Raw genomic sequence first — 57671 nt, forward strand, 5'->3', positions numbered from 1 at the left:
TATAAATTTATTATTGGTTGATAATTGTAATAATTCTTCTTGCAATTGTAACCATTTCAGTTGTGCATCTGCTGAATAAAAATCTTTTTTTCCAGCAGCTAACACGACAAGTGGAATATCACTCATTGATTTACAATGTCTATCTGCTTCACCTAGACTAAACATAAACTCTTCATATGAACTTTCATATACAAATTGCTTATAGTAAGCTTCTTGAAATTCTGGAGGCATTATTGGTAAAAAATCTTCTTTATAATTTTCTGGTGTCGAATCAACTAAAACTACTCCCATCGTATCTTCAGGATAAAAAGTCGTAAATAAACGTATATTTATACCCCCAAAGGAATGTCCTATAAAAATATAGGGTGGCTTAAGCTGTAATTGTTTTAAGCAAGCTCTTAATTCTTTTACCATTTCAGAACTAATACGCCGTTTGGAACTATTCCCACTTTTTCCCAATCCAGCTCTATCATATGTAAGTACCGTACCATATTCCGTCAGCACTTCCGCAATACGATCCCATGCCTTTGAATAATCACCATAACCTGCTTCCATTATAATAACAGGGTGCTTCTTCTTTCCTTGGAATATTTTCGTAAATATTTTAAAGGCATTAACCTGTACATATTCCTCTATACATTTAACCATTCACAATCACTTCTCTTCGATTAAGTTCCTCTATTATTTGATCAATTATTTCACTTATAGATAAAGATCCATCCAATACAATATCCGAATTCGGCTTAACAGTATGAATTGCCTCTAAATAAGCTTTTCTCGCATGTGTCATATAATGTTTCAAATTATTATGTATTTCACTCATTGTATCTTCTTTAAAATCTCTCATAATTCTTCTAGCCATCGCAATATCTAAAGGTGTATCGATAAATATAGTTATATCAATGAATTGCCCTATTTCTCTATTTAAGTATGCAAAAGGATAATCTACAATAATATAATCTAAACTACTATCTTGTATAGAACGCTGAATATCATTCATTAGCGGTGTAAGTACCCATTCATCGTAATTAGCTCCATCATCAATCCATTTACAAATATCAACAGGACAGTTATCAAAATTATAACTATCAAAATATAGAGCCTTTGAGTTTTTCAACTCATGAGCTAAACCTTCTGTAATTGTCGTTTTCCCTCCCCCTGAAACAGCTGCAATTGTAATTATTTTTGTTTTTTTATTCACGATTCCCACCAAACCCCTTTTTGTTAACATAATATAATTATAAAATACTAATATTTATTGTTCCATTCATATTCTAACATGCTCATTTCCCATAAATTCCAATACGTTTCTCCTACTTTTTTTGACTCTCTTAATAAACCTTCTTTTACAAAACCTATTTTTTCGTAACAAGAAATAGCTGACTTATTAAAGTCATAAACACCAAGAGTTACTCTATGTAGTTTTAATTCTTCAAAAGCAATACGAAGTACGGCTTTCATCATATGTTTCCCTATAGAACGCCCTCTCATTTTCGTATCGCCAACTAACACTTTTCCAACCCTTGCAGACTTATTTATATTGTCTATTTGCCCAAGTGAAATATGACCAATAACTGCTTTAGTCTCTTCATCTATTATTTTGAATGCCAGTGTGTTTGCACTTTCTGTATATTTCTCTAATTGCTGTTCATTTAAAGGATATGTAAATGCATTTCCCGACCATTGTATTAAAAATTCTTCGGAATTAATCCAATTTATTAATTGTTTGAAATCAGATCTTTTAAAGGGCACTAATTTAATCACTCTCATTCTCCTTTCGTACATCATTCTTTATAGCCTCAAACCTATTTCTATATAAAGAATATATTCTCCTTTTATACGAAATCAAAATAAAGCCATTCATAAGAATGGCTTTACAAAAAACAGCATAATTATGCTGTTTTCCTATGTCAACAATAGTTCAATCGCTTCAATTTTACAAACAGAAATAATTACCGTAACTACCCCAGCACTATTAGTAAGCTTTACAACATCGCAAGTTACTGAAGAAACAGTTCCTGCATAATTATTTCCTACTGTAGTAATGCGCACTGCTCTGTTTACTAATTTTTTAAGTTCATCTCTAATTCCTTGTACACAGCAACAATCGCATTTTTTATTTTGTTCTTCTTGTTCTTTTTTACATTCTTCGAAAGCATCCCAACAATCATCCTGTTTACATGTACACTTCTTTTTACAATTATTAAATCGAGAACCCAAAACCTCACCCCCTAATCCTTTCTATTAGTAAAGTATGTCCACAAGCTTAAAAGTGTAAGAGACAAACACATAGAAAGGAAAAAACAAACAATTGTATTAGACATTATTTTCTTTATTAACTAAAAAACAGACCTCTAACAATTAGAAGCTTGTTTAATGAGGGGAATTGAATTTAAAGTGTAGACAACCTTTTATAAGTCAGCTCCTTTAAGAGTCACCAGCTTTTCCTATTACTTCACATATACATAGGCTTTTTTTGCAGTAATATAGTAACTTTTTCCTTTGCTGTTGTGAAATATACATTCAGAAAAGCGTACTCCAAAAAAAGATATTATTTAAAATCATAACGTTTCCTTCAACAAATGTTTGTTGATTAATATCATAACTAGTAGTTCTCTCAACTATCTCTTGAAAATTAGCATAGTTTGTATGAATTCTATATCTAGTAAAAAACACTTTATCATATAAAGGTAAAATAATAGGTTAATAAACAAGCCATTCTTTTACTAAAACATAGAATAGTATGAATCCTATTGAAGGGAGGTATAAAAGAATGTCCTGGAATAATGATTGCTGGAGTTCTAAGAAAAAGCATTGTTGTGATGACTGGTGGAAATCTAAAGAAAAGAATCATTGTGATGATGATTGGAGTTCTAAGAAAAAGCATTGTAATGATGATTGGTGGAAATCTAAAGAAAAGAATCATTGTGATGATGATTGGAGTTCTAAGGAAAAGCATTGTAATGATGATTGGAGTTCTAAACGAAATAAGTGTCGTTGTAAATGTTTCTTTATTTGTTGTCATTGCAAAAGAAAAAATTGGTAATATTTTTAATATCAATTTAAAGGAAAGAATATGTCTTTTGTGACCGATAAATACTAGAATGTAGTATACAAAAAGCTGACTAAGTTTAGTCAGCTTTTTGTCAATGAACACGTAGAGATTTATTTTAATATAGTTCTTATTAGAAAAGGATTATTTTATATAGATTACTATAAGCATCCATACAGCCAAGGCGCCAATGATAGCGAGTGTTATACGTGTAGATAGAACTCTTAATTCAAAGTCTGTTTTCTTGGAGGGTTCAGGATATACAATTATGTAGATTCCCTTTAATAATGCAAGCCATGCAATAACCGTTAGGAACCCCTGCCAGTTGAATACCCATACATTATGTAGAATTACAGTACCTAACCCTAGGAAAATCGATAGAAAACCGTACATAATACCAAATCCTCTGTCTTCAACAACTAATTTTTTTAATTCACGTAGTACTGATGGCCGTACGAAAAGTATTCCCGATACAATAACCGTGATCCATCCCCAAAACAATCCTAAAAAAACACTAGTTTCCATCATTAGTTCACTCCCCTCAATTATTTATATTTCAGATATTCCCCCTTTTAGAACAATTCCAACACCTATATATAGGCTTAATCCTGCTCTTTTTTCATACAAACATGGTATTTTCAATGCCCATCTTTAATCAACATATTTCTCTACGAAATGAAATTTTTATATAATTAATCATCATCTATCCGAATCAACCGAAGTCACTATGTACTATTACCGTACACTTTTTCATAGTTTAAAGCTAACATGCACCGAAGCCAATCTAATGATTTATTTGCCTTTTCACTAGCCTCTAAAATTTTACCCACTGTAATAAAATGATCACCTTGATCCAATGTATACTCGCTTATCCCATGGAATCACCATTATTCCCCGCCCTATTAAAATAGTTTTTTTGTTTCAAATGATGCCCTCATTAATTTGAACGGATTTATCAGTATTTTCACCAAAAAATTCATGATATCGTTAATTAGTCGCGTACGTCATTACTTGATGATTACCCTTAGGAACCTTAAATACTGATTTTGTTTAAACTTTACAAAACACACCTATATTAATAAAATATCTTCTAAAATTCCTATTGAACATTTATAATACTTTTAAACGGTTTAAATTCTATAATCAGTAATGGAGGCATTTTGATGGGAAACATCCCAAGCGTATCATCACAACAATCAAATCCTAAGATACCCTCACAGCAAGTGAACCCTAACATCCAACAAGGTAATAATAAAAAAACAAGACGCCGTATTATAACTATTTTGGCTTTTATATTACCTGTAATTTTTGTCCTTCAATATTCTCTTAATAACCAACAAGAAATGATTAAAGAAAAACAAATCACGGTTAATACGGAGCAACAAAAATTATCTTCTTTAAAGAAGGATGGTCATACCCTTAAAAATGATGTTAAAGTTTTAACAGGTAGTGAAGAAGAAATTTTAAAATTCGCAAGGAAACTGTATGGGTTTTCCAAACCGAATGAAACTATATTTCAAATAACTGAATAAAATTACACTGCATTATCCAAAAGGCGATTGAAGATAATCGCCTTTTTATATTTAATTTCTAAAGTAATCATACTAATCTCTCTTTCTATCAATTAACTATTTTATTTAAATTATTAATATACAACCGCTTGTCCATTTCACTTTGCTCTATCATTACACTTACTATAGTAATACGATTTTTAGAGGGAATATATAATGGACGAATTTTTATCTTTTGCTGCACTTAATCCGGTTTCTATTGGACCTACACTTCCACCTGTTCCACCCTTCCAATTCCCTACCGGTTCAACTGGATTTCATCTTCCTGCTGAGACTGCATCTATTATCTTGACTCAAGCTTTACATGGCGAAGATTTACCAATTTCAGATGTATATAGAACAACGAACAAACAGTAAATTTAGAAGGGAAAAATCTTAAGAACGATTGACGTTAATTCTTTTCCCTTTTCCTATTTACATAACATTTTTATATGAAACGCGTACACATTTTTGACACATCCACTATCACAATCTCCTAAAAATTCATGATAATATTAATTTGTCGAATACGCCAAATTTCGACATCGAACGACAATGTTATCTCCCTTATTGAATCCCTGTCCCCCAGGGATTTCTCCTTTTATTCATTACTTTTTTCTTCACTACATTTTCATTCTTAACAGAATTCAATCACTCCATTAAATAGACAGCCACAGTATCCTATTTTGATAAAAACTAAAAACAAACAGACATACTTAACACTAATAGTAGATTTTTTAATTTCAAATTTACTTTTTCTCTCGTATCTTTTTGTAAACATTAAAAATGAGCTCTATGTAAATAGAGCTCATTCGTAATTTTATAGTTTGCTAGACTGTAGTCCTTGAATAAAGGGTACTACTTCAGGATTTACTAGTGACGATAAATCGCCTAACTCTTTTCCTAAGTAAGCTGCTTTAATAACACGTCGCATTACTTTAGAATTACGTGTTTTTGGTAAATCCTCCACAACGTGAATATCTTTTGGACATAATGCTTTTCCGATATGAGAATTTACTAAACTCATTAATTCTTTCTTTAATTCTGCTGTAAATATTACACCGTCTCGTAATACTACAAAGCAATGACAAACCTCGCCTTTAACATCGTCAGGTACACCAATTGCAGCTGCTTCTATTACACTATTATGTTTCACAAGAATAGATTCATATTCAGCAGGCCCAATACGTTTTCCAGCAATGTTTAACGTATCATCTGAACGACCTGTAATGATATATTGTTCACCGTCATAAATGACCCAGTCACCATGAACCCACTTATTTTCAAAACGTGACCAGTAAGTGTTTACATAACGCTCATCATCTTCCCAGAAACTCTTCGTCATCCCTACCCAAGGTTTCTCTAAGCATAATTCTCCAACTTCATCTCGGATTGGCTTACCTTTGTCATCGAGTACAACCGCTGCCATTCCTGGTAAAGATGCGTTAAAACTAATCGGTGCAATTGGTTTAATAAGGACGTTCCCGAAAATCCCACCTGAAATTTCAGTTCCGCCTGAATAGTTACAAATTGGGACGTTCCCTTTTCCAACCGTTTCAAACAGCCACATCCAAGGGTCTGGATTCCAAGGTTCTCCTGTTGATGCGAATACTTCTAAACTCTTGAGTGAATGTTTATTTACATATTCATCGCCTTTAGCCATTAACGCACGGATTAATGTTGGTGAAATACCTAGGTGAGTAATTTCATATTTATCGACTGTCTCCCATAAGCGGTCTGATTCTGGGAAGTCTGGAACACCTTCGTACATAACCATCGTTGCTCCATTAATAAGAGAGCCAAATAGTAAAAATGGTCCCATCATCCAGCCCATATCAGTTACCCATAATACACGGTCACCTTGTTTTATATTCATTCCAAATCCTGCATCAAATGCAGATTTTAGCGGGAAACCAGCATGCGTATGTACTGTTCCTTTCGGCTTACCAGTCGTTCCTGATGTATAAATGAGCATTAATGGATCATCACTATGCATTTCTTCAGCATGTATAAATGGTTTTTCTTTTTCTAACGTACTCCATGAATAATCATAATTATGCGGTGTAAAATCATTTCCTGCATGACGAACAATTACCACTTTTTCAACAGTTGGACAATGTTCACAAGCTTTATCTACTTCATCTTTTAAAGAAACAATTTTCCCGCGGCGTGAAAAGCCATCTGCAGTAATAATCATCTTTGAACCAGCTGCTTGTACACGTGTCATTACTGCATCCGAAGCAAAACCTGAGAATATTGGTGAAATAATCGCTCCAATTTTCATTACTGCTAACATAGCAACAACTGTTTCAGGAATCATTGGCATGTAAATTGTTACACGATCACCTTTTTCAATACCAGCATGTTTCAAACCGTTGGCAACACGGCTTACCCAGCTGTCAAGCTCTTCATATGTAAATGATTTCGAAGTTCCATTTTCCCCTTCATACATGAGTGCTGCCTGTGTTTTCGTTTTATCGTCTGCAAGCCAGCGAGATAAAGCAGATTCTACAACGTTACAAGTACCCCCAGTGTACCACTGTGCAAACGGTGTACCATTTTCTAAATCTAACACTTCTGTATATGGTTCCATCCACTGATAACCAACTGCTTTCTCAGCTTCTCCCCAAAACCACGCTGTTTCTTCAATTGATTTATTATAAAAGGCTTCGTAATCTTCATAACCTAATGATTTCATCCAACTAAATAATCTCGTTTTTTCTTTATATTCTTCTGTTGGAAACCAAACTGCTTGTTTCAATGTTTTCCCCTCCTTGACTTATTGAACAAGAAAGCCCTTAATAGGGCTTTTAAACTGGATATACAGGATGTTTACGATCCGTGAATACTTGATATTTACTCATATACATTTCGAATCGTCCTTTTAACTCTTCACGTAAATTGTTTGGATGAACAATACCATCAATCACCATCTCTGATGCTAAATGATAAATATCAATATCTTTCTTATACTCTTCACGTTTTTCAGCAATGAAGCTTGCACGCTCTTCTTCTGGTAAAGCTGCAATCTTATTTGCATATACAGCATTAACCGCTGCCTCTGGACCCATTACTGCAATAGAAGCTGTCGGTAATGCTAAGCAGCAATCTGGTTCAAATGCTGGACCTGCCATTGCATATAAACCAGCACCGTATGCTTTACGAACAACGATAGAAATTTTCGGTACAGTTGCTTCACTCATTGCAGAAATCATTTTTGCACCGTGACGAATAATTCCGGCACGTTCTACTTTTGTACCGATCATAAATCCAGGTACATCTGCAAGGAATAATAATGGAATATGGTATGCATCGCATAAATTAATAAACTTTGCTGCTTTATCAGCTGAATCATGGAATAAAACGCCGCCCTTCATACGCGGCTGATTTGCAATAATGCCAATTGGCTTACCGTCAATACGAGCTAAACCTGTAATTAGTTCTTGAGCAAATAATTTTTTAACTTCAAAGAAAGAACCTTCATCAATAATTCTGTTAATGAGATCTTTCATATTGAAAGGAGCGTTTTGATTTTCTGGAATGATTTGTTCTAACGTTTTATCGAACTGTTTCGGCTCTTGAGGTGTAATCAATGGAGTCTTTTCTAAATAGTTACTTGGGAAATAAGAAATATATTGTCTTGCTTGCGTAATTGCATCTTCTTCTGTTTTACATAAAACATCTCCGCATCCTGATACTGAGCAATGCATACGAGCTCCGCCCATTTCTTCTAAAGTTACCTTTTCGCCAATAACCATTTCGGCCATACGAGGAGATCCTAAATACATAGATGCATTTCCTTCAACCATCATAACAACATCACAAAATGCTGGAATATATGCGCCACCAGCTGCCGAAGGTCCAAATAATAAACAAATTTGCGGAACTTTACCTGATAATTTCACTTGATTATAAAAGATTCTTCCTGCGCCGCGGCGTCCAGGGAACATTTCTACTTGATCCGTAATACGTGCACCAGCAGAGTCAACTAAATAAAACAATGGCACACGTAATTTTTCAGCCGTTTCTTGAATACGTAAAATCTTTTCAACTGTACGTGATCCCCATGATCCGGCCTTTACAGTTGAATCATTTGCCATTACGCACGCAGTACGACCATGTATTTTACCAGTTGCAGTTACAACTCCATCAGCTGGTAATCCTGTTTGTTCACAATTTGCAAATAGTGCATCTTCCACATATTCGCCGTTATCAAATAGAAGAGCTAAACGGTCTCGAACAAAAAGTTTTCCTTTTGCTTTGTTTTGTTCATGATATTTCGGTGCCCCGCCTTGCTTAATTGTTTCAACTCGTTCTTCAAATGAATTAGATTGTTGTTTTTGATCTAACATATTTACTCCCCCTTATACATTGGTTTGCGTTTTTCCTTGAATGCCTGTAATCCTTCTAATCTATCTTTCGTATGGATTACGCCCTCATACGCCTGTTTTTCCATTTGTAATCCGGTATGTAAATCTACTTGAATACCATTTGAAATAGCTTCTTTTGCTAATCGAACAGCAATTGGACCATTATTAGCAATTCGATCTGCAATTTCAATTGCTTTCTCTTCTAGTAAATCAGCTGGTACTACGAATTCTACTAAACCATATTCTTTCGCTTCTTGCGCCGAAATACGTCTTCCTGTATAAATTAATTCTTTCGCTCTACCGACTCCGATTAATCTCGGTAAACGCTGCGTACCACCTGCTCCAGGTATAATTGCAAGAGAAGTTTCAGTAAGACCTAGACTTGCAGTGTCAGAAGCAATTCTAAAATCACAAGCTAAGCTTAATTCAGTACCTCCACCAAGTGCGATTCCATTAATAGCAGCAATAACTGGTTGTGGTAATTGTTCCACCATCTCCATAGTAGAACGAATCATACCCACAGCATGGCGAACTTGTTCTTCATTCATATTGGCACGCTCTTTTAAATCAGCACCAGCGCAAAACGCTTTTTCGCCAACTCCTGTTAAAATAACTACGCGCGTATTTGATTCTTCGTTTATTTGAGTTAATATATTTTGTAATTCTTCTAATAATGCCAAAGATAATGAGTTTGCTTGCCTTTCACGATTTAACGAAATCTTTACAACATGCGGTGTTACATAATCAACTGAAATGTTTTGTAATTGTAGCATCTTCTCACCTACTTATCGTTTTATGTTGAAGCGCTCTATACACATGACTCGGTAATTGGATATTTAACTTACTTTGAATAAACTGACTAGCTCTCAATAACTTTTCTTCATCAATATTAGTTTGGACTCCCAGCTTATGGAGCATATGTACTAAATCATCAGTAGCAACATTCCCCGATGCTCCTGGTGCATAAGGACACCCTCCGAGCCCACCACAAGAACTATCAAACGTTGTAATACCATGTTCTAAAGACTTAACTACATTTGCCAGTGCCATTCCATACGTATTATGAAAATGCATTGCAAACTGTGAGGCATCATATTTCTTTAATAAATATTCTAATACTTGATCTACTTGTAATGGATTCGCTACACCAATCGTGTCACCGAGAGAGATTTCATAAATACCGTATGAAAATAGTTGATTACATATTTCGTCAACTGCTTCGACACTTATATCCCCTTCATAAGGACATCCAAATACAGTAGAAACATAACCTCTTACCTTTTTCCCTTCGAATGTTGCCTGTTTCGTTATATCTTCAATAACATTTAATGCTTCTTTAATTGATTTATTAATATTACTTTTATTATGAGATTCACTTGCTGATAAAAAAACATTCACCTCATCTACATTTTGCAAAAAAGCTCGTTCCAAACCATTTTGATTTGGAACAAGCGCTGCATATGTAACATTTGGATCCCTTTTTAGCTCAGAAAATACATCACTTGCATCTGCTAATGCAGGAACCCATTTAGGGTGAACGAATGAGGAAACTTCAACGTACGACAATCCCGCTTCTGTAAGTAGTTGAATCCATTTTACTTTATCTTTTGTGCCAACAATCTTTTTTTCATTCTGTAAGCCATCACGTGGCCCGACTTCTTTAATGACAGCAAAATTAGGTAGTTTCAATTCGCTTCCCCCTATATCTCCCTATTCAATTTCTAGTAATACATCTCCTTCGTTTACAAAGTCGCCTTCTTGCACGTTGATTTTCATAACAGTTCCGGCTTCTTCTGAAACGATTGGAATTTCCATTTTCATAGATTCCAAAATGACGACATCCTGCTCTTCCTCTACTGTATCTCCTACTCCTACAACAATTTTCCAAACATTTCCTGCCATCGATGCGTATACTTTCGTCATCATTTTTTCCCCCTTAATATTCATAAACCTTATTTTTTAACAAGTTGTTTCGTTACAAAACCTGTTGTATAAATACCACTTTTAAACACATCGTCTTCCAACACTTGTAGTAACATTGGTGTATTTGTTTTAATACCTTCTACTTTTAACTCTTGCAGCGCATCCTGTAATTTTGATATCGCTTCTTCGCGAGTTTCACCATGAGCGATTACTTTCGCAATCATTGGATCATAGAACGGTGTAATCGTTACTTGATTCTCCAAAAAGTGATCAATACGTACATTTGTTGGTAAAGATAGCTCTGTAATCTTCCCAGGTGATGGGAAGAACGTTTTCGGATCTTCTGCATAAATACGTGCCTCGATGGCATGACCACTACGTTTTACATCATCCTGTGTAAATGATAGCTTCTCACCGTATGCAATCAGAAGTTGTTGTTCTACAAGATCTAAACCAGTAATCTCTTCTGTAACTGGATGCTCTACTTGTAATCTCGTATTCATCTCTAAGAAATAGAAGTTCTTCTGATCATCTACAAGAAACTCAACTGTACCAGCATTCGTATAACCAAGAGCTTTAGCAGCCTGTACTGCAACTTCTCCCATTGCTTTTCGCGTACCTTCATCTAAAAATGGTGAAGGTGCTTCTTCAATTACTTTTTGATTTCGGCGCTGCACTGAACATTCACGCTCCCATAAATACACTGTGTTACCATGTGTATCTGCTAAAAGCTGAATTTCAATATGATGTGCATCTGCAATATAGCGTTCTAAATACATTTCTCCGTTACCGAAGAAGTTTTGTGCTCTTGTTTTGTTACTTTCAAATGCTTTGGTGAGCGTTTGCTCAGTTTCCATCAACTGCATTCCAATGCCTCCGCCGCCTGCGGATGCCTTCAGCATTAATGGATAACCAATTTGTTTAGCAATTTCAATTGCTTCTTCAGCAGTTTCAATATTTGTAGTAATACCTGGAACTACTGGGACATCTGCAGCTTGCATTGTGATACGAGATTCGATTTTACTTCCCATCTTTGTAATGATTTCTTCTGAAGGACCGATAAATACAATTCCTTCTTCTTTACAGCGAATTGGAAAAGATGGATTCTCTGATAATAATCCGTATCCTGGATGGATTGCTTCAGCTTTTGACTTCTTAGCTATTTCTATAATTTTTTCAAGGTTTAAATAGCTTTCTTGGACACGCGGGCCGCCTACTAAGTAAGATTCATTTGCCATTTTTACATGAAGGGCATTTTCATCAGCCTCAGAATAAATAGCAACAGTGCGAATTCCAAGTTTTTGACAAGTTTTTATAATGCGAACTGCGATTTCTCCTCGATTTGCAATTAATATTTTTTGAAACATAGTGATTCCTCCTTTTTATCTACATCCTAAATGTCTTGCAATTACGAGACGTTGAATTTCAGAAGTACCTTCACCAATTTCTAACAGTTTTGCATCACGAATATGTCGTTCAACTTCATATTCACGCATATAGCCATATCCACCATGAATTTGTACTGCATGATTCGCTATACGACTTGCTGCTTCAGATGCAAACAGTTTTGCCATAGCCGCTTCTTTACCGAAAGGTTTATCATTATCTTTTAACCAAGCTGCTTTATGTACTAAATTACGCGCTAGTTCCACTTCAGTCGCCATATCAGCTAATTTAAATTGAATCGCTTGGAAATTAGAAATTGTTTTTCCAAATTGTTGACGTTCTTTCGCATATTGCAGAGCACGTTCAAATGCAGATTGTGCAATACCTACTGCTAATGCCGCAATTGAAATACGTCCTCCATCAAGTGTATATAAGAATTGTTTAAATCCTTTATTAACATCACCAAGAATATTTTCTTTCGGTACACGTACACCATCAAGTACGATTTCACAAGTATTAGAAGCGCGAACACCCATCTTATCGTAAGGACTTGTGATCGTTAATCCTTCACTTGTAGTCGGTACGATAAATGCAGAAATACGCTTTCTACCATTCTCTTCAACACCATTGATAGCGGTTACAATAATTGTATTTGCATACTCTGCGTTTGTAATCCAGCACTTTTCACCACTAATTACATACTCATCGCCATCTAATACCGCTTTCGTTTGTGTGCCTCCTGCATCTGATCCAGCGTTTGGCTCCGTTAATCCGAAAGCACCTAACGTTTTACCTGATGCCATTGGAACTAAATATTTTTGTTTTTGTTCTTCTGTACCGAAATAATAAATTGGAGAAGCACCTAATGAAATTGTTGCAGCGTAGCTTAAGCCTGTACCACCACAAGCGCGACCAATTTCTTCAACTGCTAACGCGTACGATACTGTATCGCCACCTGAACCTCCATACTCTTCCGGGAATGGGATGCCTAATAATCCTAGTTCGCCCATTTTTTGAAATGTTTCATATGGAAATTCCGCAGTTTTGTCATAATACACAGCTTTCGGTGCGATTTCCTTTTCAGCAAAGTCACGTACCATTTCTTTAATCATTTGTTTTTCGCGAGTTAGAGTAAATTCCATTCCGCTACACACCCCTTATCGAATATTGAGTTTCGACAGCGTGCGAGTTACTATTACAAACATTACTTCTTAAAAGACACGAATATTAGTTAGACAATTGCTATAATTCTGTCATAACTTAATTTTAAAACAGATTCTGTACCAATGCACAAAAAAATTCCTACATTGTTCTACAACAACATAGGATGATTTATGTCGAAATATGTATTTTTTTGTTTAATAATCTCTATCTTTTTCCGAATCAGAAATTATCACTATCGTTTCTGAGGATGTTTCGAAATATGTTTTTTAATAATACTTTTCATCAAATCGAATTGCCCACAATTTTAAAATAGTAATCAAACCGCTAAGTGTTTTTCTCTTCCCTGCATATTTATGAAATGCCTCAGCCAATGCTCATGCTATCTTTAAACTGTGTTCTATAATAAAATATGCTCACATACATTTCAATTTGATAAATAGAGCGGCGTATGCATTAATAACTAATAAAAGATCTTCTCATGATTTTCAAATACTACCTTTAGCATTAGTAACATTACATCCTAATTTTTTATCCTTCACTTTGTTATGTGCCATAAATAAAGATCTTTAATCAAGTTATAAGTTTAAATGGCATTCATATTTCAATTGATTTCTAATATTTTGAAATATGCGATTATTAAAAAACTTTTAAAGAAATGTTCCCGAATAATAAAATTCGACAATCTCTTTTCTTAATCACACAATTTTAACGTTTAATTTAATCAAATTTTTTCGTTTTTATTTCACATCGTGTAACATTGCCTTTATCAATTCGACTATTATCTAAAAATCAATCCAATTAAATTCATAAACTGTGCGTATACTTACTCCTGCTTTTCTACTAGAAAATTATCAATGATTTCGTTTTGAAAGGCCATAAAGTCCACTACTTTTCAGGTCATCGTCCGATTCACATCGAGTTCCTACGTTAATTCATCCTGTGGCCTATTGTTATGTTTTTTGTCTTAGCTCGTTTAATTTAGCCAATATTATGTTACGCTTCCCTTCCCTTCTGAAATAGAAAAAAAGCAATCGATTTTATATCGATTGCTTTGAATTTCGTGTATCTTTTGTAGTTCTTATTGAAAGTCTGTATTAAACAACTAGATTCACCACTAATCCAGCATGATCAGATGGCCAAATAGCCGTTATCGTTATATTAGCGTTTGAATTCAGGCTTTTTAGAAGAATTAGCAGTAGGTGTGTATTAGCTGGTCCAAACAGCAATTCGTTCCTTTATGCAACTTGAGTACTCAAAGAATTTCACATAATTTATTTCATTACCTCCGTGGCGTTAGCCCATACAATATAAATTGAATCGTATTTTCAATTTCCACTTCATCATCCCATTTCTCTTCAGGCAATAATAAAAACCTCGTTAAGAGAAATCCTAATACAGCTGATAAAGTAAGACGTAATACGGAAGATGGTGGCATTTCAATAATTTCCCCTTCTTCTTGAAACTTTACAATTAATTTTTTAAATTGTGAAAGCAGTTCTGTTTCTACTAATTGTTGTATTTCACTTTTGAGTTCCGGCTGAAATGGTACTTCTTGAATTAGTATTTTTATCATTGGAAAGTGCTTTTTGGCAAATTCAAACCTATTATGAATTACTACTCTTAAAAGACCTTCATACGATTCATAATTTGTTTTAAATATTTCCTTAGCAAAAGCTTGTATGAAAAATGGCGCAGCGAACTTTGTTAAGGTCGGCATCACAACTGCAAACAATAAATCTTTTTTCGTTTTATAGTAGCGGAAGATTGTTCCTTCCGCTACACCCGCACGCTTTGCAATTTCACTCGTTGAAGTTGAGGCGTATCCTTTTTCTCCAAACATATCAACAGCTGCCTCTAATATACGCATTTGACGTTCATTACGTTTATCAGTATTCGTTGCGGCAACTAATTCTTCCAACCAATCCTTCTTCATTTATAATACTCCTTTTTGTCGTCATTATATTTTGCGATGTTTCTTTAAAGCAAATACATTTCCTACTGCAAATAATAGTGAAAAAAGAAGTAAAACAGTAAGATCTAAAGCAATTTCTGTAAATCCTTGATTCCGAATCATTACTTGTCTCATCGCGTCAGCACCATATGTGAGTGGAAATAATTTGCCTAACATTTGTAACCACTTATTCATGGATTCCATTGGAAACAATCCAGAAAAGAAGACTTGAGGTACAATTACAAGCGGTATAAACTGAATCATTTGAAACTCATTATTTGCGTATGCCGATAAAAATGTGCCTAGTGTTAATGCAGTTAAAGAAAGCATACATGTTATAAGTAGCGTTAGCCATATTGAGCCAGCTACATATAAATCTAAAATATAAACTGAAAAACTTACAATTATAATAGATTGTATAAATGCAAAGATTCCAAAACCAATAATATATCCTACTACTATTTCCCATCTTCTCACCGGCGTGGACAATAATCTCTCTAATGTACCACTTAAGCGTTCTCTTACAAAAGAAACTCCCGACAGTATAAATACAAAGAAAAATGTAAAGAAACCAATTAATACGGGACCAAGCCCATCAAACATCGTAATGTCTTTAGAGCCATGTAAGTAATTCACTTCAGGCTTCATAACTGATACATCATTCTTTTCTGTACTCTTTTGCAACACTTGGAGTACAGCACGATTTTTTGAAGAATCACTGCCTTCTAATAGAAGATTCATTTTCCCATTCTCTAAATAAATTACTGCATCTACCTTTTGTTTTTCTAACTCAGAAATTGCTTTCTCTTTGCCGTATTCATAAATTGAGGCTTCTTGATTTTTCATCGTTTTTACTATAGGAGCAGGTACATCGACTACAGCGATATGCGGTGTATAGTCTTTTTGTGTAAATATTAGCGATAATAACCAAAGTAATAACATTGGTGCCCCAAACATCATTGCTAAAGAACGTTTATCTCGAAAAAATTGACGGATGATTCGGATGACTACACCATTGACTCTCATGATTCAATCACTCCTTCTAACATAAAGACATCTTCAATTCGTCCAGATGATGTTTGTTTTTTTAATTCCTCAGGTGTACCAATCGCAACTAACTTCCCTTCTCTAATTAGCCCTAGACGTTCGCAAAACTCTGCTTCATCCATAATGTGCGTTGTTACAATAATAGTTGTCCCTTTCTTTTTAAGATCATAAAACTTCTCCCAAATCGATTTTCGAAGAAGTGGATCAATCCCAACTGTTGGCTCATCTAAAATCAATATTTCTGGTTCATGAAGGAGTGCTATCGCCAGTGATAAACGTTTTTTCATTCCACCTGAAAATTGCTGTACTTGCATTTTCATATGCTCAGTTAATTGTACTAGTTCAAAAACTTCTACAATTTTCTCTTTTTTACGCTTACCTTTTAATCCATACATTGTTGCAATAAAATCTGCATTTTCATATGCCGATAGTTCTTCATATAATGCATCAGCCTGAGCCATATAACCAATTCTTTTCATACCATTTAAATTAGGCATGTTTGTATTAAAAACAATTACATTTCCTGTAGTTGACTCATTAATACCTGCAATCATTTTAATGAGTGTTGTTTTCCCTGATCCGGAAGGTCCAACCAATCCAAAAATTTCTGCTTTTTCTACTTGCAACGAAATGTTATGCAAAACTTCTTTTTTCCCAAAACTTTTTGATACATCTCGTAAAATAATTGAAGATTGTTGCACTAAAAATCCCCCTTTTCTATAAAATGAGTGAGTACTCACTTTTATTTTACTCTCGAATTATTATATGTCAAACTTTACAAATATATTTTTTTCTGTTATTTACTAAAACAATGAAACAGAGTCGACATTAGAATACCTTTTCTGAAAGTCGACTCTGTTTCATTGTAAATATTCAATTTTAGTTATGTTTTTAAATTTAAATACCTTCTAATTCTAGCAACATCTAATGAATATTCGATAACTATTTGCTGTATTGGTAATATAACCGTTTCCGGATATAAATGTGCATATTGTAACGTTTCTGCATACTTTTCTAACCGTTTTTCTAAATACTTTACAATTTGCTCAGGATGACTTACTAATAAAGACTTACTATAATAATGAATTTGCTCCTCAATCGCCGTATATTCCTCAATTTCAAATTCTTTATGCATTTGTACACCCCTTTATATTTTTAATATTGTTTAATAATAACTATTTTGACTCGACTAATTTTTAAGTTTTCTGATTATTTACACTATAACAAACTCAATAGGTCAAATTTTGTTACTTTATGTAACGTGGAAAAATTTTAACAAAATTGTAATGGAAACTTGTACTGAAGAAAATTTAGCTTTAAATTATTCTCCTGAACAAAAAAGCCGTACAGATTAATTTAACTGCACGACTACAATCTCGGGCCTATTAAAGATTCTTTGCGGAATGATACTATTACCTAATCCTCTACTAACTATCATTGATGTCTTTTGTTTTTCATATAAACCCGCTGTATATTTAGGTAATATACCTTGATTAGGAGCAACCAGCCCACCTATAAATGGTAGCCTTACTTGTCCGCCATGGGCATGTCCAGATAAAACTAAATCTATTTTTTCCTCAGTATACACATTTAAAAATTCAGGTCTATGAGAAAGCAGTACCTTATATCCATCTGGATTTACTTCATTTTTCGCTTTAGCAATCTCATTTTTCACTATAGATCCTTCATTATGATTTCCACTAGTAAACTCAGGATCATCTATGCCTAACAAATATATATCCTGTCCGTCTTTTTGGATGTTTATATGTTCATTTCTTAAAACGGTGACATGATGCTTCTTCAATTCTTTCTCTAAACTGTTATATTGCCCTGACCACTTTTCATGATTTCCTGTCACAAAATATACCGGATATTCCTTTACAAGTTCTCGTATTACTTGCAAACTAATTTCTGCATCGTACGATTTACTGTCTATTAAATCACCCGTAATAGCAATAATATCTGGATTTATGCTTTTTACTTTTTGAATTATAACGTCTTGATTATCACCAAATTTTTTATTATGTAAATCTGAAATTTGTAGTATTTTATACCCTTTAAAAGCAGAGGGAATTTTACTAGAGGTTATTTTAACCTCAGTTATACTTATTAAATTGTTTTGTAAATATAAAAAGATACTAATGCCTACTAATATACCAATAATTAATATAATTCCTTTAGTCTTCTTGTTCATATTTCCTCCTAAAATCTTGATCAGTACTACAGTTCACAATAAATATTACGTGCCCTTCGCATTCAGAATAACTGAAATTTTTTAATTGATTTATATTATTTGTTATAGTTTTATACGCCACTTATAAAATTTTTCAATTGCATGCGTGTATGATGTCATGCTCATTTTTCAGTAATTTTATAGCAGATCACTGGAATCTCTTCATAATATTAACATTTATCTTACTTAGTTTGATAACTATATCATGATAATTCCTATAGTTTTTTATAAAAATATTGTGTACTTTTCTCGAAGTATATACGACATTTGATTACAAATATATTATTACCACTACGATTTTAATTTGTTTAAAACGTACAAAGAGAGAATTGAAACACTAAATTGCCTTTTGAAAAGGTATTACTGTATTATTTGTTGGAAAATTGAAAAAACATGTGTAGATAGCTATCATTGTAAGTGCATATATAATTAACTTTAATTTTCTGACATAATTTCACATAATTCTTAAACTAGTTTTTTGCGTGCATTATGAAATAAAATATTGCCTCATGTCAGTCTTTAAAAAATTATATATCATAACTTTAAGGGAGGAAGAAAACTATGAAGATGAAAAGAAAAATCATGATGACGACAGCACTTGCAGCTACATTGGCTACAGGTGCACTACCAAGTATATCGGTGTTTGCTGCTGAAAAAGAGGCTCCTATCCAACAAGAAGAGACACAGATGAGTATTCAACCATTTGCACAAAATAATTTGGAAACAGCAGTTAAAGCTGCCTTAAATGGTCCAGAAGTTAAAAAAATTAAAGTATTTGAGCATGAATTTAATGTAAAACCAATTGAAGTAGTAAATTTAGGTGGCGGTAAAACATATGTTAAGGGACAAATTTCTCATCATTTAAGTTTTCGTCCAGATGATCAATTTTATTATGAGTTTACAGTGCAAGATGGAAAGGTAATAGATAAGCCTGTATTTAATATTGATAGAGGTGGTTGGACACCATTTGCTGCTCCACTTTTATCAATTCTTGCTGCGTATAATGGGATTCCAGTTAATCCAAATGATTTAAATGCACTTGGTCAACAGATTGGAAAAGTGATAGATGGAAGCTGGGAACATGCAGCCCAATCTATCGCAACTGTAGTTAGTTTAAGTTTTAATGAGTAGAATTTCTTAATTTTTGTTAGCCTAACAGAGTCCCATTTTTCGTAAGTGACCTTGTTATAAAAAATTCTGAAACAGCTATAAATAGATTTTTACCACTCAGTCACATTGTCTTGATTTGTTAACCACCTTATCATTCATTATATGTCACAAAATAGAAGTCTTTTTTAAGACTTCTGTTTTGTTTGTATACAGTACAGCGGAAAGTTTGTTTTTTACCTATCTATGCTTCAATTCTTTAAGAATCCGTTTGACTATTAGATACAATTTATTACAACAAACTATTAAAATCTCAAATAACTTCCTACCCTATTTTGATTTTTTTCAAACACAAAAATTCATTACTTTAAGAATGAAAACAATAGATGTAGTAAAAAATCATCTTGTTTTATTCTATCTATTGTTTAAAAGTCAGGAGAGATAAAATGAACAAAATAAAAATGAGGAATTTTTTTAAAATCAGTATCCTTACTTGTTTCACACTAGCAAGTTTAAGTACACCATCTACTATTTTTGCTGATAGTCATCCAGGTTATTCCTATGAATCCAATATAGGCTATCAAAACCCAGCATGGATGTCGAAAGTAGCAGATTCAACAAAATTGAGTGAAATATCTATTCCAGGGACTCACGGTACAATGGCTTTACATGGAGCAAGTTTTCTTGATGAAAATTTGACAAGAAATCAAACTATGAGTCTACCACAACAATTAAATTCCGGAATTCGATATGTAGATATGCGTGTTAAACGTGTAAAAGATTCTTTTGCAATGTACCATGGGATTGTAAATCAAAAAGCAATGTTTGAAGATGTATTAAAAGAGGCAATTCAATTTTTAAAAGATCATCCTACAGAAACAATTTTAATGCGCTTAAAAGAAGAAACTACTCCTGAAAGTGGCTCACTATCATTCGAGGAAATACTTAATAAATACAAAGACCTTAATTCTTCCTATTTTTGGGACCCGAGTTCTGTACCAACTTCAAAAAGAAATAATCCTACTCTAGGAGACATCCGAGGGAAAATTGTAATCTTACAAAATTTTACATCCTCTCAGCAATATGGTATTAATTACGATAGCTTAAATATACAAGATACATTTGAAATTGAAAACGGACCAGACGGAATGTATGAAAAATGGAATGCGGTGAAAACCCAACTTCAAAATGCAAATAATAATTTTAACAATGATAAAATCTATCTTAACCATTTTAGTGGCACAGGTGGTGCTGCTGCATTATTAAATAATGTTTATCCTTGGTTTGTTGCAAGTGGTAAAGAAAGCAGAAATACTGATAGTAACCCCAAGATGATTCAAAAAGCTACAACTAATGCGTGGGAAGATTTCCCTCGTGATATAAATGGTCAAGTATTTTATGGTGGAATGAATACACTTGGAACTGAGTTCTTACAACAAGGTGGAATTAAACATACTGGTATCATTGCAGCTGATTTTCCTGGACCAGGTTTAATTGATAGTATCATTAAATTAAATGGTATACATTCGAATGAAAAAGAAATATTAATTTCGCAAATTTCTTCCGAATCTAGTCCTTTATCCGGTCAAAAAAATCGATCCAGTCAAAACTTTAAAATTGATAGTTTACCTGTAGGTACCAAGGAATTAAAATGGATTATTGAGCCTTCAGAAAAAGATCATCCTTCTACTATTTCTTTCAATGTAATGATTGATGTTTCCCTAGGTACAGATTCTATTCGTTGGAAAAATATTTCACATGGATCTAGGACTGAAGCTTACACAAATACTAAATATTATATTGCAAGTCCAATTGGTGCCTCTAACAAATTTACAGTGAAAATATACGCTATTACAAATTAGAAAATAAAAAATCCCAATGGAATTCCTTTTTGATGGAATACCATTGGGATTCTTTAATGATTTCATTTCGTATGTATTGGGATGGAGATTAAAAATTGCACCCCTGTTCCGGTATTGCACATAGAATAAGTGATAACTACCCTTTTCCACTTATCATTTATTAAAAACTGGCTTCCAAAGTGATAGGGCAAAAATCCAATTTGAGTCGCCGTTCCCTTGATAATCTTGAACCGCTTCATACACTTTTCCCTCATGTACTACTCTATCACCTTTAGTATATGCCTTTCTTGCATCCCATTCTTCATATGTGGAATCCCCTGACTTTGTTGTTACATTCAAAACATCACTTCTACTAGATTCATTTCCAGCTAAATCAACCGCCGTCACTACATACTTATACGATGTATTAGCCTGCAAATCTTTATCCATAAAGGATGTATTATCAGCTGCCCCAATTTTATTCATAACCCCAGCGCTTTCTCTATATACAATATAATGGTCAACACCTACATTATCTTCAGACGGACTCCACATCAAATCAACAGTTGTCGCTGTTGTACCCATACTATGTAATCCTTTTGGTTGAGTCGGAGCCTCTTTATCTGGAATTTCATTTGTTGTCTTAGCCTTTAGTTTTTCACTTTCTTTTGATATGTTTCCAGCAGCGTCTAATGCCTTTATTGTATAGGTATATTCCGTATTTGCTTTTAGTTTTTTATCAGTAAAAGTTGTACCTGGTACCGTACCAATTACTTCTCCATTACGTAACACTTGATATTCTTTTACGCCTATATTATCAGTAGAGGCCTTCCATGTTAGTTCAACACTATTGGCAGAAACTTTAGACGCATTTAATCCCGTTGGTTGACTTGGAGCTACTGTGTCGGGAGTTTCATTATTTACTAAATTTACATCAATTACGTTATAAAACGCATTTGACGTATCTGCTACATCCCATACAGCTAAAATAACATGATAACCATTGCGATCAGTTGGTACATTAATTGTATGTGTTAAATTATTTGATGCGGCCGAACCGTCATGGTTCACAGTTCCAATTGGTTCTAATTCAGCACGTGTTAATGGTTTATTAGGATCCCATCCCTTTTTTGTAATGTAATAATGCCATTTACTTGTAGAATGTGCCGCTGTGTATTTCCATGTAAATGTATTTGCTCCCCCCTTTATTGTGTTTTTGAACCAGCGATTTGATGTTTGTTGGTCAAGAATCCCTCCAAACAGTCCTCCTGCCGAAGCAATTTTCCCATCAATCGGTCCACCATCTGGGAATCCTTTAGGTGCTTCTAGACTTTGAGGTTCGTACATTACATTTCCACAATTTAAATTTAATGCTCCATAATTCTGACTACATAAAGCAGCACGACTACTTGGCTTTTCAACAAACCCATGTGCATATGCACTTTGAGGAATCATTGTAATTGCCGTCACCCCTGCAGCTAAAACACAAGCACCCATTCCTTTTTTACTTTTTCTTAATCTTTCTAACTTAGATGTTAATTTCAAATTCATACTTGTCCCCCCAATATATTGTTTACGCTAATATAATAGCAATATAGGGATAAACGAACAAATCACCTACTAATATATTAATAGTTCAATAACATAAACACATTTAGTTTATTTATTAACCTGATATGGGGATAAATTAAGCAAATTAATTCTATTTTGTAACATTATGTAGTAAAGAGTTTATAAAAAACCAATAAAGATTCACAAAAAATCCAAATATCGATTACTTAATTTTTTACAACCACACCCCACACGATAACTACATTATTAAGCAGGTTTCATGATTTATTACATTCTCTCACCACCTGATAAAATCAGATCAAAAACATATCCCTGCATATTATCGATTAGTTCAACCACATCTGGATTTTTATCGTTGCTCAGCGACCAATTGATTGACACCATTGCGTTTGCTGTATACAACTGAGCTACAAAGTCAATCGGCACACTTACTTCAACCTGCTGCTCTTTCAAATAGGAATAGCAGGCATTATATAAAATAGATTCTAATTCTAAACGTAAATCCGCTGAGGGAACACGTACATGGAGTAAAGTTGCAACCTCTTTTTTTCGCGCTGAGATCTTATCGGTTATCATATTAATAGCTTGAGCCACATTTCCATTCTCTATTAATGCGAAACGAAATTCAATTTCTTCCTTGAACCAGCAGACATAATTTTGCACTAATTTTTCCAAAAGATCATATTTATCTGCAAAATGGCTGTAAAATGTGGACTTACTCACCATAGCATGTATGCAAATATCTTTAGTTGTAATTCGCCCAAACTCTTTTTCGTTCAAGAGGGTAATAAGTGTATTAGAAATATTTTTCTTCGTTTTATAAACGCGAACATCCTCTCCCATTAATAATCAATCTCCTTCCCAAAGTTGCTTATCAAACCATTTATATCCTTATGGTTCGATTTCGTACTTCTTACCCTTTCCTGCTTGTTGTTTCTTTAATATACTTCTCTTATCCTTACCTTGTAGTCAAATATAAGGAGGGATTTTATGTTTAAACAGTATGTAAACAACGAACAGTTCAATTTGCAAATTAACCGTTTTTTCAACGATTTCTATCAAGACGATGAGCGGGCAAATCAGGATTTGCAAACCATCATCCCAAGACTTACAGACACGGACAGCTGGTATAACACTTGGATAGAATATGCAGCAATGCGGGAGCATCAGAAAGACTTCGATCTGGCTTCGGTTTATTATCAGGCTGCCGAGTTTTATATGGAATCATCCGATCCAAAAAAAGAAAAAGTGTACCAAAAATACCGTGAAACTTTTTATAAGGGCTTTCATGACTTTGAGTATGAAACCTATCAAATTCCTTATGAAGATTCCTATCTTCCTGCAATCAAATTCATGACACCAGGCGCATGTAATACACTACTTTTCTTTGGAGGCTACGATTCCTACATGGAGGAAATGATGAAGATGATGAACTACCTCATAGGAATCAATTATAATATTATAGTTTTTGATGGACCTGGACAAGGAACAGCACTGAAAAACGGCTTAAAATTCATCCACAACTGGGAGAAGCCCGTTTCCACAGTCATTGACTATTTCAAACTTGACCGTGCTAGTATTCTCGGAGCTTCTTGGGGCGGCTACTTGGCAATGCGTGCCGCCGCTTTTGAAAAACGAATCGACAAAGTCATCGCCTTTAATATTTTTTATAGTGGCCTTGATGCACTCAAAATGCGCATGCCGGATAATATCTGGAATAAATTGACCACGCTTCTGGCTACTAATGAAGCTGACAAAATTAATACCATGTTTAAACAAATGATGGCCACCAGCATCGACCTGAACTGGAAAGTTAAAAAAGGTATGGAAAATACAGGTGAAAAAACGCCATTTAACTTACTTAAAAACTTTGAAAAACATACGATGGCAGGAATCGGTCCGTTCATAAATCAAGAAGTATTGCTCCTGGCTGGTGAAGACGATCAGTACGTTCCAATTAGCCGATTACCGCAAATCGAATCGGAGCTATGTAATGCAGCCTCCATCACTTCTGTAGTTTTCACTAAGAAAACTGGTGGTGAACAACATTGTCAGGCTGGTCATCGTCACTTAGCTTTTGATGAAATTAAAAGATTTTTGCGACATAACTTCTAGTGAATAATATCAAGCATTTTAGCACTTTCAAAATTTTTCATATACTAACACATTAGAACATGGTGACTATCGTGACACTCCTCAAAAAAACTGATATTTTGTCATAAAAGAAATCCCCCACTTATTTGTGGGGGGATTATTCTGTGCTTTACTTATAATGATATGTGTGAAGTTTTGTTTATTTACAAACCTAAAATCCCTACAATCTGACTCGCCTTTAAATTAGTAATATAATTGTACATCTCTAAGCCTTTTCTTTCAGCCTTTAGCACCTTGCCTCTCATTTTCGATAAATGTTAGGAAACAGTGGATTGTGGAATTTTTAAAAGCTCCGTCAATTGTGTAACATTACATTTTTTATACTGAATTAACTCGTTTATAATTTGCAATCGAATTGGATGTGCCATTATTTTTAACATATCTACATCCTCTTCAGTTATTACACTCTTTTTCATTTCACCTTTATACATTGTCATAAGAAATTCTCCTTTATTATCCGTGCATTTCCGCACGTCTTTTAATTAGAAGTATATTCTAAAATTATTACGGTTTAATATTCTTATTTTTTGGTATATTGAAGTTTATATTTTTAAAATAATATAATTCCAGAAACGCCTTACACTCATATTGTACAATTCCAATATGCGATTCATATGAACTTAATATACGGTTTAAATGAATCTTATATAATGAATCTCACTTCACTATGGAGACACTGTTGAAACTTTACTTCAATAACTCTGTAGGAAACTTATAAACAACTAAAAAAGGACACACCTATAGCATATGTATGCGTAGGTACGTCCTTTTCTAAGATAAATTTTAAAGTATTAACTTCTTTTTATCCTATCGTATAAGATAACTATTTAAATTTCAAAATATATAGTATAGAATAGGAACATTCGCTATATTTATGTATGAAAGGATTTTTGGAAATGGACTTGTTGCAAATCAAGAAAATGGAAAATTTAATTTGGACTATTGAACATAGTAGTGACCTCTCAAAAAGGTTTTACATAATAAAATTTTTTGATAGAGAAAATACAATTAAGCCAATTGAAACATTAGAATTTGGAAATAGAAATATCGACAAATTTGAATGGGTGTTTATTAATATATTTCCAAAGGTAGTAACAACTTATGTCCCTTCCACTGGAAGGAAACCTGATGAATCATTAATAGATACAACTAGAGAAAACCGTAAAGAATCACTTATTTTACAAGGAATACGAACCTACACCAAGTTTTGGTCATGTTAACCCCCACCCTTATATAGCAGCAAATATAATTTTGCATAAAATGTGGGTTTTTGAGTTAAGGTGAATTCTATATGTAAATTCTGCTGAGAGTTTCATTCACATTGTATTGTTCTTTATTTGAAGAACAAGGAGTTTTTTATAATATACGATATATCAATTTTTAAAATGTATGCTTATACTTATTTTTTTAGGCATTTTATTCTCTTAAGAGCATCCACGCAAATACATGCTCTTAAGAAAATAAAAGTAGTACGCATGAGATTGAATGAATATTAAATAAAACACTTTGGATCTGGAACTTACCTTACACTTTGTTTTATATACATAAAAGAAGAGTAGAATATCCTTTTTTATTTTTAGATTTGCCTACTAACACTTCAAACAATCTATCAGGACGTTAAGGAGTGAATAGTTCAATTTAAGGGGATTATTTTAGTCTCTACTAATTTAGCAGAAAATTCAGTTCCGCATTTAACCTTTCTAAATTCTAGATGATTAAATCCTTAATTAGCGCCTCATCGGTTGAATCAAATAGGGTATGCACTTTAATATACCTAGTCCAAAAAACGTAAATATTCCTCCTACCAAATCAAACAAAAAAATTTGAGTAGCCCCCTATTTATTGCACTAATTATAACTAGAGCTAGCCCTTTCCTTTTCTTTAAATTCCTACTTTAACTAGAACATACGGACGTTAAGTGATATGAATTCATTTTATAATGGGGGAAATTTTCACCTTTTCTAAACAACTTATTATATTATTTTTATCTAATAAGGCACAGAAACAAATTAAAAAACTTTAGTGCTCCTGAAAATCTCTTGAGGAAAAACGTTTTTAGGGTGAAACGTTTTTCAGGGTACTTTTATACTGACTCTTTTCCTTAAAATGTTTCTGTACCTAATATTTAAATTAACTTATGTCAAAATATTTCGCAATACAAGCGCTAAATGCTACATGGATATATAGAAATTGACACTTTTTATGAGCATACCCCATCAAATACTTATATTAAATATAGAAAAGTCACCTTACTATTATTAAATTTGTTAAATTAAATAATGAAAATGGAGAATACTAACTTTATAATTGTCACAATTCAATTTATATATCTACTCTTTTATTACTCGTAAAAATCATTTGATAATTCCTTCAATATTAATTTATGAAATGCAGAGACCATCTAAAGCAACAATTTTCTTACATTAGATTGTTTTTCTATTTAATTTATTTTGTCGAAAAAAGTCGATATTTTCATATTTTTTTCATTTAATTATTGTACATTTGCACATTTAATGTTAGGATTATGCCTATTCAAATTAGATCAATCCTATTGATTCCTCTTTAAGATTTCTTTATTTTATTTGTGAAAATTAGTTACTTTCTAGTAAATTCCCAGCAATAATACAGCAAACTACACTAATAATAATTCTAAAATTATATTTTCATCTCGTAAATTCATAAAAAGGAATTTAAGTCAAACTATATTTTCTATCTGTGTATATTCATTCTTTATTCAAACATGATTAATCATAAGTTCTAACTCGTTAATCAAATTTAAATAACAATTTTGATTCTAAAATAAGTTCAAAACCAAAATAAATATATTGTTATTTCAAAATAATGTTGTAAACTATCTTTAGAATGGAAAGATTTATGTAACAGCATGTTAAGGGGTTACAGGGGGAATAAAAATGAGAAATTTTTTCGATGACAAGTATAAAAATATTGAATTAAAAAGGAGACTATTAAATATAATCAGTGAAATTAGTGAATTGAAAGGAAAATTAGCTGCTTATCAGGAACAAAATCCTGATATATTTACTAGCTTAGAAAAAACCATACCACTTCATTACATAAAAAACTTTACTACTACCTATGAAGATATAAAAGTCCCAAATAAAAGATTAAAAGAACTTATTTTAGATGATATAGTACCTCAAAATATTTCGGAAGATGCTATCTTTTGTTTTTATCAAACACTTACTTTTGTACATAAGAATTCCTGTGATTTATTAATCAATCCAGAGACTATACAGGAATTACATTTTCAATTAATACATTACATTACCTCTGACAGTGCCAAATGGCGCGAAAAACCGTTTACTATTCCAGGTATTCCTGAAAACGGAATGCACTTAAATAGTTACCGCATTCTTCCACATGAGCTTATTCCACAAGTAATGGAACAATTATGTGATCAATATAACTCATTAAATTCTAGTAAGGGCCATCATTCACTTTTATTAATAGCTCGTTTTATATTTAATTTTTATTGCATAGTCCCTTTTAATCAGGGTAACGGCAGATTGGCACTTATGTTAATGCAATTGCTATTAATTAAGAGTGGAAATACATTTGTAAAATATGTATGTCTGGATAAATACATTAAGAAAAGTGAATCTGAATATTACAATTCGATTTATAAATCTTCGGTAAATTGGTACTGCGAGGAACATAATAGTAGCTTTTGGTTAAAAACGTTTTTAACTATTATATTAGAGGCGTACAAAGATCTTCATAATACAGTTCTAGATTCTATATGTAAGCATACTAAAGTGGAGAGAATTCAGGATTTTATCCTTAAACAAAAACAACCCTTTACTAAGGAGTGTATTCGTAACACATATCCAGACATAGCAGAGAGTACAATCAGTAAGGCTTTAAATTCCTTGCAATTGTTTGGCCATATTAAGCTAGTGACAAAAGGAAGAAATGCTAGTTGGATTAAAGTTTAACTATACTTGTAAAACACTTACAGTTCAAAAAGGAAAATTATAACTTTATCATTTAAATTCATGCCTTTGGACTCTTATTCATTGAATTTCACTTTAATATATTAAGCTATTATTACTAATTTAGTTATTTCTAATTCCTACAAAACGTTTTATAGGAATATTTGTCGAAAAAAGTCGCATTTTAATATTTTTTCTTTATTTTCTGGTTGTAAACGTTTCATTTTCGTGTTACCATCTTAATCAAACAATAGATGGTAATAAAAATGAAAATATTTCTTTCCCTTAGAAACATATAAACGTACGGTCATATCAAGAAAATAAGGACAAAGAAATATTTGATACCTATCCAAATTACCAATAGGAATTTTGCCGCATTAACTTTCTGTTATTTCAGAATAAAACTTCACATTTTGTCCCTAAACAAAATTTGTTAGCGTGCAAAATTCAAATACACTAAAACACCCAAATAAATGAAACGTCCTTTTTTATTGAGCATTGAGGTATGAAAAAATAATTCTTCCTACAAAATCCAGCTGAGTAACATAAAGACATCTAAATTACTACCTTTATCGCCATCTATTGTTGACAACATATTTACCAACTATTAAAAAGAACCTATCAAGGGTTCTTTTTTATTATAATCATTCAAATTTCACTTCTATCTTGATACTTAGATTTCTACACAAATTACATCTACTTTTTTACTCTCAATTATTGAATTTATAATATAGTACTTCAATTTTAGTTATTCTTGATCTCAATCCGTTTAAATTAGTGAATAAAATTCAAACATATAAAAATAATAACTACAACTAATCGTTATATATTAAAGAGGTGTCAATTTTGTCCTTAAATGAAAAGACCCTAGAAACAAAGACAGATAAAACTATTGAAAAAATCCAAACAAGTAACTTAAAAGAACTTAAAAATACATTAGATAACATCTTTGATATTAGTGCAGATTTGATTGAACATCCTTTGCAATTAAAAACAAACACGAATATTTTACTATATTATTTTGAAGGCCTTACAGATGGTGTTGCATTAAAAGGAAATGTTGTTACACCATTATTACAAGAAGTGAATGAAGACAGTCAAATATTTAATTCTAATATTATTGCTACTCATACCAAAATAGTATATACGTGGAATGAAATTAAAGAAGGATTACTTGAGGGACAATGTGTACTGTTTATGGAAGGAGAAAAGAGGTCCCTTCTAATAAATACAAAAGGCTGGGCAGAAAGAGCGATTCAAGAACCCATTTCAGAAGTTACTATTAAAGGCTCACATGATGGGTTTATTGAGAATGCCACAAAAAACATAGGCTTAATTCGTCGATATATTCCTTCTACTGAATTGAAAATTAAAAAAATGACAATTGGAGAACGCGCCACTTCTTTAGTCTATTTAATTTACTTAGGGGATGTAGCAAACGAAGATGTGGTCCAAGAAATAGAAACTAGAATCTGTAAAATTAAAACGGATGCGGTATTGAGCATTGGAGAACTATCTAATTTTACAAAGGATCAAAATTGGACTCCTTTTCCACAGGCTTATTTAAGTGAACGCCCAGATGCCATTTCTAATCATATACTTGATGGAAAAGTAGCAGTGTTAATTGATAGATCTCCTGGTGCAATGATTGTCCCAATGAATTTAATTGGATTTTTTCAGACTCCAGATGATTATAATATACATTGGCTCATTGCATCATTTTTTCGTTTATTACGATTTGCAGGATTTATTATAGCTATTTTTTTACCCGCAATTTATATTGCTATAGTCTCTTTTCACTTTGAAATCATTCCTTTAGATCTATACACTTCTATTGCAACGTCAAGAGTTAAAGTCCCTTTCTCTCCTTTATTGGAAGCTTTTATAATGGAAATCACACTAGAAATGCTACGTGAAGCTGGTATTCGCTTACCACAACCAATTGGACAAACAATTGGAATTGTTGGAGGGATTGTAATTGGGCAGGCGGCTGTTCAAGCTGGTCTTGTGAGTAATGTTATGGTTATTATCGTATCTATTACCGCCATTGCATCATTTATTGTTTCTAATTATGATTTATCAAGTTGTATTCGGCTTATTCGTTTTCCAATGATGTTATTAGCCTATTTTTATGGGATTGTAGGTATTGTTAGTGGATTAATGCTCTTATTTGCTCATTTTGTTTCATTAACTTCATATGGTTCACCATATGGATTGCCAATTGCACCATTTCGTCTCCAAGAGTTAAAAGATTCTTTTGTAAGATTTCCTATTTCCATGATCACCACCCGCTCGAGTACAGGACAGCCGGAACAAAAAAAGAAAAAAGAAGGTGGTTCGCATGGGGAATCTTAAATTTCAAAACATAACTTTATTTGAATTTATTGTTTTCATCCATTCACTGCAACTTGCATCAGGTATGTTAATTATGCCAAGCCCACTTGCTACTACCGCTGGCACCGATGGCTGGATTTCTATCATTCTGGGATGGATGGTTACTTCTATAATTGGCGTATTTATTGTATTAATGTTACAAAAAAGTCCTAGCAAAAATTTCTCACAGATTTTAAAAACATACTTTGGTAAATGGCTAGGAACAATTTTTCTTCTTTTATATGCCTTTTATCTATTTTTTGCTGGTTTTAATACTTTATTAAAGGCAACTGACATTATAAAAGTGTGGATATTCCCTTCCACTCCTGCTTATCAAATCGCCATATTATTACTATTGCCTTTTATTATTTTATCATTGAGTGGGATAAGGGCTCTTACTAGTTATTCTATGCTTGTTTTCTTCTTCACTGCTTGGATGCCACTATTTCTTCTGTTTTCATTAAAGAGTAACTACAATCCTTTACACCTACTACCTATTTTTAAAGATGGTATATCCCCTATTGTAAAGGCAACAAAAGAAACAATTACCCCTTATGCTGGCTTAGAAATTGCATATTTTATTTATCCGTTCTTACAAAAAAAACAAAAAGCCATAAAAGGAATACTAATAGCGAATACTGGAACCATGTTTTTCTATCTATATGTGACTATTCTTTCTTATATATACTTTAGTCCGGAGGGGATAAAAGACGTAATTTGGCCAGTATTTCATTTGTTAAAAGGGGTTCGTTTTTCATTCATAGAACGATTAGAAATTATATATATCGCTTACTATTTGATTGTATTTTCTACTACAATATATCCGTATTTATTTTTCAGTTTTGAATCTGTGACCATTTTATTTCAAAAAAATGCTCGCAATTGGGTGCTCGTTAGTTTTATGTTTTTAATAGTCGGCTTATTTATTTTTCTAAATCCCGACGTGGATCAATATTTGTTTATATATTCTCTTATGGATATCTTAAATATCATTTTTTTTATTCTATTACCAATCTTTTTTTTCGCATACAGCATTCTTTTCACTTGGTTAACTAGGAGGAAACAACTTTGATTCGAAAATGGATATGGATTGTAACTTGTTGTGTATGTTTAATCGGTTGTAGTCAAAAAATCCCTCTTGAACAGGTTTCATTAATCCTGTTAATCGCCTTAGATAGAACTTCTAATGGAGACATAAAAGTGGGCACAAGCATACCACTCTTTCATCATAAACAGCAAAGAAGTACTATAGAGCAATGGGCGCGGGCATCCACTGTATATAATGGATTCAGTAAAATAGATACGAAGTTAACGGGCTATATGACAGCCTCAAAAGCTGAAATCATTTTAATTGGGAAAAAATTGGCCCAAGAAGCAAATTGGATGCAGGAGCTTGATTCTTCTTACCGTGATCCTTACGCTACCATTAATGCTAAAGTAGTACTTGTTGATGGACCTGTAGAAGAAATTTTCACAATTAATAAGCCCGATAAACCATCATTACCATCTTACATAAGTAGTGTAATCGAATCCTCCATTCAAAATAATCAATCCGTTTCTTCCACGATTCAACAATTAATGAGAGAAAAAAATGAAGAAGGAATGACACAAGCTGTTCCAGTTATAAAAAAAACAAAGAATGAAATCGACACGGTAGGAATTGCACTTTTAGATCGACAAGGTAAATATTTAAGCCGTATCCCTAAAAAAAATGTTAAGTTCTTCAATCTTTTAAATAAGCCCAAAAATAAAGGCCGGATGATACTACACCTTGTGCTTCCACCTAAAAAATCCAGCCAAAAACCAAACACTTCTATATTAATACAGAATGCGACTAGGAAAATAGATGTTAATTTTCAAAAAGGAAAGTTTGTATTTAATTTCGATATAAACGCTAATGTAGCTGTAATAGAAAAAACTAACGCACATTTAATTAAGGAGCATTATGATAATAAAAAAAACATACATAATTTAGAAAATGAGGTTCAAAAAGAAATTAATAAGAAATTACAAAATATGTTGTATGAATTACAAAAGAATAAAATTGATCCAATTGGATTATCCCTATATGCTAGAGCTTTTCAATATAAAGAGTGGAAAAAAGTAAAAGGAAATTGGTTGCAAGCGTTAACAGAGGCTAAAATAAATGTAAAGACACACGTCAAAATAAAAGATACTGGGACCATTAGAAATTAGGTCATCCTATTCTTGTATTTTATATAATGTCTCCTATGAATTTTCCTTCCTCCAGTATTATTATGTGAAGAGTGATTATACTTGAGGAAGGGTCTTTTGGTTTGATTCTAGCCAATAGATATTTTCTTTTTAACTAATGGTTCATACAGAATTCAAATCCGTAATTATATATAACTATTCACGTGTTACAACCACCTCTGTTCCATTAAAATCCTTCGTAATTACTCATCTTACACTGCATTAATACCTATTTCTTTTAGAGTATTTCAACTGATTCTGTTTCACTTTCACTTTCACTACTGACATCGTTTAATTTTCTTGTATCACTTGTTTTTCTTGTATTGAAACCTGATTATTATCAAAGGACATTTTGTAACCAAAATATATCAGGAAAAATAATAAAATAATTATCCAAATACAAACAAATACTTTATAAGAATGCTTCATATTATATACCTCAATTACTCTATCTATATTCAAGTATTTTAAAAACCCAGAAATCCGTATGTATAAATTAACAAAATACTAAAACGTTTAAATTTCTCTATGAAAAATATCGTCTAGGCTTTTTTATAATACTTAAAATATCTAGGTGATATTTATTAAAGTCTAGCTTTTTAATGATGGTTTAAGTACTAACTTCTTCTTTAATTCTGATAAATCTTTAAGTATAAGAGTCTGTGTAGTAAATTGACTGAACCTTATATATGTACTAAATTGTGTGTGGAAAGGAAGTACATTTTATTTAATCTCATTGCCTAAAAAACCCCTAAATAGTTGGTATTCTTCTTTTAAGACAGAAAGGAGTTTTAATAAATTGCATGGAATTCTAACTCAAACTTTTTACTACACACACTCTTATACAAATAGAAAAAATCACAGTTTATAATTTGTAACAAACCATAAACAATAAGAAATCATTTCGAAATAATTGTTACATTTTGTAACTTTTTGTAACAATAATGTAACACAAAAAAATTAAACGTACAATAGATTTTTTTATAGCATTTTTTCATGATCGAATATTTATGAAATGTCTGGGCACCTCACTACATTTCATTCCAATAATTTTCCAATACCAGTACTATTCTAAAAACGATGGATTTTTCAAAAAAGCGCTATTTCTTTTATAAAAAAATAGTTGGTACCATTACCGATACATCGAATTAGAGAACCATTAGATTTACATGCATGAGAACTACGGGAATAGCCTATTGAATTAGATACCGTTATGTTTCCATACTTTTAAATTTTCTACTTCAAACAGTCCGTGAGGCTGTTACGTGCTGAAGGGTTTAAATGTAGTTAACTTCGAATATAATTTATATATATAATTCCATTCAAAAATACAAAATATCTAAGTAACCATTAATAATTACATTGCTTTTTATCTAAATCCAAAAAGGAGCTGTATAGCATGGATAAAGAAGATCTATTAAGCCGACAGATTAATCACGTCCCATCGGATGCTCTGAATACGCCTAGTAAAGCTCAAGAACAAATGCTAGAAACATCCTCTCAAGACAAGCATAATCCAAGCAACAATCATGTTAACAAAAAAGGTATTACCCAAGACCTATATGGCACAGACTTACCAATTTCAGATGTAGATAGAACAACAAATCAAAAGTGAATTACAATGACAAAAATCTCAAGAACCCGTAAACTTAATTCTTTTCCATTTATAAATAACAGGTTAGGATCACCCTCCAAAATAAGGGATTGGTTTTAACGTAATTCCCAAAATAGTTCTCCTTCCTCAAATATGCGCAGGCCGATAGCACAAAGATGAAATCCCCTTTCTGTGCATAGATAAGAAAACGAGCACCCTATCACAATGGATAGGAGTGCTCGTTTTTACTTTTGTAGATCAATATATAGATATACTCCTCTATTAAAGGCTTTTTACGAGCAGAACGCTTCAATAAGAAACAAAAAAGGACCGTATCCCGGTCCTTTTCTATTAATTGTTATCAATTTAAAAACATTCATCCTACTCTATTCAATTTGGTCTCAACCTGCCTTGTTAGCTTAATAGACATGGAGCTTTTCCTCTTTTCATATAATTCTTATCTCCGAATCTGTCCATTTCCACGGATCACATATTTTGTAGAAGTCAATGCAGGAAGCCCCATTGGTCCCCTTACATGTAGCTTTTGTGTACTGATGCCAATTTCTGCTCCAAATCCGAATTCAGATCCATCAGTAAAACGAGTTGATGCATTATGATAAAGTGCAGCCGCATCAACAGCTGTGAAAAATTTGCCGACGTTTTCCTCGTTCTCTGTAATAATCGCTTCGGAATGCATAGATCCATACGTATTTATGTGATGAATCGCTTCTTCTATAGAAGAAACTACTTTAACTGCCAGCGTAAGAGATAAAAATTCTGTCCCCCAGTCTTCCTTTGAAGCAAGTACAATTGAAGAATCAATTGTACTTGCTTTCTGATCACCTCGTAGCTCCACGCCTCTTTCCTTCAAAGAAGAAAATAACTCGCTACCGAATTGCTGCGCCCAGTTCTCATGAAGTATAATCGTTTCAATGGCATTACATACAGATGGACGCTGCGTTTTTGCATTTATAATAATATCAATTGCCATTTGTTTATTCGCTGTTTCATCAATGAAAATATGACAATTTCCCGCACCTGTTTCAAGTACTGGAACAGATGCTTCTCTCACTACAGTATCAATTAATTGTTTGCCACCTCTTGGAATAAGAACATCTAAGTACCCATTCAATGTAAACAACTGCTTTGCACTATCTCGCGTTGTATCTTCTATGAGCTGTACACTTTCTGGAGGCAAGCTTGTTTGTTTGAGTGCTCGGTGAATAACGGAAACGATGGCTTTGTTAGAATTGATAGCAGAAGAACTACCACGTAATATGACTGCGTTTCCTGTTTTCAAACATATTGTAGCAGCATCTACCGTTACATTTGGCCTTGCCTCGTAAATCATCCCAACAACACCAAGTGGTACACGCATCTCCTGAATAGATAGTCCATTTGGTCGCTCCCATTCACTTACACATTCTCCAACAGGATCACGTAATTCAATTAGCTGCTTAATTCCCTCTGCCATATCAATAATACGCTGCTCATTGAGCATAAGACGATCAAGAAGAGAATGAGAAAATCCTTTCGCCTTACCTTCTTCAATATCCCGTTTGTTTTCCTCTAAAATATAAGCTGTTTCTACTATTAGCCTTTCAGCAATTGAAGCAAGTGCTTCGTTTTTCTGATGGGTTGATTTAAGCACAAGATCCCTAGCAATTTCTTTCGCTTTTTTTCCCTTTGCCAACACTTCATGCATTTTTATTTCCTCCTTTTTAAAGATTACAGTTTGAGAGCCCTTTAACACCGGTATCTAAATCTTTCTTGTATTAGAATTAAAGCTTAAAATGAAACCCAATGATCCCTATGAATGACTTCATAATTATGCCTTTCGCCTCTTGCTTGAATATCTTGGCTTTGCATACCTTTTACAGCCCCTAGTTCCTCTGCGTTATATGTGCATTGTCCTTTTCCAATTACGCGCCCTTGTTGCGTGATTACTTCTACGACTTCACCCACTTTGAAAAATCCTGACACATTCGTAACACCAGCAGGAAGAAGACTCTTACCATGCTGAATGATAGCAGTAGCTGCTCCCGCATCTACTTCAATTTGTCCGCTAACAAGCGAATGCAAGGCGATCCATTGCTTGTTCATCTTCATTTCTTTTTGAGGAGCATTTCCGACATACGTTCCATCACCTTTGCCCTTCAAAACATCTACAAACTTCTCTTGTCCACGTCCTGTTCCGATAAATACACTCACGCCAAGAGAGAGTGCTGTCTTCGCAGCATCAATTTTTGATTTCATACCGCCAGTCCCAAGTTTTGATCCAGCATCTCCTGCAAGAGAAGCGATTTCTTCCGTAACTTCAGGAAGGAAATAATATTTTTTCGCATCTGCATTTTTCTGAGGATTTTTGTCATATAAACCGTTCACATCCGTAAAAATCATAAGCATATCCGCCGAAACAAGCCCGCTTACTAAAGCTGACAGCATATCATTATCACCGAACGTCAGCTCCTCTAAAGAGATGGAATCATTTTCATTAATTATTGGAAGAGCAGAACGGTTTAGTAACTCTCCTAAAGTAGCGTAAGCATTACTATATTGTTCTTTTCTAGAAAAATCACTTCTCGTCAGCAAGAGTTGCGCAGTAACGATACCATACTTACGGAATTCCTCCGTGTACGCCTGCATTAACAAACTTTGTCCGACAGCCGCAGCAGCCTGTTTTCCTTTAATTGTCACAGGTCTGCTAGGATACCCTAGAGCAGAAAAACCTGCAGCAACGGCCCCAGATGTAATTAACAAAACTTCATGCCCTTCCTCTTTCAATCGAGCCAATGCGGCAACATGATCTGAAAGTTGTTCTTTTGAAATGCCTCCATGACTATCTGCTAGAGAGCTGCTCCCAATCTTTACAACAATTCGTTGTTTTTTCACTTTTGTATCCCCCAAGTCTAAAATCAAAGTTTTTTATAAATTACACTTCTATTCATACAGCTTGCAGCGATTTCTATTCTCACCAATGCTGCACCTAGCCTATTAAAGAGCAAAATAAAAATGACCGTTTCGCCCTTAATAAAATAAAAAGGACGAAACGGTCATTGTTCCGCGGTACCACCTTAATTGATATACATAGATATCCACTTGGCGCCCATAACGCAGGCGTACGCCTAAACTTTCATTTAAGACTCAGGGATAGGTTCGATACTTTCTATACGAGGAATCTTTCAGCCGGTGAATTCCACTCTCTTTCGTAAGAAGACATATGTACTAATTCCCTTCAACGATTTTCAATCTAATTTTTTTATATTATGCGATATAGTTTGGTTTTGTGTCAAGAGATATTTTGAAAAATTATTAGAGCGACAAGTTTTTAGTATAAAATTATGAACATCACCATTTCTTAAAAATGTAGATTTAACTATACCTTATCGATTATTAATCAACATACAGCTTTTTAGCATGCAACACATAGAGCTAGTCATGTCACAAATCCTACAACTTCTCCTAATTCCTTATGCGGATAATAGAATGTTTTGCTATTATCAAACATGATTTTTGATGTTATCAAGTGTAGACAATACAAAATATTAAATTATACTGCATGTACTTATATAGTTTCAAATAAAATTATTTTCTTTATTTTTTGTATTGCAAAAAGGCACCCACTCTCTTAAAATGTTTCTTTATATTGTATGGGATGTTATTTACTTTTTCAGAATAATAATTTCAAACAGATAAAATTTATTATAAAAGGAGCCAGATCGAGTTATTATGGACAAACAAATTGGATTCATCGGATGTGGAAATATGGGGATGGCTATGATTGGTGGGATGATAAACGAAAATATAGTGCCTTCAGAAAAAATAATTTGTTCAGATTTAAACGTTACAAATTTAAAAAATGCTAGCGAAAAATATGGCGTAACTATAACTTCTGAAAACAATGCGGTAGCTAAAAATGCTGATATTTTAATTTTGTCAATCAAGCCAGACTTATACTTATCAGTAATTAACGAAATAAAAGACCAAATAAATGGCGATGTAATAATCGTAACTATTGCTGCCGGAAAAAGCATTATGAGTACTGAGGATGCTTTTGGCAGAAAGTTAAAGATTGTAAGAGTAATGCCTAATACACCAGCTCTTGTTGGCGAAGGAATGTCTGCATTATGCCATAATGAACTGGTTACAGAAAAAGATTTAGAAGATATATTAAACATTTTTAATAGTTTTGGTCAAACAGAGATAGTAAATGAAAAATTAATGGATGTTGTAACTTCTGTAAGTGGTTCTTCGCCAGCCTATGTATACATGTTTATAGAAGCCATGGCAGATGCTGCTGTATTGAATGGCATGCCAAGAGATCAAGCATATAAATTCGCAGCTCAGGCTGTATTAGGCTCTGCAAAAATGGTACTAGAGACAGGGATACATCCAGGTGCATTGAAAGATATGGTTTGTTCTCCAGGTGGAACGACTATAGAAGCTGTAGCAACATTAGAAGAAAAGGGTTTAAGAACAGCCATCATTTCAGCTATGAATCGTTGTACTCAAAAATCTGTTGAATTATCTAGTCAAACGAAAAACAATTAAAATAAAATTTAACAATTGCGTATGCCTTTATTAAGTTGTATACCATATTCACATTTGATTTAGATAATCCTCATTATAAGTAGTAAATAAAACGGACGAATTCATACTTACTCGATTCTGTCCGTTTTGTTCTTTTTATTATTCTTAAATAACTTCACTCTTTCCTAATTACATGCCTTTTGTTTCCTCTATTTTCACCACTTATTTCCCGAATAAGATTCTACATAAATACAAAAAACGATTCTTTTCACACGAAAAAGAATCGTTTTCTAATTTTAAACTTTCGATAACATGAAATAAAGAAATGCGAAAACTGAGAGTTTATTACCTAAGAGCATTGATTACAACTTCAGCAGCCTCTGCAATTAGTTGATTATCATAGGTAGCCTCTTTCTCATCTTTACTAGATAAAATTGCGATGATAATGGGTGCTCGATTTGGGGGCCAAACGATAGCAATATCATTGCGTGTCCCATAACTTCCAGCTCCTGATTTATCTCCAACTATCCAGTCAGTTGGTACGCCTGCACGAATAAGTTTGTCTCCTGTAGCATTTCCTTTCATCCACTCTGTAAGAATATTACGTTTATGAGCTGGAAGCGCATTTCCGACCGTAAAAGCTTTAAGATTCGTAGCAATTGCTTTCGCTGTACTAGTATCACGAATGTCTCCTGGGGTAGCTTCGTTTAACTCTGGCTCAAAGCGATCAGCCATAGTAACCCGATCACCCATCTGTCTAAGTGCTTTTTCATATCCTTTAGGTCCGCCTATTTTATTAAATAAAATGTTCCCGGCAGTATTATCACTGGAACGAACAGCGGCCTCTGCAATTTCCCCAAGTTTCATGCCTGTATCTACATGTTTCTCTGTAACAGGTGAATATTCTACTAAGTCGTCTTTCGTATAAGTGATAACTTCATTTAACTTCTCAGTTGAGTTTTGCTGTAGTAACACTCCTGCCGCTAACGCCTTGTAGGTTGATGCAAAGGCAAATCTTTCGTTAGGTCGATAAGAGATTGTTCGATTTGTACCAGTATCAATAGCATACACACCTAATCGAGCATCAAATTTTTTCTCAAGTTGAGAGAATTCTTTATACGTCGCATGATTATTATGTTTAACTGGTCCTGTCTTTTCTTTCGCTTCAACTTGCAATACCCCTCCTGTAAAAGCCTCTAGGCTTGTAAGACTTAAACCTACTATACCAACGCATATTCCTATTTTTAGCATCCTCTTGTTTTTCAAAATCATCATTCCTTTCAAATTTTCAATACTGAAAACAAGTAGTAAATTCAATACACTGTATCCTATTTGAAAACCTGTTTTTATACGTACACATAATAGACCATCTAAGAAACAAGTTTGTTCCATTAATGCGGGATAAATTTAAAACCTTTTTAACTAGTAGCCAAGATATTAACAAAAATAAGAGATAGCAACTATGATAGCTGCTATCTCTTATTTCAAATCTTCCTTTTTTTTAACTTATAAAGGTTTTTATATAAACAGGGTCTCTTCCCCTGAGCAAAGTGTACAAATTTTACTGATTTTGATTTGAACTATCTGTACTAGCAGCTTCACCATGTATACGTTGCTGTTTTAAATCAAAGTATACATCTAAAATTTCCTTTCCAATTATAGAATTAATTCCATTTTTATCATCATGAAGCCATGGGACTACTACAGAAAATGCTACTTCCGGATTATCATATGGGGCATATCCAACTAATGTTAAGTTGTAACATTCCATACGTTCTCCTTTTGCATTTCTACCAATTGGATCATCTCCACCATATACAGTTTGAGCTGTCCCTGTCTTTCCTGCTGGTTTATATGAAGCATTTTTGAAATACTTCACACCAGTTCCATCACCTTCTTGAAATACCCATCTAAACCCTTCTTTTATCCGATCAATATGTTCTTTCTTCATATCAACTCGATTTAATACTACAGGCTCTATAGAACTTATAACTTTGCCAACTTCCTCTTCTTTTATTGATTGTTCACGTATTTCTTGTACAATTTGAGGTTGCATTCTATAACCGCCATTAGCAATAGTTGAAATATATTGCGCCAATTGCAATGGCGTATAAGTATCATACTGACCGATAGAAAAATCTAGTAAAAATCCAGGTTGACTATCTACTTTTCTAGTTTGTCCAATTATTTCATTCGGTAAATCAATACCTGTCGGGACCCCTAAACCAAATTGTTTAAAATAATAGCGCATCGTATCAAATGCTTCTTGTTTAATATCCAACGAACCATTTGGTACGTAATTAACTCCCGCAATTTTTAAAGCTGTCTGGAACATGTATACATTCGAAGATACTTGTAAAGCTCGTAAATCATTAATATTACCAAATCCGGATACATTCCACGATTTCTTAGCTTGTGTACCTTTAAATTTCATCGGTGCATCATAAAATTGATCTCCTGGATGTATTGCCCCTGTCTCATATCCAGTTAATAAAGTAGCACCTTTTACAGCTGACCCTAGCTCATACGAAGTTGTCATGTTACCTAATGCTAAATCCTCAATCTCTATTTTCCCTTCTTTTTCTACAATCTTTTTGCCTGCCATAGATAAAATCTGCCCATTATTTGGATTCGTCATGACGACAAAAGCTCGGTCCAACAGTGGCTCTGAACTCTTAAACGCTCTCAAATTTTTCTCAATACTTTCTTCCACTTTCTTTTGTAATTCCATATCAATCGTTAATGTTAAACTATTACCACTTTTTCCTTTAGAGATTATTTCTGTGTTTATAATGTTTCCTGATTTATCAGTAATGTTTTTCACTTCTTCTTTTGTGCCGTGTAATACATCTTCATATCGTTGTTCAATATAACTTTTTCCTACACGATCATTACGGTTATATCCACGTACCAAATAAGAATCTAAGTTTTCTTTCGGTAATCCTTCTTCACTACTTGTAATATTACCTAACACGGAACGAAATAAATTACCATTTACATAATTACGTTCCCACTCAACTGCTGCATCTACTCCTGGAAATTCCGCAAGTTTTTCACTTATGCGTGCATATTCTTGATCTGTTACATCTTTTTTAATAATTTGTGGTGTTAGTTGATAACCTGAACTCATTCTACTTTTAATAGCTAACACTTTTAAATCTTGTGCTGTTAATTCTGCCAATTCCACTTCTGTCACACGACTTCGTCTTAAATCTTCAATTTTTTTGTCTAGCTCTTTTCCCTCTATTCCCTTTTCTTTAAACTTTCCTATGTCTTTTTTAGTAATCTTTGATTCCGCACGTTTTGTATTCAATTGCATCCAGAAATCTTTTTTATCAATATCAGTTAATTTATTTATATCTTGCTCAGGCATTTCAAGTACTATTGCCAAGTCTTTTGCTGTTTTTAAAATGTCTTTACTCGTTATCCCCTTCACCCTTGTATACGTAATCGTACGAAGAGATCGATTATTAACAACCATTTTTCCTTCTCGGTCTAGAATTTGTCCACGTGGAACCGGAATACTAGTTGTTTCATTTTGACTGTTTTCCACTTGGTTCTTATAAGCCTCTCCCTCTACGATTTGCACCTTTCCTAGCTGAACAATAATAGCTGAGAATAGTAAAAATATGCAAAGGAACATTATATTTAATCGAATAGATATATATGTCTTGTTCTTTCCTTTTTGTTTTTCCATAAATCCTCCATTTAATTCTTTCAGAAATTGCTATCAATATTTAGTAAATACAAATACTAAATGCATTCCTTTTGGTTAGCCACGTAATTAATAACCCTCCTTTACTGTTTTTCTCTCTATTTTTTTGTCGCTCATATTAGAAATGCTAAACTGTATAATGACCCATATTAAACTTACACATAAATTTGCTAAAAACTTTTCATACTGATTATTCCTTTCTTCATGCTGTAATACTTAATAGACAACCTAAATAATAAAGTTGTTCCACATTTACAAAAAAAATAATTAACTATAAGATGAAATAGGCTACATAAGGGAGGGTTATATGTTACATACAAAAAGATGGAGATTTTTTGCGGTTCTTTCTATTGTAGGTTTGATTTTACTAATTTTATTAAAAATCAACTTCATTTCAATTACTATCGCAACTTCTTCAGCTGAAAGAGGAAAAATTTTTGATCAAAATGGTGTAATACTAGCTACAAATAAGAAAGTTAAGTCTCTATATTGCACTTCTAATGATGAAAAGCTATCGAATCAAGATACATCAAACACATTATCTTTTTTCAATCAATTTTCAAGCGAGTTTCAACATGACATTTCTGCAAAAGACATAAAATCACAATTACAACAATCTTGTAAAAAGCAGACTAGTAATGATATACCGTTATACTCTGACATAAATGAGAGTGAGCTTACATTCATAAACAAAAACAAACCCAATAATGTAATAATCAAAGATGAATTGATCCGATATTATCCTAAACACGAAATTGGTTCACAGCTAATTGGGTATGTAGAAAATGACCTTAATTCTAAATATGGACCTGCTGGAAAAAGTGGGATTGAGCTGCAATATGAAAATGATTTAAAAGGAAAACCCGGAAAAACTCTGATTTTTAAAATGAATAATAAAAAGTTCTTGTGGAACATTCAAAAAGTACAAAAAGGAAAAGATGTCCGGCTAGCTTTAGACTCTAAATTACAGCAAAAAACAGAGGAAGCATTAAGATCTCAAATTAAGAAAATACCTGATGCTAATGCTGGTTATGTTGTAGTAACCGATGTAAAAACTGGCGCAATTTTAACTATGGCCAACTCAGCAGTTTTTAATCCAAATACATTAAATACACATGTATCATCTAAAAATGAAAAAATTAAATCACTTTCGCAAAATAAAGCAATTCAAAAATTAAAGTACGGTGAATATTATGTAAATATGGCCTCTACTATAAAGCCACTTACTATTTTAATTGGATTAAACGAAAAGCTTTTTCAACCTGAAGATACTTATTTAGATAAGGGTAGTTTTCAGTATGATAATCAAAATAACATTACGAATGCACCTGGAACGCCAACTGGTGAAATTACACCGAGGCAGGCTATCATTAATTCATCTAACACATTTATGACAGCAAAAGTAGCACTGCCCTTATTCAACCAAAATAATGGGAATATAGAAAAAGTGGCACATATATGGACAGATTATTTAATGCAATTCGGCCTACGTTCTAAAACCGGGATTGATTTACCCTTTGAAGAAGACGGACAATATGAATTCCATCCATCTAATAAGTTTGAAAATGGAATCTCCGCTTTATTAAATGCCTCTTGGGGAGGAAATGAAGTGCATACTCCTCTTCAACTCGCTCAATATGCAGCAACTTTGGCAAGTAAAGGTGATAAATATAAACCTCAAATCGTAAGTGCTATTATTGGTCAGGACGGTAAGGAAACAAAAAAGTTTAAGCCAATTTTAGAAAGTTCAAATCGTTATCCTATGAAATTTTGGAGTGTCGTGCAAGGTGGAATGAGTCAAAATATAGAGGAAATTAAAAACTTGCCCTTTCATGTGGCAGGTAAAACGGGTATTACAGGTTTTCCGAATGAGCAAGAAAGAATGATAAATCATTCTCTATTCATTGCATATGCTCCTACCGAAGATCCACAAATTGCTATTTCTGTCGTTATTCCTGGTAGTAATTCAGAAAAAAATATTGCTGCTCTCGTTACATCAGAAATTTTAGAGTCCTGGAATACGCTTCAAAAAGAAAATAAAAACAAAGAGGAAGGTTCATTAAAGTGAACCTTCCTCTTTTACCATATAGTATCTATATTTATTATTTTCCATTCACCTGCATCATTCTTTTCAAACATAAATGAATACTTAATATCAGTTAAAACATACTCTTTTTGTACATATCCAGTATTACCGTTTATTGTAGATATTTTTATATATCCATCATTCTGCACCTTTTCTGGAATCCAAGCTTTTACCATTTCATTAGATACTTCATATAAAACTTGTGATTCTCGTTTTGGTTCAGCTAAAATTTTTGTTTTATTTCCAGTAACAGTTGCATATATAAAATGCGCTTGCTTTGGTTGGTTACCTTCTGTCAATCCACTTGGTACTTTGTATACTTTTTTTGTATCATTTGCAAATTCTCCTCCCATTGTAAGAGCGACTTGCAACTCATGAAAAATATCTTCATCAAACTTCAATTCATCCTTCTTATAACTCTTCCCTTTAAATAGAACTTCATCATTTAAAGCTCTAAACAGGTCATTTTCATTTTTTGAATTTGTACTTTGATATAAATCATTCATAAATTGTTTTAATGATGGATCTTGAGCAGACTCATCTTTTGTTTTCGGCTTAATTTGAGTACTACTTTGTACCGGTGATTTATTATCATCAAGCCAAGGTTGTTGTACAATAAAAAATAACATTGTACAAACCAAAACAACTACAATAGGTAATGCTTTTTTACGAAATGGTCTCTTGTATGTTACAGAATCTACTTCACTATTTTGGTATACCGATTGCTTTATTTTATTAATAAATTCTTCTTCATCTTTACGACGCTCCATTGGTCCGTTTTTTAATTTGCTATACCAGTCAGGATTTTTTTTACTGTTCATCACTTCTACCCTCCCCTATTAGTTTTGAAACCTTACTTCTCGCTCGGCTTAATCTAGATTTGACTGTTCCAATTGACACCTCTAATGTTTCAGCCATTTCTTCATAAGACAATTCATATTTCGCGTCCAATATTAGTATTTCGCGGTGTTTTTTAGGTAGTTTTAATACAACATCCCATACATCATTCATTTCTTCTTGCTTAAAAAATTCTTGTTCTGCCGATGGAGATTGCTTATCGTCACTAAAAAATCCCACTAAAGATATCCTTTTAAAATAAGAGGATTTCAAATAGTTTATTGCCGTATTTCTTGTAATTTTTAATATCCACGTTTTAATAGATGACTCCTTTCGAAACGAATGCCAATGTTTAAAAACCTTAATAAATACATCTTGTGTGATGTCATCTGATAAGTGTGGATCTTTCGTAATAATAAATGAATAATTCCATACATCTTGCCAATAGTCTTTTATAACATACTCAAGCTCATCATGATTACATTTTTCAATAAACTTCTGTTCCATTTCCACACCTCAAACTTATTTGAATAAACATAAAACTGCCCTCACTTTTAATATGGTTTCAATATATAGACATGATACAAGTTTCATTTGTTCCATTGTTTATCTTTTTTTCGACAGATGATATTTCTAAAAAAATGTAATAAAAAAGACCAGGATAAATTCTTAAAATCATCCTGGTTTTTCCGTATTAAATATATTTTCATTATTTTTTTATAATAGAAACCGCATCTAATACATCCACTTGACTCCCCATAGTTTTAGTGAGTTTTTTCCATTCAGTTTCTGCTTGTACAGCCGTAACATCATCTGTGTTATATGGTCTATCTTCACCATACGATTTATTGAAATGAAGGATTTCCATTGATGTTTCATTTACAGGGATTTGATTGAAAGTAGTATTGTCAACAATTACAATCAGCTCCTCATAATCTGAATTACGATAGTGACCGAACCAAGTATCGCTAGCATACTGGACTTCTATTTTCTTTTCATTAATTGTTAATTCCTTAATTTTTTTATTTTTCTTACTAGCCAATAATACAGCTTTACCTTTTGGAGCTGAAGGTAATGACTTTATTGGATCTGAACTCCATACTTCATTATCATTATCTGATTCTCTCAACACACCTATCTCAACCATTTTCTCTGCAGTTTTTCGATCCATAATTAATAGTTGTTTACCACCAGTTTCTGCTTTTTTCACTTTATATAAAGTGTTGGTCTTAATTTCACTTTTATGTTGACTTACTATTTCTTTTAATGATTGTTCTTCCCCAATCAATAAAGCGGCATTCCTTGGTTCTTCTTTCTTTCCAAAAGAACAAGCCCCTAACATAGAAATTGATACAACTCCTGCCATACACACTTTCATTACTTTTTTCATTTCTTTTTCTCCTCTTTGCTTGTTTTATCAATACGTTACATTATTTTTTTATATAACCGTTGTAAATAACGCCAACGGACAGTGAAAAAGTACACACTTTGAATGGATATAAAGGCTAGTATAATTAAAATGGACATCTTTAAAACAGAGAAGTCAATTAGCTGTTGCAAGGCTATAAAAGCGACACCACTATGAATAATCGCTATAATTAAAGGCAAGAAGAACATTAACGTAAGCTGACGCGTTACGATTTTCTTTAGCTCTCTTCTACTTAGACCGACCTTCGCAATCATTTCATATTGTTGTTGTTCCCGTTCTAAATCTGCATATAGTCGGAAATATAAAAGACTGGCTGCGAACGTAAAGAATACGATACCTACTAATACACTAACGATAAGTAAAATACCGTTCTCTTGTTTCGAAGAAATCCATTCGGAATACAATGCTTCAAAATAATGATGTGTTTGCACCGAATTATTATTACCCATTGTTGCTTCTAATTTTTTTGTAACCGCTCTTGATTTTTCCCAATTTCCCACTACAAATCCATATTGATTTTTCATTACGTAAGAATCATCTTCCGTCTTTCTATTCGGGATTGTATCGTACAAAGAATCCGAAACAACAATAATAGATCCAATTGTATTTGGGAGAACTATATATGGGACCGCCTTCTTGACCTGAAGAGACATCTCCAAGTTTTCCTGTACTACATCTATTCTCTCAGGTATATCTTTTCCTCTTGCATACTTTTCCTTTTGCGAAACTATTGATGGTACTATGATTGCTTGTTGATCATTGTCTAACTTTTCCATTTCATATCCGAAGATTTTTGCAAACTTATTATACTCTGATACTTTGATTAGCACTAAATTATTTTCCGTGAATTTAGGATTCGTAACCGCTACCTGATAAGAGAAATTTGAGCGAGTGAGTTGTTTTTTTATTTCTGTAATGTGCTCTTCTTCTTGTAAATTATCTCCTAACGAAGTATAGGTAAATGCAAATGGGTTGGTCATTTCGGTTAATCCCTTATTTCCCATTGCTAGGCATGTACCAATCCCTGTGAAGGCCACAGCGGAAACGATCGCTAGCATAAAGAACATAGTTGCATTATCCTTCATACGATAGGCCAATTCAGATATAGTAAGCAGGTTTGTTTTATTAAAAAACAAAGTGTCTTTTTTCTTTAAGACTCGTATTACATACACACTCAACTGTGAAAATAGAAAATATGTCCCTATCACTACAAAGACTACCCCTCCAAGTAAGTAAGGCATAATGAAGTTTCTTTCTAGTACGAAATAGAACACACATCCATACCCTAATCCAATGAAGAATACGGAAAGAAATGCTAATGCTTTTGATGCCTTTGGCTCTGGTTTTGGTTTTTCCTCTGATTTCATCAAATCAATCAACTTGTTTCCTTTTACCATCTTAGAAGTAAACAAAGAAATAACTAGAAACAGAATCAAAAATGCGCCAGTTGTCATAAAGACAGCTTTTATAGGAACATAAAAAGGAAGTCCATTATCAATCGCTAATATATTTTCACTTGCTAATAAATTGAGCTTTGCAAATATCAATCCAATTAAGATACCAAACATAATAGATCCGATTCCAATTAACATATTTTCTAAAAAAATTAATTTGTTTAACTGCGCCGGTGTCATACCATGCATGATTAAAATTCCAAATTCTTTTTTCCTTGTTTTTAAAAAAGAACTCACCGAATATAAAAGAAAGAAAAATGAAAATATAAAAATGAGATATTGAGATATTCGCATACCCATTGTTCCTAATAGACTCATTGTTTTACTTGTGGAGACTAGTTCTCCTTGTAAATCAGGATGGAAAAGTAAGAGTGAATATGTGAAAAAAACCATAACTGAAAATGAGCTACTTAGAAAGTGTGCAGCATAAGTCCGCTTACTTCGAATGATATTATTAAAAGCGAATCTTTGAAAAGTCATGCTTACGACCTCCTAATAATGCAAGTACATCTATAATTTTTTGATAAAACAATTGTTGGTTTTCTCCATTATAAATTTCGTTATACAATTTTCCGTCTTTAATAAATACAACACGATCACAAAAACTTGCAGCCACTGGATCGTGCGTAACAAGCATCATTGTTGCATCTTGTTCTTTATTTAATCGTTTTAATAACTCCATTACATCATTAGCCGCTTTTGAATCTAAGTTTCCCGTCGGTTCATCTGCCAGTAATAATTTGGGTTTATGAATTAGAGCGCGTGCAATGGCTGTTCTTTGTGCTTGCCCACCAGATATTTCATATGTTCGTTTATTTAATATATCTTGAATTCCTAATTTTTCTGCAATACCTTCTATCTTCCGATTCATTTCCTCAACTTTGGTACCATCTAACGTCAGAGGAAGAACAATATTTTCTTTTACAGTTAATGTTGTAAGAAGATTGAATGCCTGAAACACAAAACCTAATTCACGTCTTCGAAATAATGCCAGTTCATTTTGAGATAATTGATATGGATTTTCTCCACTAATCAATATTTTTCCTGATGTGGGAGAATCAATAGTAGAAACCATATTCAACAAAGTAGTTTTTCCACTTCCTGATGGACCCATTATTCCTACAAACTCCCCTTTTTTCACACTCAAATTAATGTCGGAGAGTGCTTCATAAGATACCTTTCCTGTATAGATTTTACTCAGTTCACAGACCTTTAATATTTCCATATCATTTTGCTCCTTATTATCTTTTGATAACCTAAGTTTATCTAAACCTTCCTTCTTCTCATATCGATTAACCTTTCATGTATCTAACAGGTGTGTAAGATTTCTGAAAAGTTAAAATAAATATATGCTAACGATTTGCATAAGGGAAAATGATACGAATTGTTGTTCCTTTTCCTACTTCCGACTTTATTTCAATATTATGCTCCAATCTTTTTATAATACTTTTCACAAGATATAATCCCATCCCAGTAGATTCCTTAAATTTCCGCCCGTTTATTCCCGTATAAAATGGGCGGAACACTCTCGGAAGGTCTTCCTTTGGAATTCCCACACCATGATCTTGTATTGTAAGGATTACAGAGCGCTCTTCTTCTAATGTAGTAATAGTAACGTTTTTTCTACTTCCTGCTGAATACTTAATGGCATTGGATATCACTTGATGAATAACAAACCGAAGCCACTTTCTATCGGTTTCTACCATAATAGTTTGTTTTATTTTCACTTCTGGATATACATAGTTACGGATAAATAAACGTTTATTTTCACGGATTACTTCTTGAACAATATCCTGTAATGACACTCTTTCCACATAAAAATCTTGCTCAAACGTTTGTAATCGCGCCATATATAACACCATTTCTAATCCATACTGCATTTGATCTACTTCTTCTACAATACTTTCAAAAACCTCCCCATTCTCTTCTTGTGTGATCAGTTCAATAACTGATAACGGCGTTTTCATCTGATGCACCCATTGATTAATAAATGTAAGGTGTTCTTTTTGTTTATACTCCCAAGTCCTTAACTGTTGATGATATTGACTATATTGTGTTTCTAATACTCGCTGAAGTGCAACTGATAATGGAGTAGAATCCAGTTCTTCTAAGGATTCCTCTAATGTTTCTGAAGAAGTGGATAATTTTTTATAAAATCTACGATGGCTATAATAGCGATAAACTAAATACCCAATTAAAAAACATCCTCCTAAAAACACACTATATAATGCAGTAGATAAATGATTATATCCATCCAGCCAATAAACAGTTAGAACAACAAATAGCTGAATAATTGAGAAACAGATGAAAGGGATATGTTCACGTAAAAATAAATTCATTATTAAACCTCATCATTCTTCCAAGTTATTTTCAGACGATATCCTGCACCACGAACTGTTTCTAATGCATTTTTTATTCCGATTTCTTCTAATTTTTTTCGGACACGTGTAACATTTACACTTAAAGTATTATCATCTACATACGTATAGTCATCCCAAAGTTTTTCTAAGATTTTCTCTCGACTAACAATGCTAGGAGATTGTCGTAAGAGAGTTTCTAGTAAAACAGTTTCTTTTTTAGACAGAATACACATGCTATCATTTAGCTTTAATTCCATTTTTTCTGGATAAAGTATTAAACCAGATTGCTGAACAACTCTTTCTTCTGCTTTAGGTGCATATTCCCCATAGATTCTTCGAAGATGACTTCGGATTTTTGCCATTACAACTTCATAATGAAACGGTTTAGTGATATAATCGTCTGCACCATGTTCAAGTGCCATAACTTGTTCCATCTCTCCATTACGTGCTGATATAAATATAATGGGACAAGTTGAGACCGTTCTAATTTGTCGGCACCAGTAAAAACCATCAAAACTAGGTAAATTTACATCTAATAAAACTAAATCAGGTTGAATTTTCACAAAGTTATCTAAAACATTTTCAAAATCCTCTGTAATATTCCCTTCATATCCGTACTTATTAATATGGGATTGAAGTAATTTAGAAATTTTTTGGTCATCTTCTACAATCATAATTTTATACATATATTAAGCTCCTTTTATTTATCTTTTCCGACAGAAGACTCCCTTCCTGGTGTCCGTAGGAATCTCCCTCTTCAAACATGCCGCAAGGTCGTTAAGTGGGACTAGTAAAAGTATATGTTTATTATCTGTAAGAATATAAAATAGACTTTTACCTTTTAGTATAAAGAAATTTCCCTCTTACTTATATTGAATAACCTTACTTCAAACTAACAGCTTTGTAATGTTTCTGAAAATAAAGTTAAGCATAATATCTATTATTTTTTATTTTTTAAATTTGTTGTTTTATAATTTTCAAATAAAAAATAATCGTATTTAATTGCGTAAAAAACACGTAATTAAATACGATTATTAAAATCATAAAATCTGCATTTAGACATGATTTAACCGATTCCTACTATAATCTTGAATCGGTAAGATTAGCATATTTACTAAAGAAGTAAATTTCACCTTTTAATTAAGTATTATTTCTGAAATACATGTTTTACTTTTTCGCCTGGAACATTACTCCCCCCTCTTCCTTTTACATCTTCGATCATCATGGTAACAATCATGTCTGGCGCATTTGCATCAAAAGCTGCAAACCATCCAAGTTCTTTTCCGTCTGCTTCTTTCGACTCTTTCAGTTCTGCTGTACCGGTTTTACCAGCAAGAGTTACACCATCAACCTTAGCAATTCTCCCCGCGCCATCAGGGTCATTAATAACTTTTATTAATGCACTTTTTAATATCTCTTGATTCTTTTTAGAAACCACATTTTCTTTCCAATTCCCCGCTACTTTTGTTTCTTTTAAAAGATGTGGCGACGGAATATTCCCTTCATTCACAATCGGCGCATATGTTAATGCTAAATGAAGTGGTGTCATTAATACTTGTCCTTGTCCGTATCCCGTGTCTGCTAGTTGAATATCATTTTTTATCCCATCTTTTGCAATGATTGAAATAGGAAATTCGTATTCGATTGGTAATTTTTCGTGAAATCCGTATTTCTTAAATTCATTTACATACTGATCTTTCCCCATTTTCAAAGCTTGTTGAGCAAAATAAATATTATCAGAGTACTTCATTGCCTTATCAAAATCAACTGGACTAGCTTCCTTCACACGTGTTACATAATAATTTCCCCAGGATGAATCTTTTGTCCACTTTAACCCTTGAATTTTAAATTCTTCTTTAGGATTTATTGTGTTTGTTTCCAAACCAATTGCACCGGTAATCGTTTTAAATACGGAACCTGGTACAAATGCTTGTGTAAAGCGATTCATCATTGGTAGTTTCGAGTCATTATTCCATGCTTCTCGTTGCGCTTTTGATGCTCCTCTAACTATTGTATTTGGATTATAAGCAGGGCTACTTACAAGTGCGATTGTTTCTCCTGTTTTAGGATTGATCGCTGCACTAGATCCTGCTTCATTTTTCATCTCATTAAAGATTTTTTCTTGAATTGCAGCATCAATTGTTAACGTGACATTTTCCCCTTCTTTTGCTTCTTTTTTTGCTACGTTTTTAATCTCTTTCCCATTTTCATCTTCTATAAATACGCGTCCACCCTTTTCACCACGCAATTTATTCTCTAGTACTTTCTCTAAACCCGTCTTACCTACTAAATCATCTGCTTGATAACCTTTTTTTTGAAGCGATTTTAACTCCTCTGCATTTACCTTTCCTATATATCCAGTTAAGTGTGCGGCTGCTTCTCCTAATGGATACGTACGAATATTTACTGGTCGAGATGAAACTCCTTCTAATTCAATATAATCATTCTGTCTGGCTCCCTCATTTAAAATACCAATTGGTACAAAGGAGTCTGGTTTTATCCATTTCGCTGTGAGCTTCTGTTCGACCTCTTCTATAGACATATCAAGTAATTGTGCTACTATTTCTTTTGTCTGCGTTGCCGTTTCGCCTAGTTTCTCTGGAATAATTCCAACCTCAGTCGCTTTACCATTCGTTGCAAGCCCTTTTCCATTTCGATCATATATTTCTCCGCGTTTTCCTTGCTCTGTTTGCATACGTACTTTGTAATCTTTTTTCATACCTGGGAAAATGAAGTCTGGCGTCCAATCTATTTTCCAAGATTCCTTATCTTTCACGAGTTTTGCTTCATGGATGAATGAAACAGTTCCTCCATCTGTATCCATATTAACTTCAAAAAGAAAAAGTTCTTTATCTTTAGTATTCTCGCCTTTCGTTTTAACTTTTAAATTCTTAACTCCTATACCCTCATAGATTTTTTGATATTTCTCTGCGAAATCCTTTTTAGAAATCGTTTTTTTGGCATTTTCTGATAAATGATCATACATATTTGTAAATTTTTTATCATTCCATAAATTAACATATTCTTCAAATGCTTGTTTTGGCGGTTCGTCTTTATTACATCCTACCAACATAACTCCGAAACAAAAGAAAAGCAGCATCCATAATTTTTTCAATTCAATCTTCTCCCTTAGTTAAAAATGTTTTAACGCTTAATAGACAGTGTAAGTAATGAAATTGTTCCATATTTACAAAAAGATTAAATTTATGGTTAAGCTGCATTCCGGGAGGGAAGATTTTAAGTTTCTTCCAAACATAAGGAGCGAATATATTTAGCGAACGTTATCATTATTAGTGTTGTTTTAACAATTTTATTTTAAATACCTTTTAGTTCATTTTCACCGATCTTATCTTTTTTCTTTATAGATTTTTGATACAAAAAAAAGAATCCTTTTACTAAGGATTCTGCACCAGAAAATAACAAAAATATAGACAATAAAAAGAATTACTTAAAGTATAATTTATAGGCACTCTATATCCTTCTTTTTCACACCAAAAACCCCTGTACAGCATGCGACAGGAGTTTAGGTCATTCTACAGTTTATTTAGAAGAGTCATGTACAGGCAAACTACTAAAAATCAATTCAGCAACTTTTACATATCCTTTTGAGTTTGGATGAATTAAATCTGTAGACCAAAGCGTATTGTCATTAACTAAATGATGATTCCAAAAGTCAACATGATGAAGCTTATACTCGCTACTCAGTGAAAGTATAACTTCATTTGCCTCTAATAATTGTTCTTTTAATACTTGTTTTTTTTCAGAAGAAAAAGGAAGCCGAACTGTAAAATCTGGAAGGTTTGCTATAATAATATCAGCATCTGTTTTACTTAATGTATCTATCATAAATTCCATATCGTTCTTATATGCTTGATGATTCCAACGTCCTTTTAAAACATCGTTTGCACCTGCAATTAGACTAACCAAATCTGGATTAAAAGTTAATGCCTTTTCCAATTGCTGTGAGCGAATTTCTTTAGTTACTAATCCACGCTTTGCAAAATTAGCATATTCTATATCGTTTACACACAGTTGAACAAAATGATCTACCCAGCTTTTTAATGCTATTCCCTCAACTTCATCCCCTATCCCCTCTGTAAAACTATCACCAATCGCTACAAAACGCTTCCACATATCTAATCCCCCTTTTTGCTATTTATATCTACACTATACAATAGTTCACAACATAATTGTTCTTTCTAAATGTTTTTCGATTTCAATTAAATTCCATAGGGGATTTTTTAAATTAGCAAGACAACTCGATTAAACTATTTCACATGAACAAAAACATAAAAATCTACGTTATTTTCTCGCAGAAATGGGTTGAGACCAACTATCTTTCCCATTATCATTTAAGCGTACTTGAAAAACATATATAGGTTGAGAAAAGCCTTTTGTATCAGCGTAGTAATCTATATTATAATCTGTAATGACTAATGTATCACCTGCTTTGAAAGATATTATAGGATCAAAGTCTCCTTGTTTTAGTTTTTGAAATACTTCTTTGGGAGACAGAATTTCGACATCTCGAATATGTGATTTTTTTGTAACTGGCTCATTGTCATTAGGCATTTTTGTAATTTCCTCTTTGTAAACAGGCATTTTATTACCTTCGTCTTTTAACTCTATTAATGTTTTTATAGTGACATCAGTCATGTCTGTTTTTGTAATGGGATCTAAAGGCATATTCCCAAATTCCTTCATTTGATACGAAATCATTATTCCAAGTGCAACAAAACTTACTGTAATCGGAAGAAATAAATATTTGGTCATTTGTGTATCTGTTTCTTTTTTCTTCAACAATATAAGAACTATATTTACCATAGAATATCCTAGCATCATCCCTAAAGTATTATGAAGTAAATCGGCTAGTTCCATACTTCCACGTTGCATTGTAAATTCAAGGATTTCAATCAATAAACTTGCTATAATTGAGCTGATTAACATCCATTTTGTTTTTTGAAAAATATTACTAAATAAAGGGAATAAAATTCCTAACGGAAAAAGCATACCTATATTCACAATGATATGGAAAAAAGAAGAAAATGAAAAGGTATTCCATGCTTTTTTATAAACACTAAGTACATCAAAGTCAATTGTTCTTGCAAAGGTCATATCATCTGGACGACCAAATGAAGTAGCTGATAATGCAAGGGAATAATATCCTATTATTAATATAAATAATATAATTTGTTGTACGGTGAATTTTTTTCCTCCTTTACATACCTTTTTGTATACTACAAAATAGCTAAAAACAACTATGAGTAGTAACAAGAATGTGAGTTTTATTGTAGGAATTGCAACGGTAACGAATAGTTCGGAAATAAAATTCATTTTACACCTCTGTTTTTACGAATAAAATATTCAATAGTTTTATATAACATTCTAGATATAGGTGGCGAAGTGTTGTTACCCCTAATAATTATTAATACAGAGTTAAACCTGTATCCATTGAGCATTTCTTCCTCTTGAAACCAACTTTATTTGACCAAGCAGCTACAAGGAAACTAGCGTTTTACTAATTGTACTTTCGGCTATGTTTGGATAAACGTTACGAAGATTTTCTTTAGTAAGAGGATTTTTGAAGTTATGTATAAAATTAAAAATTTATTCAATTTTAGTATGTTTATATAGAATTTATAATTGACCGATTCCTAATATACATAGGAACCGGTCATATACGTATATTTACTAAAGAAATAAGATTCCTTCAAGCATTACACTTTTTTTCGAAAATTTGCTGTTCTTCGTTTTGCCCAGTTGATACATTTCTTTT

48 protein-coding genes, 3 pseudogenes and 1 other annotated feature (2 of these 52 running past the window's edge) are annotated in these 57671 nt (G+C 33.0%); of the genes and pseudogenes, 14 read left to right on the plus strand and 37 right to left on the minus strand.

From position 1 onward, the window contains the following. The 4 genes from Q3V31_RS18290 to exsK all read right to left on the minus strand — a co-directional run. Positions 1–648, minus strand: partial view of an alpha/beta fold hydrolase gene (locus Q3V31_RS18290; RefSeq protein WP_090813440.1) — the 5' portion only. It extends 93 nt beyond the left edge of the window; only the first 648 of its 741 coding nucleotides appear in the window; it begins with the start codon at positions 646–648; the stop codon falls past the left edge of the window. Further along, positions 641–1201 carry a nucleoside/nucleotide kinase family protein gene (locus tag Q3V31_RS18295; RefSeq protein WP_002094577.1) on the minus strand — a complete coding sequence of 187 codons (561 nt, stop codon included), beginning with the start codon at positions 1199–1201 and terminating at the stop codon, positions 641–643. The genes Q3V31_RS18290 and Q3V31_RS18295 overlap by 8 nt, the downstream gene beginning before the upstream one ends. 47 nt (positions 1202–1248) lie before the next feature. Further along, positions 1249–1788, minus strand: a complete 540-nt coding sequence (locus tag Q3V31_RS18300) for a GNAT family N-acetyltransferase (RefSeq protein ID WP_002079260.1) — start codon at positions 1786–1788, stop codon at positions 1249–1251. Positions 1789–1905: 117 nt separating this feature from the next. Continuing rightward, the gene (exsK, locus tag Q3V31_RS18305) at positions 1906–2220 is read right to left on the minus strand and encodes an exosporium protein ExsK (protein ID WP_000535566.1); all 315 of its coding nucleotides are present in this window, start codon (positions 2218–2220) and stop codon (positions 1906–1908) included. 533 nt (positions 2221–2753) lie between these two features. On the opposite strand from exsK, the gene Q3V31_RS18310 reads away from it, so the two are divergent. Next, positions 2754–3089, plus strand: coding sequence for a hypothetical protein (locus tag Q3V31_RS18310; RefSeq protein ID WP_321198005.1), 336 nt, complete (start codon positions 2754–2756; stop codon positions 3087–3089). Positions 3090–3196: 107 nt separating this feature from the next. Here Q3V31_RS18310 and Q3V31_RS18315 read toward each other — a convergent pair whose 3' ends face one another. Both Q3V31_RS18315 and Q3V31_RS18320 read right to left on the minus strand, forming a co-directional pair. Continuing rightward, positions 3197–3577: a hypothetical protein gene (locus Q3V31_RS18315; protein ID WP_090813644.1), complete on the minus strand. Its 381-nt coding sequence runs from the start codon at positions 3575–3577 to the stop codon at positions 3197–3199. Between the two features lie 200 nt (positions 3578–3777). Beyond that, entirely contained in the window at positions 3778–3909 is a 132-nt protein-coding gene (locus tag Q3V31_RS18320; protein ID WP_016129466.1) for a hypothetical protein, read from the minus strand. A 306-nt stretch (positions 3910–4215) separates the two neighbouring features. Here Q3V31_RS18320 and Q3V31_RS18325 point away from each other — a divergent pair, with 306 nt between their 5' ends. Beyond that, the gene (locus Q3V31_RS18325) at positions 4216–4584 is read left to right on the plus strand and encodes an FtsB family cell division protein (protein WP_329765690.1); all 369 of its coding nucleotides are present in this window, start codon (positions 4216–4218) and stop codon (positions 4582–4584) included. Between the two features lie 195 nt (positions 4585–4779). Next, a pseudogene (locus tag Q3V31_RS18330) lies at positions 4780–4917 on the plus strand (exosporium leader peptide-containing protein); the annotation flags it as partial. 505 nt (positions 4918–5422) lie between these two features. Here the strand turns inward: Q3V31_RS18330 and Q3V31_RS18335 are convergent. The 12 genes from Q3V31_RS18335 to Q3V31_RS18390 form a co-directional block, all read right to left on the minus strand. After that, entirely contained in the window at positions 5423–7363 is a 1941-nt protein-coding gene (locus Q3V31_RS18335; protein ID WP_000806452.1) for an AMP-binding protein, read from the minus strand. 49 nt (positions 7364–7412) lie between these two features. Then, on the minus strand, positions 7413–8954 hold the full coding sequence (locus Q3V31_RS18340; protein WP_000886740.1) for an acyl-CoA carboxylase subunit beta: 1542 nt from the start codon (positions 8952–8954) through the stop codon (positions 7413–7415). Between the two features lie 2 nt (positions 8955–8956). Next, positions 8957–9745: an enoyl-CoA hydratase gene (locus Q3V31_RS18345; RefSeq protein WP_000939807.1), complete on the minus strand. Its 789-nt coding sequence runs from the start codon at positions 9743–9745 to the stop codon at positions 8957–8959. Between the two features lie 4 nt (positions 9746–9749). Then, the gene (mvaB, locus tag Q3V31_RS18350) at positions 9750–10661 is read right to left on the minus strand and encodes a hydroxymethylglutaryl-CoA lyase (RefSeq protein ID WP_090813437.1); all 912 of its coding nucleotides are present in this window, start codon (positions 10659–10661) and stop codon (positions 9750–9752) included. A gap of 21 nt (positions 10662–10682) precedes the next feature. Then, entirely contained in the window at positions 10683–10898 is a 216-nt protein-coding gene (locus tag Q3V31_RS18355) for an acetyl-CoA carboxylase biotin carboxyl carrier protein subunit (RefSeq protein ID WP_001985297.1), read from the minus strand. 26 nt (positions 10899–10924) lie between these two features. Next, on the minus strand, positions 10925–12262 hold the full coding sequence (locus Q3V31_RS18360) for an acetyl-CoA carboxylase biotin carboxylase subunit (RefSeq protein ID WP_329765691.1): 1338 nt from the start codon (positions 12260–12262) through the stop codon (positions 10925–10927). Positions 12263–12277: 15 nt separating this feature from the next. Continuing rightward, entirely contained in the window at positions 12278–13423 is a 1146-nt protein-coding gene (locus Q3V31_RS18365) for an acyl-CoA dehydrogenase (protein ID WP_090813435.1), read from the minus strand. Between the two features lie 1301 nt (positions 13424–14724). Next, a complete protein-coding gene (locus tag Q3V31_RS18370) occupies positions 14725–15378 on the minus strand; it encodes a TetR/AcrR family transcriptional regulator (protein ID WP_090813434.1) in 654 nt (217 codons plus the stop codon). A gap of 24 nt (positions 15379–15402) precedes the next feature. Beyond that, positions 15403–16422 (minus strand): ABC transporter permease, encoded by a 1020-nt coding sequence (locus Q3V31_RS18375; RefSeq protein WP_090813433.1) that lies wholly within the window; start codon positions 16420–16422, stop codon positions 15403–15405. Further along, positions 16419–17144, minus strand: a complete 726-nt coding sequence (locus tag Q3V31_RS18380) for an ABC transporter ATP-binding protein (protein WP_329765692.1) — start codon at positions 17142–17144, stop codon at positions 16419–16421. The genes Q3V31_RS18375 and Q3V31_RS18380 overlap by 4 nt, the downstream gene beginning before the upstream one ends. Positions 17145–17326: 182 nt before the next feature. Further along, complete coding sequence (locus Q3V31_RS18385; protein ID WP_000548597.1) at positions 17327–17578, minus strand: hypothetical protein; 252 nt, start codon at positions 17576–17578, stop codon at positions 17327–17329. A 216-nt stretch (positions 17579–17794) separates the two neighbouring features. Beyond that, entirely contained in the window at positions 17795–18637 is an 843-nt protein-coding gene (locus Q3V31_RS18390) for a metallophosphoesterase (protein WP_090813431.1), read from the minus strand. 600 nt (positions 18638–19237) lie between these two features. On the opposite strand from Q3V31_RS18390, the gene Q3V31_RS18395 reads away from it, so the two are divergent. Further along, complete coding sequence (locus tag Q3V31_RS18395) at positions 19238–19807, plus strand: methyltransferase (RefSeq protein ID WP_090813430.1); 570 nt, start codon at positions 19238–19240, stop codon at positions 19805–19807. A gap of 422 nt (positions 19808–20229) precedes the next feature. After that, positions 20230–21645 (plus strand): phosphatidylinositol-specific phospholipase C, encoded by a 1416-nt coding sequence (locus Q3V31_RS18400; RefSeq protein ID WP_090813429.1) that lies wholly within the window; start codon positions 20230–20232, stop codon positions 21643–21645. 153 nt (positions 21646–21798) lie between these two features. Here Q3V31_RS18400 and Q3V31_RS18405 read toward each other — a convergent pair whose 3' ends face one another. Together Q3V31_RS18405 and Q3V31_RS18410 are read right to left on the minus strand one after the other, a co-directional pair. Next, positions 21799–23175 (minus strand): lytic polysaccharide monooxygenase, encoded by a 1377-nt coding sequence (locus Q3V31_RS18405; protein WP_097871959.1) that lies wholly within the window; start codon positions 23173–23175, stop codon positions 21799–21801. Between the two features lie 288 nt (positions 23176–23463). Continuing rightward, complete coding sequence (locus tag Q3V31_RS18410; RefSeq protein ID WP_002085457.1) at positions 23464–24039, minus strand: TetR/AcrR family transcriptional regulator; 576 nt, start codon at positions 24037–24039, stop codon at positions 23464–23466. Positions 24040–24186: 147 nt separating this feature from the next. On the opposite strand from Q3V31_RS18410, the gene Q3V31_RS18415 reads away from it, so the two are divergent. Then, positions 24187–25311 (plus strand): alpha/beta fold hydrolase, encoded by a 1125-nt coding sequence (locus Q3V31_RS18415; protein ID WP_090813427.1) that lies wholly within the window; start codon positions 24187–24189, stop codon positions 25309–25311. Positions 25312–25493: 182 nt separating this feature from the next. Here Q3V31_RS18415 and Q3V31_RS18420 read toward each other — a convergent pair. Next, a pseudogene (locus Q3V31_RS18420) lies at positions 25494–25787 on the minus strand (ArsR/SmtB family transcription factor). Between the two features lie 459 nt (positions 25788–26246). Between Q3V31_RS18420 and Q3V31_RS18425 the strand changes: the two are divergent. The 6 genes from Q3V31_RS18425 (at position 26247) to Q3V31_RS18450 (ending at position 35505) form a co-directional block, all read left to right on the plus strand. Continuing rightward, positions 26247–26570 (plus strand): hypothetical protein, encoded by a 324-nt coding sequence (locus Q3V31_RS18425; protein ID WP_090813426.1) that lies wholly within the window; start codon positions 26247–26249, stop codon positions 26568–26570. Positions 26571–28262: 1692 nt separating this feature from the next. Beyond that, positions 28263–29306, plus strand: a complete 1044-nt coding sequence (locus Q3V31_RS18430) for a Fic family protein (RefSeq protein WP_090813425.1) — start codon at positions 28263–28265, stop codon at positions 29304–29306. A gap of 843 nt (positions 29307–30149) precedes the next feature. Further along, a complete protein-coding gene (locus Q3V31_RS18435; RefSeq protein ID WP_002085466.1) occupies positions 30150–31658 on the plus strand; it encodes a spore germination protein in 1509 nt (502 codons plus the stop codon). Continuing rightward, on the plus strand, positions 31645–32748 hold the full coding sequence (locus tag Q3V31_RS18440; RefSeq protein ID WP_002136423.1) for a GerAB/ArcD/ProY family transporter: 1104 nt from the start codon (positions 31645–31647) through the stop codon (positions 32746–32748). The genes Q3V31_RS18435 and Q3V31_RS18440 overlap by 14 nt, the downstream gene beginning before the upstream one ends. Further along, positions 32745–33872, plus strand: a complete 1128-nt coding sequence (locus Q3V31_RS18445) for a Ger(x)C family spore germination protein (RefSeq protein WP_090813423.1) — start codon at positions 32745–32747, stop codon at positions 33870–33872. Before Q3V31_RS18440 ends, Q3V31_RS18445 begins: the two co-directional genes overlap by 4 nt. A 1417-nt stretch (positions 33873–35289) precedes the next feature. Further along, positions 35290–35505, plus strand: coding sequence for a hypothetical protein (locus Q3V31_RS18450; protein ID WP_090813422.1), 216 nt, complete (start codon positions 35290–35292; stop codon positions 35503–35505). A gap of 436 nt (positions 35506–35941) precedes the next feature. Here the strand turns inward: Q3V31_RS18450 and Q3V31_RS18455 are convergent, their stop codons facing one another. Together Q3V31_RS18455 and proB are read right to left on the minus strand one after the other, a co-directional pair. Then, a complete protein-coding gene (locus tag Q3V31_RS18455) occupies positions 35942–37189 on the minus strand; it encodes a glutamate-5-semialdehyde dehydrogenase (RefSeq protein WP_090813421.1) in 1248 nt (415 codons plus the stop codon). A gap of 83 nt (positions 37190–37272) precedes the next feature. Beyond that, positions 37273–38376: a glutamate 5-kinase gene (proB, locus tag Q3V31_RS18460; protein ID WP_016129458.1), complete on the minus strand. Its 1104-nt coding sequence runs from the start codon at positions 38374–38376 to the stop codon at positions 37273–37275. A gap of 145 nt (positions 38377–38521) precedes the next feature. Then, positions 38522–38732 (minus strand) — a binding site (T-box leader). Between the two features lie 481 nt (positions 38733–39213). Between proB and proC the strand changes: the two genes are divergently transcribed. Beyond that, positions 39214–40035, plus strand: coding sequence for a pyrroline-5-carboxylate reductase (gene proC, locus Q3V31_RS18465; protein WP_090813420.1), 822 nt, complete (start codon positions 39214–39216; stop codon positions 40033–40035). 324 nt (positions 40036–40359) lie between these two features. Here the strand turns inward: proC and bla are convergent, their stop codons facing one another. After that, the gene (gene bla, locus Q3V31_RS18470; RefSeq protein WP_420866260.1) at positions 40360–41286 is read right to left on the minus strand and encodes a class A beta-lactamase Bla1; all 927 of its coding nucleotides are present in this window, start codon (positions 41284–41286) and stop codon (positions 40360–40362) included. A 289-nt stretch (positions 41287–41575) separates the two neighbouring features. After that, complete coding sequence (locus Q3V31_RS18475) at positions 41576–43711, minus strand: peptidoglycan D,D-transpeptidase FtsI family protein (protein WP_090813419.1); 2136 nt, start codon at positions 43709–43711, stop codon at positions 41576–41578. A gap of 325 nt (positions 43712–44036) precedes the next feature. Between Q3V31_RS18475 and Q3V31_RS18480 the strand changes: the two genes are divergently transcribed. Then, entirely contained in the window at positions 44037–45797 is a 1761-nt protein-coding gene (locus tag Q3V31_RS18480; protein WP_090813418.1) for a peptidoglycan D,D-transpeptidase FtsI family protein, read from the plus strand. 11 nt (positions 45798–45808) lie between these two features. On the opposite strand, the gene Q3V31_RS18485 is transcribed toward Q3V31_RS18480, so the two are convergent. The 12 genes and pseudogenes from Q3V31_RS18485 to Q3V31_RS18540 all read right to left on the minus strand — a co-directional run. Further along, the gene (locus tag Q3V31_RS18485) at positions 45809–46636 is read right to left on the minus strand and encodes an SH3 domain-containing protein (RefSeq protein WP_329765693.1); all 828 of its coding nucleotides are present in this window, start codon (positions 46634–46636) and stop codon (positions 45809–45811) included. After that, a complete protein-coding gene (locus Q3V31_RS18490; protein ID WP_000435497.1) occupies positions 46626–47159 on the minus strand; it encodes an RNA polymerase sigma factor in 534 nt (177 codons plus the stop codon). Before Q3V31_RS18490 ends, Q3V31_RS18485 begins: the two co-directional genes overlap by 11 nt. A gap of 202 nt (positions 47160–47361) precedes the next feature. Next, complete coding sequence (locus tag Q3V31_RS18495) at positions 47362–48042, minus strand: lipoprotein BA_5634 family protein (protein ID WP_000757439.1); 681 nt, start codon at positions 48040–48042, stop codon at positions 47362–47364. A gap of 35 nt (positions 48043–48077) precedes the next feature. Next, positions 48078–50015: an FtsX-like permease family protein gene (locus Q3V31_RS18500; protein WP_090813416.1), complete on the minus strand. Its 1938-nt coding sequence runs from the start codon at positions 50013–50015 to the stop codon at positions 48078–48080. Beyond that, the gene (locus Q3V31_RS18505) at positions 49990–50760 is read right to left on the minus strand and encodes an ABC transporter ATP-binding protein (protein ID WP_329765694.1); all 771 of its coding nucleotides are present in this window, start codon (positions 50758–50760) and stop codon (positions 49990–49992) included. Before Q3V31_RS18505 ends, Q3V31_RS18500 begins: the two co-directional genes overlap by 26 nt. A gap of 127 nt (positions 50761–50887) precedes the next feature. Continuing rightward, entirely contained in the window at positions 50888–51874 is a 987-nt protein-coding gene (locus tag Q3V31_RS18510) for a sensor histidine kinase (protein WP_016129452.1), read from the minus strand. 2 nt (positions 51875–51876) lie between these two features. After that, positions 51877–52581: a response regulator transcription factor gene (locus Q3V31_RS18515; protein WP_097871964.1), complete on the minus strand. Its 705-nt coding sequence runs from the start codon at positions 52579–52581 to the stop codon at positions 51877–51879. 461 nt (positions 52582–53042) lie between these two features. Then, complete coding sequence (locus tag Q3V31_RS18520) at positions 53043–55010, minus strand: penicillin-binding transpeptidase domain-containing protein (protein WP_090813413.1); 1968 nt, start codon at positions 55008–55010, stop codon at positions 53043–53045. Between the two features lie 425 nt (positions 55011–55435). Beyond that, positions 55436–56029: an SGNH/GDSL hydrolase family protein gene (locus Q3V31_RS18525; protein ID WP_016129451.1), complete on the minus strand. Its 594-nt coding sequence runs from the start codon at positions 56027–56029 to the stop codon at positions 55436–55438. Positions 56030–56197: 168 nt separating this feature from the next. Then, complete coding sequence (locus Q3V31_RS18530; protein WP_090813412.1) at positions 56198–57229, minus strand: VanZ family protein; 1032 nt, start codon at positions 57227–57229, stop codon at positions 56198–56200. A 162-nt stretch (positions 57230–57391) separates the two neighbouring features. Continuing rightward, positions 57392–57523: pseudogene (locus Q3V31_RS18535) on the minus strand (Fic family protein); the annotation flags it as partial. Between the two features lie 89 nt (positions 57524–57612). Beyond that, positions 57613–57671, minus strand: the 3' portion of a protein-coding gene (locus tag Q3V31_RS18540; protein WP_090813411.1) for an acyltransferase family protein. The gene runs 1099 nt beyond the window's last position; only the last 59 of its 1158 coding nucleotides appear in the window; its start codon lies off the right edge, out of view; it ends in the stop codon at positions 57613–57615.

This window comes from Bacillus nitratireducens (assembly GCF_036320425.1).
Lineage (GTDB): Bacteria > Bacillota > Bacilli > Bacillales > Bacillaceae_G > Bacillus_A > Bacillus_A nitratireducens.

Bases quoted from the DNA above. Each gene is read 5' to 3' on its own strand.
- Q3V31_RS18375 (WP_090813433.1), bottom strand. From the start codon at position 16,422: ATGAGAGTCAATGGTGTAGTCATCCGAATCATCCGTCAATTTTTTCGA.
- Q3V31_RS18390 (WP_090813431.1), bottom strand. From the start codon at position 18,637: ATGAACAAGAAGACTAAAGGAATTATATTAATTATTGGTATATTAGTA.
- Q3V31_RS18495 (WP_000757439.1), bottom strand. From the start codon at position 48,042: ATGAAAAAAGTAATGAAAGTGTGTATGGCAGGAGTTGTATCAATTTCT.
- Q3V31_RS18490 (WP_000435497.1), bottom strand. From the start codon at position 47,159: ATGGAACAGAAGTTTATTGAAAAATGTAATCATGATGAGCTTGAGTAT.
- Q3V31_RS18480 (WP_090813418.1), top strand. From the start codon at position 44,037: ATGTTACATACAAAAAGATGGAGATTTTTTGCGGTTCTTTCTATTGTA.
- Q3V31_RS18455 (WP_090813421.1), bottom strand. From the start codon at position 37,189: ATGCATGAAGTGTTGGCAAAGGGAAAAAAAGCGAAAGAAATTGCTAGG.
- Q3V31_RS18345 (WP_000939807.1), bottom strand. From the start codon at position 9,745: ATGCTACAATTACAAAACATTTCAGTTGATTATGTAACACCGCATGTT.
- Q3V31_RS18360 (WP_329765691.1), bottom strand. From the start codon at position 12,262: ATGTTTCAAAAAATATTAATTGCAAATCGAGGAGAAATCGCAGTTCGC.
- proC (WP_090813420.1), top strand. From the start codon at position 39,214: ATGGACAAACAAATTGGATTCATCGGATGTGGAAATATGGGGATGGCT.
- Q3V31_RS18355 (WP_001985297.1), bottom strand. From the start codon at position 10,898: ATGATGACGAAAGTATACGCATCGATGGCAGGAAATGTTTGGAAAATT.
- Q3V31_RS18400 (WP_090813429.1), top strand. From the start codon at position 20,230: ATGAACAAAATAAAAATGAGGAATTTTTTTAAAATCAGTATCCTTACT.
- Q3V31_RS18475 (WP_090813419.1), bottom strand. From the start codon at position 43,711: ATGGAAAAACAAAAAGGAAAGAACAAGACATATATATCTATTCGATTA.
- Q3V31_RS18370 (WP_090813434.1), bottom strand. From the start codon at position 15,378: ATGAAGAAGGATTGGTTGGAAGAATTAGTTGCCGCAACGAATACTGAT.
- Q3V31_RS18415 (WP_090813427.1), top strand. From the start codon at position 24,187: ATGTTTAAACAGTATGTAAACAACGAACAGTTCAATTTGCAAATTAAC.
- Q3V31_RS18500 (WP_090813416.1), bottom strand. From the start codon at position 50,015: ATGACTTTTCAAAGATTCGCTTTTAATAATATCATTCGAAGTAAGCGG.
- Q3V31_RS18325 (WP_329765690.1), top strand. From the start codon at position 4,216: ATGGGAAACATCCCAAGCGTATCATCACAACAATCAAATCCTAAGATA.
- Q3V31_RS18530 (WP_090813412.1), bottom strand. From the start codon at position 57,229: ATGAATTTTATTTCCGAACTATTCGTTACCGTTGCAATTCCTACAATA.
- Q3V31_RS18365 (WP_090813435.1), bottom strand. From the start codon at position 13,423: ATGGAATTTACTCTAACTCGCGAAAAACAAATGATTAAAGAAATGGTA.
- Q3V31_RS18315 (WP_090813644.1), bottom strand. From the start codon at position 3,577: ATGGAAACTAGTGTTTTTTTAGGATTGTTTTGGGGATGGATCACGGTT.
- bla (WP_420866260.1), bottom strand. From the start codon at position 41,286: ATGATTTTGAAAAACAAGAGGATGCTAAAAATAGGAATATGCGTTGGT.
- Q3V31_RS18505 (WP_329765694.1), bottom strand. From the start codon at position 50,760: ATGGAAATATTAAAGGTCTGTGAACTGAGTAAAATCTATACAGGAAAG.
- Q3V31_RS18300 (WP_002079260.1), bottom strand. From the start codon at position 1,788: ATGATGTACGAAAGGAGAATGAGAGTGATTAAATTAGTGCCCTTTAAA.
- Q3V31_RS18395 (WP_090813430.1), top strand. From the start codon at position 19,238: ATGAAGATGAAAAGAAAAATCATGATGACGACAGCACTTGCAGCTACA.
- Q3V31_RS18405 (WP_097871959.1), bottom strand. From the start codon at position 23,175: ATGAATTTGAAATTAACATCTAAGTTAGAAAGATTAAGAAAAAGTAAA.
- Q3V31_RS18430 (WP_090813425.1), top strand. From the start codon at position 28,263: ATGAGAAATTTTTTCGATGACAAGTATAAAAATATTGAATTAAAAAGG.
- Q3V31_RS18525 (WP_016129451.1), bottom strand. From the start codon at position 56,029: ATGTGGAAGCGTTTTGTAGCGATTGGTGATAGTTTTACAGAGGGGATA.
- Q3V31_RS18385 (WP_000548597.1), bottom strand. From the start codon at position 17,578: ATGCATAAAGAATTTGAAATTGAGGAATATACGGCGATTGAGGAGCAA.
- Q3V31_RS18515 (WP_097871964.1), bottom strand. From the start codon at position 52,581: ATGTATAAAATTATGATTGTAGAAGATGACCAAAAAATTTCTAAATTA.
- Q3V31_RS18450 (WP_090813422.1), top strand. From the start codon at position 35,290: ATGGATAAAGAAGATCTATTAAGCCGACAGATTAATCACGTCCCATCG.
- Q3V31_RS18340 (WP_000886740.1), bottom strand. From the start codon at position 8,954: ATGTTAGATCAAAAACAACAATCTAATTCATTTGAAGAACGAGTTGAA.
- Q3V31_RS18425 (WP_090813426.1), top strand. From the start codon at position 26,247: ATGGACTTGTTGCAAATCAAGAAAATGGAAAATTTAATTTGGACTATT.
- Q3V31_RS18440 (WP_002136423.1), top strand. From the start codon at position 31,645: ATGGGGAATCTTAAATTTCAAAACATAACTTTATTTGAATTTATTGTT.
- Q3V31_RS18485 (WP_329765693.1), bottom strand. From the start codon at position 46,636: ATGAACAGTAAAAAAAATCCTGACTGGTATAGCAAATTAAAAAACGGA.
- Q3V31_RS18410 (WP_002085457.1), bottom strand. From the start codon at position 24,039: ATGGGAGAGGATGTTCGCGTTTATAAAACGAAGAAAAATATTTCTAAT.
- Q3V31_RS18510 (WP_016129452.1), bottom strand. From the start codon at position 51,874: ATGAATTTATTTTTACGTGAACATATCCCTTTCATCTGTTTCTCAATT.